The 56,452-nt window shown below is 64.4% G+C and carries 54 protein-coding genes and 2 pseudogenes (2 of these 56 running past the window's edge); 33 read left to right on the top strand and 23 right to left on the bottom strand.

Annotation, left to right across the window (positions count from 1 at the left end; genetic code table 11):
• The 5 genes from HAP48_RS07380 to HAP48_RS07360 all read left to right on the top strand — a co-directional run.
• Positions 1-473, top strand: partial view of an SMP-30/gluconolactonase/LRE family protein gene (locus tag HAP48_RS07380; protein ID WP_166216779.1) — the 3' portion only. The gene continues 406 nt to the left of window position 1, outside the view; 473 of the gene's 879 nt are visible here — the last part of the coding sequence; its start codon lies off the left edge, out of view; its stop codon occupies positions 471-473.
• Between the two features lie 59 nt (positions 474-532).
• Positions 533-1,279, top strand: coding sequence for a TetR/AcrR family transcriptional regulator (locus HAP48_RS07375; RefSeq protein ID WP_166214305.1), 747 nt, complete (start codon positions 533-535; stop codon positions 1,277-1,279).
• 19 nt (positions 1,280-1,298) lie between these two features.
• On the top strand, positions 1,299-2,168 hold the full coding sequence (locus tag HAP48_RS07370; protein WP_166214306.1) for an ABC transporter substrate-binding protein: 870 nt from the start codon (positions 1,299-1,301) through the stop codon (positions 2,166-2,168).
• A complete protein-coding gene (locus HAP48_RS07365) occupies positions 2,168-3,091 on the top strand; it encodes a DUF1932 domain-containing protein (RefSeq protein ID WP_210292804.1) in 924 nt (307 codons plus the stop codon). Before HAP48_RS07370 ends, HAP48_RS07365 begins: the two co-directional genes overlap by 1 nt.
• 86 nt (positions 3,092-3,177) lie before the next feature.
• On the top strand, positions 3,178-3,960 hold the full coding sequence (locus HAP48_RS07360; protein WP_166214307.1) for an SDR family NAD(P)-dependent oxidoreductase: 783 nt from the start codon (positions 3,178-3,180) through the stop codon (positions 3,958-3,960).
• Between the two features lie 325 nt (positions 3,961-4,285).
• Here HAP48_RS07360 and HAP48_RS07355 read toward each other — a convergent pair whose 3' ends face one another.
• Positions 4,286-5,089 (bottom strand): enoyl-CoA hydratase, encoded by an 804-nt coding sequence (locus HAP48_RS07355; RefSeq protein ID WP_166214308.1) that lies wholly within the window; start codon positions 5,087-5,089, stop codon positions 4,286-4,288.
• 397 nt (positions 5,090-5,486) lie between these two features.
• Here HAP48_RS07355 and HAP48_RS07350 point away from each other — a divergent pair.
• Positions 5,487-5,789, top strand: a pseudogene (locus HAP48_RS07350) (PilZ domain-containing protein); the annotation flags it as partial.
• A 239-nt stretch (positions 5,790-6,028) separates the two neighbouring features.
• Entirely contained in the window at positions 6,029-7,825 is a 1,797-nt protein-coding gene (locus tag HAP48_RS07345) for a flavin-containing monooxygenase (RefSeq protein WP_166214309.1), read from the top strand.
• A gap of 238 nt (positions 7,826-8,063) precedes the next feature.
• On the opposite strand, the gene HAP48_RS07340 is transcribed toward HAP48_RS07345, so the two are convergent.
• The 3 genes from HAP48_RS07340 to HAP48_RS07330 all read right to left on the bottom strand — a co-directional run bounded on the left by HAP48_RS07340 (position 8,064) and on the right by HAP48_RS07330 (position 11,784).
• Complete coding sequence (locus tag HAP48_RS07340; RefSeq protein ID WP_166214310.1) at positions 8,064-8,813, bottom strand: bestrophin-like domain; 750 nt, start codon at positions 8,811-8,813, stop codon at positions 8,064-8,066.
• A gap of 151 nt (positions 8,814-8,964) precedes the next feature.
• The gene (locus tag HAP48_RS07335; RefSeq protein WP_166214311.1) at positions 8,965-10,287 is read right to left on the bottom strand and encodes a TAXI family TRAP transporter solute-binding subunit; all 1,323 of its coding nucleotides are present in this window, start codon (positions 10,285-10,287) and stop codon (positions 8,965-8,967) included.
• 792 nt (positions 10,288-11,079) lie between these two features.
• Positions 11,080-11,784, bottom strand: coding sequence for a hypothetical protein (locus HAP48_RS07330; RefSeq protein ID WP_166214312.1), 705 nt, complete (start codon positions 11,782-11,784; stop codon positions 11,080-11,082).
• A gap of 180 nt (positions 11,785-11,964) precedes the next feature.
• Between HAP48_RS07330 and HAP48_RS07325 the strand changes: the two genes are divergently transcribed.
• The 4 genes and pseudogenes from HAP48_RS07325 (at position 11,965) to HAP48_RS07305 (ending at position 15,069) form a co-directional block, all read left to right on the top strand.
• The gene (locus HAP48_RS07325; protein ID WP_166214313.1) at positions 11,965-12,585 is read left to right on the top strand and encodes a class I SAM-dependent methyltransferase; all 621 of its coding nucleotides are present in this window, start codon (positions 11,965-11,967) and stop codon (positions 12,583-12,585) included.
• A gap of 98 nt (positions 12,586-12,683) precedes the next feature.
• Entirely contained in the window at positions 12,684-13,094 is a 411-nt protein-coding gene (locus HAP48_RS07320) for a DOPA 4,5-dioxygenase family protein (RefSeq protein ID WP_166214314.1), read from the top strand.
• Positions 13,095-13,175: 81 nt separating this feature from the next.
• Positions 13,176-13,824: pseudogene (locus HAP48_RS07310) on the top strand (EAL domain-containing protein).
• Between the two features lie 270 nt (positions 13,825-14,094).
• Positions 14,095-15,069, top strand: a complete 975-nt coding sequence (locus HAP48_RS07305) for a DUF2778 domain-containing protein (protein ID WP_224496948.1) — start codon at positions 14,095-14,097, stop codon at positions 15,067-15,069.
• A gap of 69 nt (positions 15,070-15,138) precedes the next feature.
• Here HAP48_RS07305 and HAP48_RS07300 read toward each other — a convergent pair whose 3' ends face one another.
• Genes HAP48_RS07300 through HAP48_RS07265 form a run of 8 tightly spaced genes read right to left on the bottom strand, consistent with a single transcriptional unit; the run spans position 15,139 to position 21,890 of the window.
• Positions 15,139-16,182 (bottom strand): uroporphyrinogen decarboxylase family protein, encoded by a 1,044-nt coding sequence (locus HAP48_RS07300; RefSeq protein ID WP_175612353.1) that lies wholly within the window; start codon positions 16,180-16,182, stop codon positions 15,139-15,141.
• Between the two features lie 32 nt (positions 16,183-16,214).
• The gene (locus HAP48_RS07295) at positions 16,215-17,078 is read right to left on the bottom strand and encodes a fumarylacetoacetate hydrolase family protein (protein WP_166214315.1); all 864 of its coding nucleotides are present in this window, start codon (positions 17,076-17,078) and stop codon (positions 16,215-16,217) included.
• Positions 17,075-17,740 carry a polysaccharide deacetylase family protein gene (locus HAP48_RS07290; RefSeq protein ID WP_166214316.1) on the bottom strand — a complete coding sequence of 222 codons (666 nt, stop codon included), beginning with the start codon at positions 17,738-17,740 and terminating at the stop codon, positions 17,075-17,077. The genes HAP48_RS07295 and HAP48_RS07290 overlap by 4 nt, the downstream gene beginning before the upstream one ends.
• A 12-nt stretch (positions 17,741-17,752) precedes the next feature.
• Complete coding sequence (locus HAP48_RS07285; protein ID WP_166214317.1) at positions 17,753-18,553, bottom strand: ABC transporter permease; 801 nt, start codon at positions 18,551-18,553, stop codon at positions 17,753-17,755.
• A gap of 7 nt (positions 18,554-18,560) precedes the next feature.
• Positions 18,561-19,367: an ABC transporter ATP-binding protein gene (locus HAP48_RS07280; protein ID WP_224496947.1), complete on the bottom strand. Its 807-nt coding sequence runs from the start codon at positions 19,365-19,367 to the stop codon at positions 18,561-18,563.
• Positions 19,346-20,101 carry an ABC transporter permease gene (locus HAP48_RS07275; protein ID WP_166214319.1) on the bottom strand — a complete coding sequence of 252 codons (756 nt, stop codon included), beginning with the start codon at positions 20,099-20,101 and terminating at the stop codon, positions 19,346-19,348. The genes HAP48_RS07280 and HAP48_RS07275 overlap by 22 nt, the downstream gene beginning before the upstream one ends.
• Before the next feature lies 1 nt (position 20,102).
• Complete coding sequence (locus HAP48_RS07270) at positions 20,103-21,068, bottom strand: ABC transporter substrate-binding protein (RefSeq protein ID WP_166214320.1); 966 nt, start codon at positions 21,066-21,068, stop codon at positions 20,103-20,105.
• 60 nt (positions 21,069-21,128) lie between these two features.
• Entirely contained in the window at positions 21,129-21,890 is a 762-nt protein-coding gene (locus tag HAP48_RS07265; RefSeq protein WP_225024695.1) for a GntR family transcriptional regulator, read from the bottom strand.
• A 146-nt stretch (positions 21,891-22,036) separates the two neighbouring features.
• Between HAP48_RS07265 and HAP48_RS07260 the strand changes: the two genes are divergently transcribed.
• Genes HAP48_RS07260 through HAP48_RS07250 form a run of 3 tightly spaced genes read left to right on the top strand, consistent with a single transcriptional unit; the run spans position 22,037 to position 24,840 of the window.
• Entirely contained in the window at positions 22,037-23,086 is a 1,050-nt protein-coding gene (locus HAP48_RS07260) for an aromatic ring-hydroxylating dioxygenase subunit alpha (RefSeq protein ID WP_166214322.1), read from the top strand.
• A gap of 8 nt (positions 23,087-23,094) precedes the next feature.
• Complete coding sequence (locus tag HAP48_RS07255) at positions 23,095-23,847, top strand: GntR family transcriptional regulator (RefSeq protein ID WP_166214323.1); 753 nt, start codon at positions 23,095-23,097, stop codon at positions 23,845-23,847.
• A 12-nt stretch (positions 23,848-23,859) separates the two neighbouring features.
• Positions 23,860-24,840, top strand: coding sequence for a PDR/VanB family oxidoreductase (locus HAP48_RS07250; RefSeq protein ID WP_166214324.1), 981 nt, complete (start codon positions 23,860-23,862; stop codon positions 24,838-24,840).
• Between the two features lie 32 nt (positions 24,841-24,872).
• On the opposite strand, the gene HAP48_RS07245 is transcribed toward HAP48_RS07250, so the two are convergent.
• Positions 24,873-26,834, bottom strand: coding sequence for a putative bifunctional diguanylate cyclase/phosphodiesterase (locus HAP48_RS07245; RefSeq protein WP_166214325.1), 1,962 nt, complete (start codon positions 26,832-26,834; stop codon positions 24,873-24,875).
• A gap of 263 nt (positions 26,835-27,097) precedes the next feature.
• On the opposite strand from HAP48_RS07245, the gene HAP48_RS07240 reads away from it, so the two are divergent.
• From HAP48_RS07240 to HAP48_RS07230, 3 genes are all read left to right on the top strand, one after another.
• Positions 27,098-28,093 (top strand): VOC family protein, encoded by a 996-nt coding sequence (locus HAP48_RS07240; protein ID WP_224496945.1) that lies wholly within the window; start codon positions 27,098-27,100, stop codon positions 28,091-28,093.
• Position 28,094: 1 nt separating this feature from the next.
• Positions 28,095-29,681 (top strand): bifunctional 3-(3-hydroxy-phenyl)propionate/3-hydroxycinnamic acid hydroxylase MhpA, encoded by a 1,587-nt coding sequence (gene mhpA, locus HAP48_RS07235; RefSeq protein WP_166214327.1) that lies wholly within the window; start codon positions 28,095-28,097, stop codon positions 29,679-29,681.
• 77 nt (positions 29,682-29,758) lie between these two features.
• Positions 29,759-31,372, top strand: a complete 1,614-nt coding sequence (locus HAP48_RS07230) for a GMC family oxidoreductase (RefSeq protein WP_166214328.1) — start codon at positions 29,759-29,761, stop codon at positions 31,370-31,372.
• Positions 31,373-31,558: 186 nt separating this feature from the next.
• Here HAP48_RS07230 and hemE read toward each other — a convergent pair whose 3' ends face one another.
• Positions 31,559-32,605 carry a uroporphyrinogen decarboxylase gene (hemE, locus tag HAP48_RS07225; RefSeq protein ID WP_166214329.1) on the bottom strand — a complete coding sequence of 349 codons (1,047 nt, stop codon included), beginning with the start codon at positions 32,603-32,605 and terminating at the stop codon, positions 31,559-31,561.
• Positions 32,606-32,726: 121 nt separating this feature from the next.
• Here hemE and HAP48_RS07220 point away from each other — a divergent pair, with 121 nt between their 5' ends.
• On the top strand, positions 32,727-32,912 hold the full coding sequence (locus HAP48_RS07220) for a hypothetical protein (RefSeq protein ID WP_166214330.1): 186 nt from the start codon (positions 32,727-32,729) through the stop codon (positions 32,910-32,912).
• A gap of 86 nt (positions 32,913-32,998) precedes the next feature.
• On the opposite strand, the gene HAP48_RS07215 is transcribed toward HAP48_RS07220, so the two are convergent.
• The 3 genes from HAP48_RS07215 to HAP48_RS07205 all read right to left on the bottom strand — a co-directional run bounded on the left by HAP48_RS07215 (position 32,999) and on the right by HAP48_RS07205 (position 35,560).
• Positions 32,999-33,289, bottom strand: a complete 291-nt coding sequence (locus tag HAP48_RS07215; RefSeq protein ID WP_338028982.1) for a PilZ domain-containing protein — start codon at positions 33,287-33,289, stop codon at positions 32,999-33,001.
• Between the two features lie 179 nt (positions 33,290-33,468).
• A complete protein-coding gene (locus tag HAP48_RS07210) occupies positions 33,469-35,145 on the bottom strand; it encodes a pilus assembly protein TadG-related protein (protein ID WP_224496944.1) in 1,677 nt (558 codons plus the stop codon).
• A 1-nt stretch (position 35,146) separates the two neighbouring features.
• The gene (locus HAP48_RS07205; RefSeq protein WP_166214332.1) at positions 35,147-35,560 is read right to left on the bottom strand and encodes a TadE/TadG family type IV pilus assembly protein; all 414 of its coding nucleotides are present in this window, start codon (positions 35,558-35,560) and stop codon (positions 35,147-35,149) included.
• A 398-nt stretch (positions 35,561-35,958) separates the two neighbouring features.
• Here HAP48_RS07205 and HAP48_RS07200 point away from each other — a divergent pair, with 398 nt between their 5' ends.
• Positions 35,959-36,846 (top strand): LysR family transcriptional regulator, encoded by an 888-nt coding sequence (locus HAP48_RS07200; protein ID WP_224496943.1) that lies wholly within the window; start codon positions 35,959-35,961, stop codon positions 36,844-36,846.
• A 31-nt stretch (positions 36,847-36,877) separates the two neighbouring features.
• Here HAP48_RS07200 and HAP48_RS07195 read toward each other — a convergent pair whose 3' ends face one another.
• Together HAP48_RS07195 and trhO are read right to left on the bottom strand one after the other, a co-directional pair.
• The gene (locus HAP48_RS07195) at positions 36,878-37,093 is read right to left on the bottom strand and encodes a SlyX family protein (protein ID WP_166214333.1); all 216 of its coding nucleotides are present in this window, start codon (positions 37,091-37,093) and stop codon (positions 36,878-36,880) included.
• The gene (gene trhO, locus HAP48_RS07190; RefSeq protein ID WP_166214334.1) at positions 37,086-37,838 is read right to left on the bottom strand and encodes an oxygen-dependent tRNA uridine(34) hydroxylase TrhO; all 753 of its coding nucleotides are present in this window, start codon (positions 37,836-37,838) and stop codon (positions 37,086-37,088) included. The genes HAP48_RS07195 and trhO overlap by 8 nt, the downstream gene beginning before the upstream one ends.
• A gap of 183 nt (positions 37,839-38,021) precedes the next feature.
• Between trhO and ggt the strand changes: the two genes are divergently transcribed.
• From ggt to HAP48_RS07160, 6 genes are all read left to right on the top strand, one after another.
• Positions 38,022-39,608, top strand: a complete 1,587-nt coding sequence (gene ggt / locus HAP48_RS07185; RefSeq protein ID WP_166214335.1) for a gamma-glutamyltransferase — start codon at positions 38,022-38,024, stop codon at positions 39,606-39,608.
• Positions 39,609-39,732: 124 nt separating this feature from the next.
• On the top strand, positions 39,733-40,953 hold the full coding sequence (locus HAP48_RS07180) for an NAD(P)/FAD-dependent oxidoreductase (RefSeq protein WP_210292802.1): 1,221 nt from the start codon (positions 39,733-39,735) through the stop codon (positions 40,951-40,953).
• Positions 40,954-41,005: 52 nt separating this feature from the next.
• On the top strand, positions 41,006-41,464 hold the full coding sequence (locus HAP48_RS07175) for an FKBP-type peptidyl-prolyl cis-trans isomerase (RefSeq protein ID WP_224496942.1): 459 nt from the start codon (positions 41,006-41,008) through the stop codon (positions 41,462-41,464).
• Positions 41,465-41,507: 43 nt separating this feature from the next.
• Positions 41,508-42,515: a D-2-hydroxyacid dehydrogenase family protein gene (locus tag HAP48_RS07170; protein ID WP_166214336.1), complete on the top strand. Its 1,008-nt coding sequence runs from the start codon at positions 41,508-41,510 to the stop codon at positions 42,513-42,515.
• Positions 42,516-42,629: 114 nt separating this feature from the next.
• Entirely contained in the window at positions 42,630-43,166 is a 537-nt protein-coding gene (locus tag HAP48_RS07165) for a cupin domain-containing protein (RefSeq protein ID WP_166214337.1), read from the top strand.
• Positions 43,167-43,220: 54 nt separating this feature from the next.
• Complete coding sequence (locus HAP48_RS07160; protein WP_166214338.1) at positions 43,221-43,958, top strand: enoyl-CoA hydratase/isomerase family protein; 738 nt, start codon at positions 43,221-43,223, stop codon at positions 43,956-43,958.
• Positions 43,959-44,074: 116 nt separating this feature from the next.
• Here HAP48_RS07160 and HAP48_RS07155 read toward each other — a convergent pair whose 3' ends face one another.
• Positions 44,075-45,601 carry an amidohydrolase family protein gene (locus tag HAP48_RS07155; protein ID WP_166214339.1) on the bottom strand — a complete coding sequence of 509 codons (1,527 nt, stop codon included), beginning with the start codon at positions 45,599-45,601 and terminating at the stop codon, positions 44,075-44,077.
• A gap of 217 nt (positions 45,602-45,818) precedes the next feature.
• On the opposite strand from HAP48_RS07155, the gene HAP48_RS07150 reads away from it, so the two are divergent.
• From HAP48_RS07150 to HAP48_RS07140, 3 genes are all read left to right on the top strand, one after another.
• The gene (locus tag HAP48_RS07150; protein ID WP_166214340.1) at positions 45,819-46,835 is read left to right on the top strand and encodes an alpha/beta hydrolase; all 1,017 of its coding nucleotides are present in this window, start codon (positions 45,819-45,821) and stop codon (positions 46,833-46,835) included.
• A 104-nt stretch (positions 46,836-46,939) separates the two neighbouring features.
• On the top strand, positions 46,940-47,377 hold the full coding sequence (locus tag HAP48_RS07145) for a VOC family protein (protein ID WP_166214341.1): 438 nt from the start codon (positions 46,940-46,942) through the stop codon (positions 47,375-47,377).
• Positions 47,378-47,402: 25 nt separating this feature from the next.
• Positions 47,403-47,891, top strand: coding sequence for a VOC family protein (locus HAP48_RS07140; protein WP_166214342.1), 489 nt, complete (start codon positions 47,403-47,405; stop codon positions 47,889-47,891).
• Between the two features lie 248 nt (positions 47,892-48,139).
• Here HAP48_RS07140 and HAP48_RS07135 read toward each other — a convergent pair whose 3' ends face one another.
• The gene (locus HAP48_RS07135; RefSeq protein WP_224496941.1) at positions 48,140-49,318 is read right to left on the bottom strand and encodes a hypothetical protein; all 1,179 of its coding nucleotides are present in this window, start codon (positions 49,316-49,318) and stop codon (positions 48,140-48,142) included.
• 14 nt (positions 49,319-49,332) lie between these two features.
• Positions 49,333-50,043, bottom strand: a complete 711-nt coding sequence (locus tag HAP48_RS07130) for a FecR family protein (protein ID WP_166214344.1) — start codon at positions 50,041-50,043, stop codon at positions 49,333-49,335.
• Between the two features lie 224 nt (positions 50,044-50,267).
• Here HAP48_RS07130 and HAP48_RS07125 point away from each other — a divergent pair, with 224 nt between their 5' ends.
• Positions 50,268-51,572 (top strand): phospholipid carrier-dependent glycosyltransferase, encoded by a 1,305-nt coding sequence (locus HAP48_RS07125; RefSeq protein ID WP_166214345.1) that lies wholly within the window; start codon positions 50,268-50,270, stop codon positions 51,570-51,572.
• Between the two features lie 162 nt (positions 51,573-51,734).
• Here HAP48_RS07125 and HAP48_RS07120 read toward each other — a convergent pair whose 3' ends face one another.
• Positions 51,735-52,361: an OmpA family protein gene (locus tag HAP48_RS07120; protein ID WP_166214346.1), complete on the bottom strand. Its 627-nt coding sequence runs from the start codon at positions 52,359-52,361 to the stop codon at positions 51,735-51,737.
• 156 nt (positions 52,362-52,517) lie between these two features.
• Here HAP48_RS07120 and HAP48_RS07115 point away from each other — a divergent pair, with 156 nt between their 5' ends.
• The 4 genes from HAP48_RS07115 to HAP48_RS07100 form a co-directional block, all read left to right on the top strand.
• On the top strand, positions 52,518-52,760 hold the full coding sequence (locus tag HAP48_RS07115; protein WP_166214347.1) for a hypothetical protein: 243 nt from the start codon (positions 52,518-52,520) through the stop codon (positions 52,758-52,760).
• Between the two features lie 105 nt (positions 52,761-52,865).
• A complete protein-coding gene (locus HAP48_RS07110) occupies positions 52,866-54,029 on the top strand; it encodes a winged helix-turn-helix domain-containing protein (protein ID WP_166214348.1) in 1,164 nt (387 codons plus the stop codon).
• Between the two features lie 273 nt (positions 54,030-54,302).
• Positions 54,303-55,628 (top strand): MFS transporter, encoded by a 1,326-nt coding sequence (locus tag HAP48_RS07105; RefSeq protein WP_166214349.1) that lies wholly within the window; start codon positions 54,303-54,305, stop codon positions 55,626-55,628.
• Positions 55,629-55,967: 339 nt separating this feature from the next.
• Positions 55,968-56,452 carry the 5' portion of an efflux RND transporter periplasmic adaptor subunit gene (locus HAP48_RS07100; protein WP_166214350.1) on the top strand. 622 nt of this gene lie beyond the right edge of the window, so only the first 485 of its 1,107 coding nucleotides appear in the window; the start codon lies at positions 55,968-55,970; its stop codon lies off the right edge, out of view.

The following is a 56,452-nucleotide window of genomic DNA, read 5'->3' as shown; positions in this document are numbered from 1 at the left end:
GCATCACGCAGCTTTATCCTGACATCACGATCCCGAACGCGATCTGCTTTTCGCCGGGCGGCGACATCGGCTACTTCGCCGATACCGCGCGCAATGTGCTGTACCGGGTGCCGCTCGATGCCGCGACCGGATTGCCCGTGGGCCAGCCCGCGGTCCTGATCCAGCATCACGGCACGGGCGGGCTCGACGGCGCGGTCGTCGATGCCGACGGGCGGATCTGGAACGCGCGCTGGGGCGGCGGCTGCGTCGATGTCTATGATCCCCGGGGCAAGCGTCTGCGCTCGCTGCGCGTGCCGGCAAGCCAATCGAGTTGCCCGGCCTTTGTCGGCCGCGACTTCTCACGCGTGCTGGTGACCTCGGCCTGGCAGGATATGGATGATGCGCAGCGTGCCGCCGATCCCGGGCATGGCAGGACCTTCCTGCTCGACGCCGCCGCGCGCGGCCGGGCCGAGCCCGACGTCAAACTGTCCTGACCGCGCGCTCGCCGGCCGCCTTGTTGACGCGACCTGATTATTTGGACGATAGTACAAGTATGGTCCGCAAACCTGCTAGGCCTGGCGTTAAGGCCGACGTGAAGGCCGCCAGCACCCGCAAGCCCAATATGCGCGAGGCGATCCTCGCCGCGGCGGAGGAGTTGTTCTCGACCTACGGCTTCAACGCCGTCTCGGTGCGCGACATCGCGCAGGCGGCCGGCGCCAATCCCGGCAGCGTGACCTATCATTTCAAGACCAAGGACGGCCTGCTGCTGGAAATCTACCGGCGGCATTGCGGCCCGATGAACCGGCGGCGCTCGGAGCTTTTGGCGGCGGCGCGGCGGGTGCGCGACCTGCAGGATCGGCTGGAGGCGATCGTGCGCGCCTATGTGCTGCCGGCTTTCACCTCGGGCAGCGATCTCGCCGGCGGCGGGACGCGGTTCACGCGACTGCGCGCGATCATGTCGGCCGAAGGCAACGAGGTCGTGCGCAAGATCATCGCGCAGACCTTTGACGACACCAGCCACGCCTTCATCGATGCGATCCATGAAAGCCTGCCGCATATTCCGCGCACCGATCTGGTCTGGCGCGGCCACTTCCTGCTCGGCGCGCTCTACTACACGCTGGTGACGCCGGAACGCGTCTCGCGCCTGTCGCGCGGCAGCGCCGACGGCTCCGATGCCGGCCACGCCATCGAGGAACTGGTGCGCGCGACGGTGGCCGCGCTGCAGGCTCCTCCACTCGATCCTGCGACGCCTGCCGCGCGCAAGGCACCGGGCGCAATTCCCGGACGAGCGCTGACCTGATCCCGCGGAGTCGATCGCCATGGAGAAACTTCGGCTGCGGACCGTGCTCGGCAATCACCCGCACATCAAGGCGGTGAAGAACGGTGAGCTGCGCTCGGAGCTGTTCGACCTCGACTTCACCGAATTCACGCCGACCAACGCCGCGTTCAAGCCGATGGTGCGCGAGCAGGCGTTCGACGTCTGCGAGATGGCCATCGTGACCTATCTGATGGCGAGAGCGCACGGCAAGCCGCTAGTGCTGTTGCCGGCAGCGATGGTCGGCCGCTTCCAGCATGGCCACGCGCTCTATCGTGCCGATCGCGGCACGCTCACGCCTGCCGATCTCGATGGCAAGCGGGTCGGCATTCGCTCGTTCACGACCACGACGGGCGCATGGATGCGCGGCATCCTTGCCAACGACTACGGCGTCGACCTCGACAGGATCGACTGGGTCACCTTCGAGGACCCGCATGTCGCCGAATATGTCGACCGCACCGAACGCGCGCCAAAGGGCAGCACCATCATCCAGATGCTGAAGGACGGTGAGCTCGACGCCGTGCTTGGCGAGACCTCGAGCGATCCGGCGCTCAAGCCATTGTTTGCCGATCCGGCCGGCGAGGCTACGCGGTGGTATGCGCGGCATCGTGTCGTGCCGGTCAATCATCTGGTGGTGGTGACGAAGCAGCTCGCGACATCGCGGCCGGATGTGGTGCGCAGCCTCTACGAGCTCCTCAAGCGCAGCAAGGCCAGGGCTGGTCCGCCCGCCGTGCCGGACCTCGTGCCGTTCGGCGTCGAGGCGAACCGCAGGCCGCTCGAACTGATGATCGGCTATTGCGCGCAGCAGGCGTTGATCCCCCGGCGCGTCGCGGTTGACGAACTGTTTGACGACACAACACGGGACTTGAACTGATGACAATCTCCAGCGATCCGCGGCAATGGCAGATCGGCATGCTCGGCTATGGCGAGGTCGGCCGCATCCTCGCTGAAGATCTCCGCAACCAGGGCGTCAAGGTCACGGCCTACGACATCAAGCTCGACCGCGAGCAAGGTGCGCCGCTGCGCGCGCACGCGGCGGAGATCGGCGTCGCGCTCGCGCAATCCCACGCCGATCTCGCGGCGCGGGCCGATTTCATCATCTCGGCGGTGACGGCGGGCCAGGCGGTGGCGGTGGCCGAGGCCTGCGCGCCGGCGATCGGGAAGGGCGCCTGGTTTCTCGATTTCAACTCGGCCTCGCCCGGCGCCAAGCAGCGCGCCGCCGCCCACATCGATGGCGCCGGCGGCCGCTATGTCGAGGGCGCGGTGATGACCTCGCTGCCGCCGTACCGGATCAAGGTCCCGCTGCTGCTCGGCGGCCCGGGCGCGCGGGAGCTGACGCCGCTTTTGGTCGCGCTCGGCTTCGCGGCGAAGGTCGCGAGTGACGAACTGGGCGTGTCCTCGGCGGTCAAGATGTGCCGTAGCATCATGATCAAGGGCCTGGAGGCGATGGTGATCGAGAGCTTTACCACCGCACGAGCCTATGGCGTCGAGGATGCGGTGCTGGCCTCGCTCAAGGAGACCTTCCCTGCCATCGATTGGGAGAAGCAGGGCGCCTATTTCTTCCAACGGGTGATCGAGCATGGCCGACGCCACGCCGAGGAGGTGCGCGAGGTGGCGGAGACCGTGCGCGAGGCCGGGCTTGCGCCATGGTCCGCGTCTGCTACCGCCGAGCGGCAGGGCTGGGTCGCCGATCTTGCCGATGAAGGCGTGTTCGGGCGTAAGGGAACGTCGGACTTCGCCCGCAGCGCCGACTGGCGCATCGAAGCCGATCGAATTCTGGCGCGCATCAAGTCCTGAACCCTCCTGCGGAGAATCCGTCGCGTTCCCTGCGGACGCGCGATGCGCTATTGCTCCTTCAACAGTTTTGGTCTGGAGACACTCCCATGAAGAATTCCGGCAAGGTCGTCGCCATCACGGGCGCGGCGCGCGGCATCGGCAAGGCCTGCGCGGCGCGCTTCCTGTCCGATGGCGCCAGGGTCGTCATCTCGGATGTCGACGCTGCTGGGCTCGTCCACACCGCCAACGAACTCGGACATGAGGATCGGTTGCGGGCCGTCGAAGCCGACGTCAGCAAGCGCGCCGATGTCGATCGCATCGTCGCTACGGCGGTGAAGGAGTTCGGCCGGATCGACGTCATGGTCAACAATGCGGGCGTGGCGCGCAACCGCGACTTCCTCGAGATCAGCGAAGCCGAATTCGACGACGTGATGGGGATCAACCTCAAGGGCGCGTTCTTCGGCGTCCAGGCCGCGGCGCGGCAGATGATCGCGCAGGGCGGTGGCGGCGTCGTGGTCAACATGTCCTCGGTCAATGCGCTGCTCGCGATCCCCTCGCTTGCGACCTATGCGATGTCCAAGGGCGCCATGAAGCAGCTCACCTCGGTGGCGGCCGTGGCACTGGCGCCGCACGGCATTCGCGTCGTGGCGGTCGGACCCGGCACGATCCTGACCGAGATGGTGGCGACCGCAATCTTCTCGTCGGAGGATGCGCGGCGCAGCGTGCTGTCACGCACCCCGGCCGGCCGTTGCGGCGAGCCGAGCGAGGTCGCCTCCGTCGTGGCATTCCTCGCCAGCGACGATGCCTCCTACATCACCGGCCAGACCATCTATCCCGATGGCGGGCGGTTGATCCTCAACTACACGGTGCCGGTCCACGAGAAGAAGTAGGGGGCAGGTTCAATTGCGAGCACAGCGAAACGCCGCGGCCTGCCGTTGCAAGGGCGCACTGCCAAAATATCGAAAACAACCCCATGCAAAGTAGCCCGCGGCTGCCGGCGTTCGACACGGCAACTTGACATGTCGGGCAAATCGGCGGTATTATTCTATTATTCAGAAATCACGCAGTAGCCATTCGGTGTCATCACCCGCGCATGCGGGTGATCCAGTATTCCAGAGGCTGTCGTGCTTGAGCCGATGGGCCGCGGCGTACTGGATTGCCCGGTCCATGTGCGCAATTGCGCACAGGCCGGGCGATGACAGGATGAGGACGCCGCTACCGGCCCTTGAACTTGGGCTTGCGCTTTTCCATGAAGGCGCTGCGGCCCTCGCGGAAGTCCGCGCTGTCCATGCAGTCGATGCCGATCTGCTTGATCGCGGCGATGTCGCGATCGGCGGGGTCCTTCAGCACCTGCGCGATGGTGATCTTGGCGGCCTTGATCGCCAGCGGCGCGTTGCCCGAGATGGTGCGCGCGATCTCCATGGTCGCGTCCCAGAGCTCGGCGTCCGGCAGCACGCGATCGACGAGGCCGATCCGCAGCGCTTCCGTGGAGTCAATCCGCATGCCGGTATACATGATCAGCCGCGCCCAGGACGGGCCGACCAGCGACACCAGATGGCGTAAGCCCTCATAGCCATAGGCGATGCCGAGCTTGGCGGCGGGAATGCCGAACTGGCCGCTGGCGCCGGAGATGCGGATGTCGGTCAGCATCGCGACCTGCATGCCGCCGCCGAGGCAGAAGCCGCGGATGCAGGCGATGGTCGGCTTCGGATAGTCGGCGAGCAAAGCGCGCTGGGCCGCGCTGCGCCGTGAATATTCCTCGGAAGCCTCGGCGTTGTGCCTGGTCTTCTCGAACTGGCTGATATCGGCGCCCGACACGAAGGCCTTGTCGCCGGCGCCGACCAGGATCACGACGCGGACATCAGGATCGTCGCGCAAGGCGATCAGCGCCTCGCCGAGCCCTTCCCACATCTCCAGCGACATCGCATTGCGCTTGTCGGGGTTGTTGAAGGTGATGACGCCGACGCCATCGACCACGCTTTGCAGGATCTTGCCGTCGGCGAGCGATTTATCTGACATGTTTGGTTTCCGAGCGTCCGGTCTGATTTCGGCCAAGCCTAGCACCCGGGCGGAAGCCGGAGCAGGCGCTTTAGGGCACGGCGCGATTGCATCGGCGTGCGACAACTCTCCCGGTAGTTGTGCGGCCCGCAAAATAAACCGTCGTGAAACGGTTACGCCATAGAGTGCGCCGCCCGTGCTCCGTGCCGGTTTAACTTTTTCCTAGTTTTCGACGGTACGACTGTACGCACCTGCGCGCCAAGGCTGCTTGCGTCCCAGCCCGCGGCGCGCTGGGACGCATGCCGCAGCCTTCCCGCTGCCATCGCGTCGGTAGCGGACGTCCCCACCACCGGACCGGCAGAGAAGCCGGTCAATCCCGACCTCCGTGCACTCGCATCGCCTCGGGCGAGGTCCAGTCGTGTCCGTCGAAAAGTTTCTCAAGCAACGTGCGATCAGGATCACGGTCAACGGCAGCTACACGCTGCCGAACTGGTACGATGCGCAGGGCAAATTGCGCTCCTTCGCCTGCCGCACCACGCGGATGTCGCCGTTCCGCATGATCGTGGACGTGCCCGTGGTCGGCAAGGTCGGCGACCGGCTGACCTCGTATTTCGAGGAGTTCGGCAAGTTCGAAGACTGCATCACCGACACGATGAACGGCAGCTTCCTGCTCGAGCTCGAGATGACCCACGCCATGCGGGAGAAATTTGCCGACAAGCTGAGAAGAAGCAGAAGAATCCGATGTCCGCAAAGGGCCACCTCCAGACTCATGCACCGCAGTAAATAGAACTCTAAACCTACTAACTCGTCGATGGGCAAAGCGGCGTTGTTGCAGGCGGGCGCCGAGAGGTGCTGAAGCCGACCGGGAACCTGCCGTGCGAGTCTGGATTCCCGCGACGGTTGGGGTAAGGTTACGTTGCCTGCGCAGAAAAATTGGAAAACGACGTTTGGGAGGAAGTGATGCTCGACACCACCCTTATCGCGCGCGTCCAGGTTATCCTCGACAAGTTTGATGCCGCGCTTGCGGCGGGCGATCTCGACGCCGCCGTAGGAATGTTCGCTCCGGATTGCTACTGGCGCGACCTCGTTGCCTTCACCTGGAACATCAAGACCATGGAAGGCCGCGATCAGGTCCGCGACATGCTCGCGCATTGCCTAGTGCACGTGAAGCCGCACAACTGGAAAATCGCCGAAGGTGAAACGCCAACCGAGGCTGGCGGCGTGGCCGAGTCTTGGATCTCATTCGAGACCGAGGTCGCGCGCGGATATGGACTCATCCGACTGCAGAACGACCAGATCTGGACGCTCTTGACGACGATGGCCGAACTCAAGGGCCATGAGGAAAAGGCCGGCTTCAGCCGACCGCTCGGCGCCAGGCATGGCGTCAATCCCGGCTCCAAGACTTGGAAGGAACTGCGCGACGAGGAAGTCGAAGAACTCGGGTTCAAGACCCAGCCCTACGCGCCTGTCATCGGCGGCGGACAGGGCGGCATTGCGCTCGGTGCGCGGCTGCGCCAGCTCGGTGTACCGACGATCATCGTCGAAAAGAACGCACGCGCCGGCGATTCCTGGCGCAACCGCTACAAGTCGCTCTGCCTGCACGACCCCGTCTGGTACGATCACTTGCCCTACATCGATTTCCCCAAGAACTGGCCTGTGTTCTCACCCAAGGACAAGATCGGCGATTGGCTGGAAATGTACACCAAGGTCATGGAGCTGAACTACTGGACGAACACTATGGCCAAACGCGCCAGTTGGGACGACGCAAGGAAGGAATGGACCATCGTCGTCGAACGCGATGGCAAGGAGATCACTCTGCGGCCCAAGCAGCTTGTTTTCGCGACCGGCATGTCGGCCAAGCCGAACATGCCGAAAATCAAAGGCATGGAAACGTTCAAGGGCGAGCAACACCATTCCTCTCGCCATCCCGGCTCCGGCGGCTACAAAGGCAAGAAGGTGGTGGTGATCGGCTCGAACAATTCGGCCCACGACATCTGCGCTGCGCTGTACGAGGCCGGCATCGACGTAACGATGGTGCAGCGCTCAACGACGCACATCGTGCGCTCGGATTCGCTGATGGCGACCCTCGGTGATCTTTATTCCGAACGTGCCGTCCGCAGCGGAATGACCACGGCCAAGGCCGATCTGATCTTCGCTTCGCTGCCCTACCGGATATTGAATCAGTTTCAGAAGCCGGTCTATGACAAGATCCGCCAGGATGACGCCGCTTTCTACGCCGGGCTGGAAAAGGCCGGCTTCAGGCTCGACTTCGGTGACGACGATTCCGGGCTATTCATGAAGTATCTGCGCCGCGGCTCGGGCTATTACATCGACGTCGGCGCCTCACAGCTTATCATTGACGGCAAAATCAAACTGTTCACTGGACAAGTCGAGGAAATCACGCCCAACGGCGTCAAGCTCGACAACGGCAAGGAATTGCCAGCGGACGTGATCGTGTATGCCACCGGCTACAGCTCGATGAACGGCTTTGTGGCCGATCTCGTGAGTCCGGAGATGGCCGACAAAGTCGGTAAGGTCTGGGGCCTCGGCTCGAATACGACGAAGGACCCCGGCCCGTGGGAAGGCGAGCAGCGTAACATGTGGAAGCCGACGCAGCAGGAAGGCCTATGGTTCCACGGCGGCAATCTGCATCAGTCGCGACATTACTCGCAATTCCTTTCCCTGCAGCTGAAGGCGCGCCACGAGAGCATCCCGACGCAGGTCTACGGCCTGCAGACTGTCCATCACAAGGCCTGAAATTGCCGAGTGCAGGAATTGCGAGCCCTATGTTGTTTGCACCTCGCCAACGCAATGTCCGTGTTGTCTCGCTGAGCCGACATCGCTGACTTGATCCGTCATGTCGGAAAGGGGCCAGATTCGGACATCTCAGCACAATGCGCATCTTGATCAATTCGAAAAGCCATGCAGCAGATCGCGACGACCGCGATAGCAGTCGGGGCTTGCTCTGGCCGGCGACCCCGATCATGCGAATGGCTTAGGGACTGAGCGGGGTGAGGACGTTGCGCAGTGGCGCGCTGGAAATTTGCATCAAACCCGCGAATGGCTGACCCAGCTCCAGGACTAGGTAGATCGCCCCGGCGGCCGACAGTGCAAAAACGAAGAGCGAGCCGAAAACGGTTGCGCTGGGTTTGGCAAACAGGCCGAAGCTTCCAAAGATGATGGTGAGCCAGAAAATGAGCACCACCAGGAACGGCATAGGGATTGAGTTGTTCGTCTGTGCGAACAGCAGCAGGCGGGTTTGTGCAATTTCCGTGGCGATCTGTATGGCCCTAACTTGCAGGGAGCGCTGGGAATCGTTCTGCGGCGAAAGCTGCTGAAGCTTCGCAAAGAATGCATCGCCTGCGGCGCTCGCCTCGAAGGGGTTCGCCTTGGCAACCTCGGAACTTTTCTCGCGCCACATTCGATCGGCTAAAACGACGATACCGCGCCGCAACAGATTGCGTAGGTCGTTCGTCTCCGGTCCGTATTGCGCCAGCAGATTGTCGAGCAGGACAACATTACTCGTCATCTGCGTGACTTGAGTGCTCTGCGTGTCGTAGGAGCCCTTCGCCGAGGCGATCAGCAGGCCGAGGACGAGCGCGGCTATCGTCCCGATGAGGCCCGTGCCCAGCCTGACCACATCCTTGTCATCTGTGCTCAGGTGATGCCCAGGAAGGAACATACCGAGCAGGGCGCCGCCTGAGATGCATACAAACGTGATGCACGATAGCGCGATTGCATTCATGATTCACCAGTGTCTCGCGAGGCAGCGGCCTTCTCTCTATTAGTCATCCAGTTCTAGGCCGTAGCTTCAAGCTCGTTCGCCTGAGCGCAGCTTCGGTCTCTGCCGCGTATCGTTGACGCGGCATCCTGATGCGTCGACCGCGGTGTGTCGCCTACGCCGCGGAGGCAACTGCGGGTCCCTTAGCGATCAATATGCGTCGGTCGTGAATCAAGCTCTCCAGCCGGAGGGCTGCAACGGACAATGTGGCATCATCCACCGCGCTCTCGTCTCCAGCAGCGGATTTGGCGCGCTCCGCCTTTAGAATGCCGTCGATCTCTTCTTCGATATCCGAAAGTTCAGCCTCTGTATCGACTTTCCGAATCCGGCGCGCCAAGGCATAGAGAGAATCGAGTGGGCCTTCGGTTGCGCGGTTGCCGACGCCCAGGAATTTCCACGCCGCCGCAAGCAAGGTGGCGGCGCCACCCAGTACCATCGGCGTCAAATAGATCCAATTGCCGTATTCATCCATGAAGCTCTGCGTGGTGCTGTTGTAGACGGCTGCCGCGCCAGGGTGCAGCGGAAGGTAGGCATCCTGGTCGGTGCTGGGCGCGGTGATCTGCGCGAAAATAGGCTGCTCGCGCAGAAGATTCCTGCGCGCGCTCATGATCGCCTCCGTGAGGCTGGTTACCAGATCAGTGCCGAGCTTCTTTTGCGCAACCAAGTATAGCGAGGTCCTCAGGGTCGTCAGGTCATCTTCCGGGACCGGCGGCGATCCCCGCAGCGTGCCCTTCGGGACGTCGAAGCTTTCAAAGGCGCGTTCATTCTCTGCAATTGCCCCCGCGGACTCGATTGGGATCAGTACCGGGACCTTTTTATGGCCGAGCTGAAAAAATCCGCGAACAAGCGAGAGGTATTTTTCGGCGAGCGGGATCACGACAAGCAGGGCACTGACCTGTTTTGACTGAATGGCTTGCCGGACATCCGTCAAAGCAAGGTTCTTGAATACAACTTTTGCGCCCGCCAGATCGTATTCCTTGGTCAACACATCGACAATTTTGGTGTTCGCTACTCCGCCGACCACGCCGACCGTGCGTCCCTTCAGGTTGTCCATGCTCTCGATGGATGATCCCGGCGGCGCGATGATCAGTACGACCATATGGCTGACGACGACAACGGCTTGCGCCTGCGACAAGTCACCGACATCGCCGCGAACCACGGCGAGATCGACCTTACCCGCGGAGAAGGCGTTAGCGGCCTCAAGCGCAGTGCCGCTGTCGAGAACCTTGAGCCGCACCGGCGCGTTCGTCGAAACGAGCTCGCCTGCTATCGCTGACATTGCCTTGGCAGCCTCGCCGTCGATTGAGCCGACCGCCACGGTCAGCGTTACCGGGCGAGTGTAGTACCGATAGCCAAGGAGACATGCGCCTGCCGCAAAGACGACGACGCCGATAACCAGGAAAAAGCGAAGCCACAGCGGCAATTTTATCGACATCATGCTCGTCGCTCCAGACGCGTCGGCCGATGGACATCGCTGCATGCCTTAATTGCCGCGCGTACAGCCGCAAAGACTAAGGCCCCGTACTTCCAACTATGTGAAAACGGACAGGCGCCCGTGCGAGTTCGCCATGTCCTTGCCGCTGTATTTCTGCGGACCTCCGACGCCCGCGAACGACCGCGGCCAGCGTAGCTGCCAGCGGCCGCTCTACGTGCTCGCTTCTCAAGACGCCCCCCCAAGCTCGGGGAAATTGAATGGTATGTATCAGAATTGTGGGCCGATGTCCCTCTATTCCCTAGTCAGAAACGGGTCGTGTGTCACGAGCAGATAGATCGTGGTGGCCTGCTTTGATCTGAATCAACGCCCAACCGCTGGATGCGATCTTATGTGACGTCTCTTGCAGAACAACGACCTTGCGGAGAAGAATACACGCTGTTGGTCATTGGGTTCATAGCCGCAAGCGCAGAAAAGGCCAGTGCTGCCGTAGTGTACTGCCAATACGTTGACTATCCCGCCGGGTGCGTCGTAAGGCCCTCCTGAGCACAATAAGGGAGCAACGTACCGAGATGAGAACGGATCGTAGGGCCTGTAAGCGCGCGACGATTGGTCCCGATTTCGACACGCAGCCTTTGATCTAGATCAATGATCGCCCTGCTGACGCCCAGGTCCGAGTTGGGTCAAAAGGCGACATCCCTGTGGTCGGGGCCGCGAGTCCGCTTTACCTCTCGAAAGCGGACATCCCGAATTTATAAGTACGCACCCTAGCCTGCGGCCGCGCGTCCGATTCGCGCATTACGTCAGCTCTTCCGGATCCTCGGCTGCGCGCAGGCGTGCGATGCTGTCTTCGGTCGCATTCGCACCGGCCGCCGCGATCGCAATCTCCCGCCCCAGGTTGGTGGATTCGGCCCACAGCAGGAAGAACACCAGCGGCGGCCGTTCGCGCGCCTCCAGCATCTGCCGGCAGCGCTCCGCGGCGCCGTCGAGCGCCCACCACTGCCGGGCCACGACCATCACCTTGCGGAAGCTTCGCAGCGTGCCGGAAAATTTCTGCGGATCGGCACCCACGATGGCGCCGCAATGGTTCAACCAGTTCAGCCCGGCGTAGATCGCAATCCCGTAATCCTCGATCGCGGTGCCCGTGAAGTCGACGACCGTGTTGTCGTGCGCGCGCTGGCGCAGGAAGGCGTCGATCATCTCCGCCTGGCGGGACGGATCGGCCAGCAGCGAGGTGTCCTGCCGCGGCACCATCGGAACATAGCGCATCGCTTCCAGCCTTGTGTGCTCCCAGATCGCTCTGGTATCGCCGAGCAGGTCGCCGGACTTGCGCTTGCAGGCCGGATAGACCAGCACGCCGTTGTCGGCGAGATCGAGATAGCGCGGCACGACCTTGTCGAGTGCGGCGAGAAACGCCAATGGATCGGTGAGGCCGCGCAAGTCGCCGGCGGCGTCCTCCGCTTGTGCAGGCTTGTTGACGCGTGTCCAGCCGAAATTGGCCATCCCCGGGCGCCCCGATCTCAACCTGTCGGTCAGGTTAAATGGAAAATGCGCCAAATCAACTGCGGCATTTGCCGCAACGCGCCCGCTGCTGCCGGTTGACGCGGGAAACCGCCGCGCCTAGCTCATGGTTAATCGGTGCGCAACGCGGGTTGCCGCCGCCGCTTTCGGAACGTACCGCCCATGACTGCATCCGACCGCCAATCGCATTGGCAGACCGTCTATCTGACCAAGGGCGAGCAGCAGGTGAGCTGGTCGCAGGCCGATCCGCAGCCGTCGCTGCGGCTGATCGAATCCGTCGCGCCCGGCTGCGACGCGTCGATCATCGATGTCGGCGGCGGGGCCTCGCGGCTTGTCGATGCGCTGCTGACGGGCGGCTTTCACGATGTCACCGTGCTCGATCTCTCTGAAGCTGCGCTGGCGAGCGCGCGGCAGCGGCTCGGCACGGCGGGCGAAGCGGTACGTTGGGTCGCCGATGATGCGACGGTCTGGCAGCCCCAGCGGGCCTTCGACATCTGGCACGATCGTGCGGCGTTTCATTTCCTGGTCGAGGAAGACGATCGCGCGGCCTATCTCGACCGGCTGCATCGCGGCGTCCGGGCAGGCGGCCACGCCGTGATCGGCACCTTCGCGCCTGATGGTCCGGAGAAGTGCAGCGGCCTGCCGGTGCAGCGCTATGATCCTGCAACGCTCAGCCGGACCATCGGTTCGGCCTTCGAGCTGATCGCCGAGGAGCGGCATCGGCATGTCACGCCCTGGGGAGCGGCGCAGTCGTTCCAGTTCAGTGTGCTGCGGCGGAAGTGACCGGCCGAAGAGGCGCGACCCGCCAAATCTGTGCAATATGTCGGTGAAGGTAGAGGCAGTTGCATTCGATGGCGCTGCCGGCCAGAAGGAGAGCTGAGATGACGGATGCGCCGCGCCCGATCGGCGAGATCGCGAGCTATCACGCCCATGTCTATTACGACCCCGCGACCAGCCGGGGTGAGGCGGAACGGCTGCGCAACTGGATCGGTGAGCGCTTCCTGGTCACGCTCGGGCGCTGGCACGACGTCAAGGTCGGTCCGCACGATCAGGCGATGTATCAGGTGGCGTTTGCGGCCGAGCTGTTTCCGACCCTGGTGCCGTGGCTGATGTTGAACCATGGCGGCCTGAGCATCCTGGTCCATCCCAACACGACCAATCCGCGCCGAGATCATCGCGACGATCCGCTCTGGATCGGCACGCCGCTCGCCGTCCATGCCGACAGACTGCCCGAAGAGTCCGAAATGGAGCAGGCGCCGGCGCCGAACACGTCGCCGACATTGCGGCCCTGAGCACCTGGTTGCCGGAATGCGTAAAGTTTGACGCAATTGCATTACAACCAAGTCGTTTCAAACTCATCGCGTTCTTGCAACGTGAGGTTAAGTCACCTGCGCGACGAGAGCGGCGCCCTGGTGCCGCCCGGCAGCTTCCTGCCCGCCGCCGAACGTTACGGACTGATGCCGCTGATCGACCGCTGGGTGGTTCGCCGTGCCTTCGAGATCATCGCCGAGCGCAAGCACCACCCGCGCAGGGTCGCGAGCTACGCCATCAACCTCTCCGATCGGCGACAGCGCTTTCGTCGACTTCGTCGCCGAGCTGTTCGCGCAGCATGAGGTTTCGCCGGCACTGGTGTGCTTCGAGATCACCGAGACCAGCGCGATCTCCAATCTCGACGAGGCGCAGAAATTCATCGCACGGCTGCGCGAGATCGGCTGCAGCTTCTCGCTCGACGTTTTCGGCACCGGCATGTCCTCGATCGCCTATCTGAAGCACCTGCCGGTCGACGTCATCAAGATCGACGGCTCGTTCGTGAAGGAGATCCTGAACAGCAAGGTCGACCGCGCGATGGTCGAGATGATCACCAGGACCGCGAAGATCATGCAGAAGCAGGTGGTCGCGGAATTCGTCGAGAGCCTCGCGATCCTGGACGAATTGCGGCAGATCGGGGTCGACTACGCCCAGGGTTACGCTATCGGGAAGCCGGTCCCGGTCTTCACCCTCTGGGAAGAAAAGATCGCCTGAGTCGCCGAAATTGTCCCGAATCGGGACTTTTTGGGCCATTTCGGCCGGCCCAGCGCTGATTCTCCGGCACTTTCCATCCGAAAAACGTTTAAAAAACCTGTCGTTGCCCGCTCCGTCTCGATTATGCCTTACTCTAATTCCCTGATATGATGAGTGATCGGTGAATACCGCGTGGGCCGGGCAACAGGCCCCAGAGCACCGTACTTGGGGATGATGGGTCAACGTACGACGAAAGCTGCCGGGCGTAGGTCGAGCCGCGGCATATCCCTGATGGGCAGCACGGCGTTTGCCGTGAGCGCGCTTGCGCTGTCGGCTGGCCTTGCCGCCTGGGCGGTCGGCATCGATCCCACCGCGTGGCTGCACGGACCGGCGCTCGCCAACACCAGCGCCGCGCTGAGCTTCGAAGACCGGTTCGGCTCGCGCTCCACGCTCAATTCGGCTTCGCTCTATTATCCACTGCGTCGCGGGTTCCGTTCGAGCCGCGGCGATTTCAATACCGAGTTCGATCAGATCGAGGATGCGCTGGCCGGGCAGCTGCGCGACAGCCAGACCGAACAGGTGAGCCTGCCGGCGACGGCCTCCGTCGCCGCCACGACGCCTGCGACATCCACGGTGCCGATGCCACGGTCACGGCCGGCCGAGGCCAATCTGCTGGCGCGGAACGATCAGCCGCTGCCGCCACAGGCGCCGGTGCCGCAGGGCGACAACCGCACGTTCCTGCAGAAGATCGCCGACATGATGCCGGGCAAGCTGCAGCTGGCCTCGCTCGATCCGAATGACGGATTGTTGTCCGGTCCGAGCCCCGATCTCGGCGCGCTCGGCTACGACAGCACCACGGCGGTCTACGACATCACCGGCCGCATCGTGTACATGCCCGACGGCACCAAATTCGAGGCGCATTCAGGCCTCGGCAATCTGCTCGACGATCCGGCCCACGTGAACGCCCGCAATGCAGGCGCGACGCCGCCCGGCATCTACGAGATGAAGCCGCGCGAGAAGCTGTTCCACGGTGTGCCTGCGCTGCGCATGACCCCGGTCGATGGCAGCGACCCGTTCGGACGCGTCGGCCTGCTGGTCCACAGCTACATGCTCGGGCCGAACGGCGATTCCAACGGCTGCATCTCCGTGAAGCACTACGACAAGTTCCTGCAGGCCTACCGCAACGGTACGGTCAAGCGCATCGCCGTCATCGTCAGCATCAAGGACGTTAAGTCGGCATCGACGCGCGCGCCGTCGAACTCGTAAGCCGGGTGTGGCGTCGCCAGTATCGCTGGCGACCGATTTTGCCTCTTCATGCTTGGTCGGCGAGGGCGGTTAGCCGATCTCCTTCCGGACCGTCGCGGCGGCGTCGCACATCGCCTTCAGTTTTCCGAACGCGACGTGGCGCGGCATGTATTTCATGCCGCAGTCGGGCGCGACCACCAGCCGCTCCGCCGGCACATGCTTCAGGCCGTTGCGAATGCGATCGGCGACGACGGCGGCGGATTCGATCTCGGGATTGCCGAGGTCGAGCACGCCGAGCATGATCTTCTTCGATGAGAGATCCCTGAGCACGCCGAGATCGAGCTTCGGCTGGGCCGCCTCGATCGAGATCTGATCGGCGATGGTGTCGTCGAGCTCGGCAAGGAAGGAATAACCGGCCGGCTTGGTCGAGCCCGGCACCACCGCGGCATAGCCGAAGCAGAGATGAATCACGGTCGGGATGCTGATGCCCTCGAGCGCTCGATTGATCGCCTTCACTGCATAGCGCCTGGCGAGCTCCGGGTTGTTGCGCACCCAGGGCTCGTCGAGCTGGATGACGTCGGCGCCGGCCTTTTCGAGGTCGCGCGCCTCGGCATTGACGGCTGCGGCGAAGGCCATCGCGAGCTCCTCGTCGTCCTTGTAGAACTCGTTCCTGGCCTGCTGGCTCATCGTGAACGGGCCGGGCAGGGTGATCTTTGCCGCACGGTCGGTGTTGTTGCGCAGGAACTGCATGTCGTGCAGTTCGACCGGTCCCCTGCGCTTCACCGGGCCGACCACGCGCGGCACCGGCGTCTGCGTGTTGCCGGTGCGCGCCGTGATCATCGCGGGGTTGTCGGCATCAATGCCCTCGAGGGCGGTGGCGAACCGGTTGGAGTAGCTCTCGCGGCGGATCTCGCCATCGGTCACGATGTCGATGCCGGCACGCTCCATGTCCCTGATCGCGACGATGGTCGCGTCGTCCTGTGCTTCCTCCAGATGCTCGGCCGGCAGGCGCCACATTGCGTGCATGCGGGTGCGCGGCACCGACTTCGACAACATGGCGCGGTCGACCAGCCATTCCGGCTGCGGGTAGCTGCCGACGACGGTGGTGGGCAGCAGATGCCTGGGCAGGTTCATGATGTCCTCCTTCTTCTTGTTGCGCGGCCGGCTCAAGCCGCGCGTGTTGCCGCGGTTTCGTTCTTCACCGGGTTGCGCAGCACGCCGATGCCGGAGACCTCGACCTCGACGACGTCGCCCTCCTTCATCCATAGCGGTGGCGTGCGATAGGCGCCGACGCCGCCGGTGGTGCCGGTGACGATGACGTCGCCGGGCACGAGCTCGGTGAAGGTCGAGCAATAGGCGATCAGCGTCGCGACGTCGAACACCAGGTCCGAGATCGGCGCGGCCTGCACCTCGACGCCGTTGAGACGGGTCGCGATGTGCTGCTTGCTAATGTCGGAGAGCTCGTCGGTCGTCACCATCCACGGTCCGAAGCCGCCGGTGCCGACGAAATTCTTTCCCGGTGCGAATTGCGAGGTGTGGCGCTGCCAGTCGCGGATGCTGCCGTCATTGTAGCAGGCATAGCCGGCGACATGGCCGAGCGCGGTCTCGCGCGGGATGCGACGGCCGGCCTTGCCGATGATGACAGCCATTTCGCCCTCATAGTCGAAGCGCTCCGACTCCAGCGGCCGGATCATCGGCTGTCCGGCGCCGACCTGGCTGTTGGCGAAGCGGGTGAAGATCATCGGATGCGGCGGCGTCGGGTGGCCGCTCTCGGCGAGATGCGTCGCATAGTTGACGCCGATGCAGAAGATCTTGTCGGGATCGGGTACGGTCGGCAGCAGCTCGATGTCCTTCAGCGCGTGATCGGTGCGCTCGCTTTGCAGCTTCTTCAGCTCATCCAGCGAGCCCGTCGTCAGCAACGCCTTCAGCGTCGGGTACGCCGTCAGCCGCTTGCCGGCGTCGATCACCCCAGCATCGGTCACGATGCCGTAGCTTGCGGTACCCGCCGCCTTGAAACTTGCGATCTTCATGGTCTCTCACTCTCTTCGATGGAGGAAACATAGTCCTGGATGGGAAGTACGATCGCGCCGTTGCGGACAGGGACGCATTGCGGCGGAAAGTCCTGACGGAAGCGGGCGCCGCTGGTCTCGGCGCGATCGAGGAAGCGGTCGAGATGCGCCATCGCGCCGGTCGGCAAATCGTGCAGCACCAGCAGCGTCCATGGCTGCGCACGGCATTGCTCGAGCGCGCGGTCGGCCCAGCCGTCGGGATCGTCCCAGTCGCGCGGGATCCCGTTCCAGAGCACGCAGCTGTGCTTGTTGCGCACGAGATAATCGACCACGGAGGGCTTCAGCAGCCGGTCGTCGAGATTGCCGCCGCCGCCAAACGGCCGGAACCAGCGGTTCGGGTGAGAGAGCTCGCCGATCGCGGCCTGGGTCCGGCCGATCTCGCGCTGGGCCGTGTCCGCGCCGGGCTGCTGGCCGAGCGGAACGCTGTGCGTATAGGTGTGATTGCCGATCCAGTGGCCTTCGTCGCGCGCGCGGACGGCGAGGCGGCGGCGCGCGGGGTCGCCGAGCTTCTCGCCGATCACGAAGAACGTGGTCTTGATGCCGCGTTCGCCCAGGATATCGAGCACACGCGGGGTGACGTCCGGCTCGGGTCCATTGTCGAACGTCAGGGTGAGGTCAAACACGTCGCGATCCCCTTACGTCGCCGGCTGCATCGCGCCGGAGCCGACTTCGTCGGCGGCGCTCTGGCCGGCGCGCGTGCCGGTCTGCCAGATCGCGGCCTTGCGCTCGACCCAGCGGATCACGGTGTTGAAGGCGATCGCCATGAACAGCACCAGCAGCACCCCGGCGAAGACGTGCGGACTGTCGAGAATGGTGCGGTAGCGCGAGATCAGATAGCCGATGCCGGCCGAGGAAATCAGCATCTCCGAGACCACCACGCCGACGATGACGAGCGCGCCGCCGACGCGCAGGCCCGACAGCACGGTCGGTATCGCCGCGGGGATGATGACGCGGACCAGGCGCTGGCCCAGCGTCGCGCCCATGCTGCGGGCGGCGAGCAGCAGTTGCGGGTCGATGGTCTGAATCCCGGCGGCGGTCGCCAGCATGGTCGGCAGGAAGCCGTAGATCGAGGCAAAGGCGATCTTGGACTCCGAGCCGATGCCGAGCCACACGGTGAAGACGGGATAGAGGATCACGAGCGGTACGGCATAGAGGCTCGAGACCATCGGCATGATCAGAAGCCGCGGCCGCGGCAGGCTGCCGACGATGGCGCCGAGCAGGATGCCGCCGCCGCAGGCGAACGCCATCGAGACCGCGACCTCGTAGAGCGTCACCGCGAGCGCGTGGCCATATTCGGCGGCGTCGTTCCAGCCGGCGAGCAGGGTGGAGGACAGCGACGGCAGGAACAGTTCGGGGATCAGCCCGGTGCGCGGCAGCAGCTCCCACAGCGCAATCAGCGCTAAGACGATCAGATGGCGAAGTGTTTTCGCGCTCATCATCGCCTCACGCCGATTTTCGGATGTGGCGCCAGATGCGGTCGCGCAGCGCACCGAAGGCGTCGCCGCTCAGCATCTCGTAGGTCCGCGGCCGCGGCAAATTGACCTGCAGCTGATCGACGATGCGGCCGGGCCGCGGTGACATCACGATCACCTCGTCGGCAAGATAGACCGCCTCGGTCAGGCTGTGGGTCACGAACACGACGGTCTTGCCGGTCGCGGCCCAGATCCGCAGCAGCTCGTCGCCCATCGTCATGCGGGTCTGCTCGTCGAGCGCGGCGAACGGCTCGTCCATCAGCAGCACCGGCGGATCCTGCACCAGGCCGCGCGCGATCGAGACGCGCTGCTTCATGCCGCCCGAAAGCTCGTGCGGGTGACGCTTGCCGAAGCCTTCGAGGCCGACCAAGTTGAGCGCATCCTGCGCCTTGGCCCGGCGCTCCGCCTTGGCGACGCCGCGCAGCGCCAGCGGAAACTCGACATTGTCTTCGGCGCTCAGCCACGGAAACAGGCTCGCTTCCTGGAACACGACACCGACGCGGTTCGGGTCCGGCTGCGGGATCGGCGCGCCGTTGATGGTGATGCTGCCCGACGTCTGCGCGCGCAGCCCGGCCATCATCATCAAGAGCGTGGACTTGCCGCAGCCGCTCGGGCCGACCAGCACGACGAAGCGCCCCGGCTTGATGTCAAGCGAGACGTCCTCCAGCGCGACGACGTCCTGCGACCTGGTCCGGAACACCTGACCGACATTCCTGACCTCGATCGCGCCGGCGCGCGGCGGCGGCTTCAACGGTGTCACGTTCGCCAATGGCTGCATCGTGTTTCCACCCATCTGATGAGTTCATTGAAGGTCATGGCGATCGCGGCGACCATCACGACGCCGGCGAGCAGCTGCTTCATCTGGAAATTCTCGCCCCAGGTCGCGATCTGGTGGCCGATGCCGTCGCGCGAGGCGTACATCTCGGCGAGGATCACACCGGTGAGGTTGAAGATCATCGAAATCCGCAGCGCTTCCAGCAGCACCGGCAGCATGCTCGGCAGATAGACGCGGAACGCGGTCTGGATGCGCGTCGCACCATAGGAGCGGGCGACCGTGAGGTGCTCGACCTTGACCGATTCCACCGCCGTCGTGGTCGACATGATCACGATGAAGATCGTCGAGAAGAATCCGAACCCGACCTTCTGCGCAAAGCCGACGCCGAACACCAGGATGAACATCGGCAGGAAGATCGATTTCGGGATGCTGAAGGCGAAGAACAGCAAAGGCTTCGCCACGTCGGCAAAATAGCGGTTCTCCGCGATCAGGAAACCGATCAGCGCACCCATCGGCACCGCGAGCGCAAAGGCGGTCAACACCTCGGTCGCGGTCACCAGTAGGTCGGTCCGGACGCTGGAGCGTTGCAGGAGGTCGCCGAGCGTCACCAGCGTGTCCGATGCCGACGGCAGCAGGCGCGGATTGACGAGGCCGGTCCGCGACAGGATCTCCCACAGCGCGAAGATCGCGATCACGATCGCGGCCCGCGCGAGCCTGATGGTGAGGGTGGCCTGCATGTTACGGCTTGGTCGGCACCGGCTTGAACTTGGTCGAGATCACATCCTCGACCGGAACGATGTCCTTCAGTCCGCCGAGCTTGGCGAGATCGAGCGAGAGCTGCACCGCCGCCGGCACGTTGGCCGCGCCCATGTTGCCGTCGGTCTCGAGCTTCATGATGGTGTTGTCGTATTCCATCGCGGCGATCTCGGCCGGCATCTCATAGAGGTCGGCGATCAGCTTGACGGTGACGTCGCGGTTGGCGCGCATGAACTGCACGGCGCCATAGAGCGCATTGACGGCTTTCTGGACCACCTCCGGCTTGGCCTCGGCAAACTTGTCGAGCACGATCCAGCCCGCGGTGAGGTTCGGTGGTGCCGCGGTCGCATAGTCGAGGATGGTCTTGGCCTCGCCGGACCTGGCGACCTGGAAGCTCAGCGGGGAGTAGACCACGGCGGCATCGACATTGCCGGCGAGCAGGTTCGGCACCAGGCCGCCGCCGCCGACCGGCACGCGGGTGAAATCGATCTTCCGGTCCTGGATGGTCCAGAGCGCGAGCAGATCGGAGCCGGAGCCGGCTGCGGTGATCCCGACCTTCTTGCCGTTGAGATCCTTGACCTCAAGCGTCGACTTGGCCGGCACCATCAATTGCCAGCCGAAATTGCCCATCGCGGCATTGGCGACGATCCGCGACATCACTCCCTTCTTGCGGCCGGCCGACACCAGCGATGGCGGATCGAGGATGATGTCGGCAGCACCGGCGGCCATGCCCTCGAAGGTCTCGGCGCCGCTGCGGTAGACGGTCAGCTCGGCCTTGATGCCTTCCTTCTCGAATAGTTTTTGCCGCACCGCGGTCTCGGCGATGGTCGTCGGCCAATAGGTCTTGGTGGGCAGGCCGACGCGGATCGTTTCGGCAGCATAGGCGGGACCGGCCAGCAGAGTAGTGGCGATCAGGGTTGCCAGCGCGCGGCGGCGCGTGATGCTCATGGTTCTGTTTCTCCCGGATTATCGATTGTTGTTATGTTCGTCGCGTCGCGCGCCGTAGGTTCAGGTGCTGGCGTTGACCTCCGCAATGCGCGGAGCGGCGAGCTCGACGAATTCCCTGGTGATGCCAAAATGCTTTGACAGTGCGCCAACGGCCGCATCCGCATCGCGTGCCAGGACGGCCTCCACGATCGCGGCGTGCTCGGCTTCGACGTCGCGCGTCCTGCCGACCTCGCGGCGGATCGAAAGCCGCCGATAGCGCTCGCTCTGCTCATGCAGCACATCGCGGAAGCCGAGCAGCCATTGCGACCCGCAGGCATTGACCAGCGCGCGATGGAAAATGCGGTGGCGGACCACCCATTCCTCATAGTGCACGGTGGGATCGTCGGGGTAGCGATGGGGAACGGCCTTCAGCGCCTCCCAGGCGGCCGAGACCGAGGACAGCCAGGCCTGGTCGCCGCGCTCGATCGAGCGCCGCAACGCCAGTCCCTCGATGTCGATCCGGGTCTGCGTGACGTCGGCGAGATCGGCGAGCGAGACCGGGCAGACGCGAAAGCCGCGCTGGTCGGAGGCCTGCACCAGCCCGTCGGCCACCAATCGTGACAGCGCCTCGCGAACAGCGGCGAGGCTGACCGAAAACTGCTTGGCGAGGCCGGCGATGTGCAGCTTCTGGCCGGGAAGCAGCCGGGTCGACAGGATGTCGGCCCGCAGCCGCTCCTGAACCGCCGATGTCAGGCTTCGCGGCCCGTCGCCGGCCAAGCCCTCGCGAAAGCTCAACCCGATGTTCATGCCCGGCAGACTGGCTGACGGCCATATTGCCGTCAATCGAAAATCGATTTTCTGTATTGGATTGGTATAATTCCGAGCATTCTGTATACTGAACTAATGGATTTCTGCGGGGAAATTGTCAGAACTTTGCCGGACGGTCGGCATGAATGTATACAATCAGAATTCAGACTAAGGAGGATCCCGTGCAAAAGCCCTTTCCAATGAACGCGTGGTACGCGGCCGGCTGGGATGCCGAGATCAAGCACGCGCTGTTGCCGCGGACGATCTGCGGCAAGCATGTCGTGATGTACCGGAAGGGCGACGGCGAGGTCGTGGCGCTGGAGGATGCCTGCTGGCATCGCCTCGTACCGCTCTCCAAGGGCCGACTCGACGGCGACGCCGTGGTCTGCGGCTATCACGGCCTGAAATACAACGCTCAAGGCCGCTGCACCTTCATGCCCTCGCAGGAGACCATCAATCCGTCGGCCTGCGTGCGCGCCTATCCCGTCGTCGAGCGCCACCGCTTCATCTGGCTCTGGATGGGCGATCCCGCGCTCGCCGATCCCGCGCTGGTGCCCGACATGCACTGGAACCACGATCCGGCCTGGGCCGGCGACGGCAAGACCATTCACGTCAAATGCGACTATCGCCTTGTCGTCGACAATCTCATGGACCTGACGCACGAGACCTTCGTGCACGGCTCGAGCATCGGCAATGAGGCAGTCGCCGAAGCGCCGTTCGACGTCACCCATGGCGACAAGACCGTCACCGTCACGCGCTGGATGAAGGGCATCGAGCCGCCGCCGTTCTGGGCCAAGCAGCTCGAGAGGCCGGGCCCGGTCGATCGCTGGCAGATCATCCGCTTCGAGGCGCCGTGCACCGTCAATATCGACGTTGGCGTCGCGCCGGCCGGATCGGGCGCGCCGGAAGGCGATCGCTCGCAGGGCGTCAACGGCTATGTGCTCAACACCATCACGCCGGAGACCGAGAAGACCTGCCATTATTTCTGGGCCTTCGTCCGCAATCACCGCATCACCGAGCAGCGCCTGACCTCGGAAATCCGCGACGGCGTCGCCGGCATCTTCCACGAGGACGAGATCATCCTCGAAGCGCAGCAGCGCGCGATGGACGAGAATCCGGACCGCGTGTTCTACAATCTCAACATCGATGCCGGCGCAATGTGGGCGCGGCGCGTCATCGACCGCATGGTGGCGAAGGAACTTCCGCCGCAGCAGTTGCAGGCGGCGGAGTAGGCCAGGCCATGGCGGAACGCGAAGCCGATCGTTCAGTGTCGCAGACCGTGCGGGCGCAGCTTGCGCTGCGCGACCTGGTTCTCTCGGGCCGCCTGCGGCCGGGCGAGCGCATCTCGGAACTGCAGGCGGTCGAGATCACCGGGGTGTCGCGTACGCCGGTGCGGATGGCGCTGGTCCGGCTGGAAGAGGAAGGCCTGCTGGAAGCGATCCCGTCCGGCGGCTTCATGGTCAAGGCATTTTCCGAGCGCGACATTCTCGATTCGATCGAGCTGCGCGGCACGCTGGAAGGGCTGGCTGCGCGCTTCGCCGCCGAGCGCGGCGTCTCGTCGCGCGATCTCGAGCCGTTAAAAGAATGCCTCAACGAGATCGACGGCCTGGTGCGGCAGGAGCCGATCTCGGTCGAAGCCTTTTCGTCCTATGTCGCGCTCAATGCGCGCTTTCACGCCCTGCTCACCGAGCTGTCGCGCAGTCCGCCGCTGATCCGGCAGATCGACCGCGCCTCGGCGCTGCCGTTCGCCTCGCCGAGCGGCTTCGTGATGGCGCAATCGGCGTTGCCCGAGGCGCGCCAGATCCTGCTGATCGCGCAGGACCATCATCGCGTGGTGGTCGACGCCATCGAGAACCGCGAGGGCGCGCGCGCCGAGGCGATCATGCGCGAGCATGCCCGGCTTGCGGCACGCAATCTGCGGCTGGCGCTGCGCAACCGCACCCATCTCGATCTGCTGCCGGCGCTGGCGCTGATCAATTCGGCGGCCGGCTGAGCGGAGCGTACCATGCGATTCATCGAAACCTGGACATCCGCCACGCTGCTCGCGACACGCGACCTCACGCCCGGTATCCGCGAATTCCTGCTGCGGCCGGACGGTTTCGCTGGCGCGCCTTACCCAGTGGGCAGCCATATCGATGTCGGCGTCACCATCGCGGGCCAGCCGGAAAGGCGGTCCTATTCGCTGGTCGGCGAAGTCGATCCGCAGGGCTATCGGATCGCGGTGCGGCGCGCGCCGGATTCCCGCGGCGGCTCGCATTATATGTGGTCGCTCGCGCCGGCGGCGCGGCTCAGCATCACGCTGCCGGCCTCGCTGGTTCAACTCGACTGGACGCGGCGGCAGTTCTGCCTGATCGCGGGTGGCATCGGCATCACGCCGATCGTCGGCGCGGCACAGGCGCTGGCCCGCCGCGACGCCGGCGTGACGCTGCATTATGCCGTCCGTGCGCGCAGCGATGCAGCGTATCTCGACGTGCTCGAAGATCTGCTCGGCGACCGCCTCATCGTCCACGCCGGCGACGAGGGCAGCCGGCTCGACCTCGACAGTGTGTTCGCGGCCTTGCCACCGGAGACGATGACGTTGTTTTGCGGCCCGATGCGGATGCTGGATGCGGCACGGCGCGCCTGGGAAGCATCCGGCCGCCCGATGCCCGATTTGCGCTACGAGACCTTCGGATCGAGCGGGCTGCTGCCGACCGAGGCGTTCCGCGTCCGGCTCAAAGGCGAGGGGATCGAGTTCGTGGTCCCGCGCGACCGCTCGCTGCTGGACGTGCTCAACGAGGCCGGCCATGAGGTGATGAGCGACTGCCGGCGCGGCGAATGCGGCGTCTGCGCGCTCGACGTGGTCGGTGTCGACGGCGAAATCGACCATCGCGACGTCTTCTTCAGCGATCACCAGAAGCAGGAGAGCCGCAAGATCTGCGCGTGCGTCTCGCGTGCCCGCGGCACCATCACGGTCGACACCCTGCATCGGGCCGACGCGCTCTAACAGGCGCGACCGGTCACGGCATTCGATCAGGGCTACGCCGCGTGCACCGAGTGCTGCGGATCGTGATCGAGCAGGGCGGTGATCTCGCTGGCCAACATCGGCCGGCCGATCAAATAGCCCTGGACCTCGTCGCAACTGGTCTGGCGCAGATATTCGAGCTGATCCGCGGTCTCGACGCCTTCGGCCACGACGCCGATCTGCAGCTCCTGCGCGAGACCGATCACCGATTTGACGATCGCGGCGCAATCCGGCTGGGTCAGCATGTCCCGGATGAAGGATTGATCGATCTTGATGCGGCTGAACGGCAGCTTGCGCAAATAGGTCAGTGATGAGAAGCCGGTGCCGAAATCGTCGAGCGCGACCGTTAGCCCGAGCTCGAGCAGCCCGTTGAGGATCGCGGGCGCCGATCCGTATTTCGAGATCAGCATCGACTCGGTGATTTCGATCTCGAGCCGGTTTGGCGCGACCTTCGCCTCGGCAAGCGCGTCGACGATGGTCTGCAGGATGCCGACGTTCTGGAACTGGACCGCGGAGAAATTGACCGCGATCCTGATGTCGTCAGGCCAGCGCGCTAGCATCGCGCAGGCATGGCGGATCACCCATTCGCCGAGCTGATGGATCAGCCCGCTCTCCTCGGCGATCGGAATGAAGACGCTCGGCGGGATCAGGCCACGCACTGGATGCTGCCAGCGCAACAGCGCCTCGAAGCCGGTGACGCGGCCTTTGCGGATGTCGAGGAAGGGCTGGTAGACGAGGAACAGCTGGTCGGCCTCGATGGCCTGTTCCAGATCCCGCTGCAGGGCGCGTCGGTCGCGCGCGGACTGGTCGTCGCTGGCCTCGAAGAAGCAGATGGTGCCGGGGCCGGATTTCTTCCCCCGGTAGAGCGCGATGTCGACGTGCTTGAGCAGATCGTGCGACGTGCTGCCGTCCCGCGGCGCGAGCACGATGCCGATGCTGAGCATCCCGTTGATCTCGAACCCGTCGATCGTAAACGGATCGGCAAAGGCCGCGACGAACCGCTCGGCGATCGCGAGCGCATCCTCGGGCCTGGTCAGGTTGGACATGATCAGCGCGAATTCATCGCCGCCGATCCGCGCGACATGCTCGGCAGCGCGCGTGCAGCGCTGCAACCGGGCCGCAACCTGCACTAGGAATTCGTCGCCCGCGGGATGGCCGAACCTGTCGTTGACCTCCTTGAAGCGATCGAGATCGAGCAGCAGCACTGCGAATTCTTCGCCTGAGCGCGCCAGCCGGTTCAGCGCGCCGTTGAGCGCCTCATTGAAGGCGACGCGGTTTGGCAGATGCGTCAGCGGATCCTGCCGTACGGTCCGTTCGGCCTCGTGCTGGGCGATGATCCGCCGCCTGAACTCGAACGCATTGACGAACACGCCGCGCAGCAGCACGGAGCCGTAGACCAGAACGAGGACGGCCAGCAGGAGATAGACGAAGTCGCCGTCCCTGCCGAGGCACATCGCGGTACCGACGAAGATTGGCGCGGTGAATGCAATCGCGGCGATCGGGATGGTGGAGAAGGCGAAGGCGCCGCCGGCCAGCATTCCGGCGCACAGGCAGGTGATCACCAGTTGCGCGCCGCTCGATGCGTTGGCGAAGAAGGCGACCGGAACGATGCCCCAGGCTGCCCCGAGCGCCAGCGCATTGCGCACCAGTCGGTACATGGTTCGGCGCGACACGAATTGCGGCTTGGCGACGCGTCGCGCTGCGCGCGCTTGCAGCCCGAAGAACAGCGCTGCGCTGCTCACGGCGGCGGCCCAGATCAGCGCGAAGGCCCAATCCGGCGATTGCCACAATGCAACGGCGAGCACCAGCGCGTTGCAGGCGTTGGCCAGCATGATGCCGAAGGAATAGCCGAGGACGAGCGAAATCTGCTCGGCGCGGATGTGACCGGCAAGCGCTTCATCCGTCGGTGGTGCACCGAAGGCCGCGAGGTCGCCTGCGAACAAGTTGGCGATGTATGATCTGAGATAGGTACGCATCTCGCTACATTGGCTGCGCGGTCTGGCCATGGCGCAGTGGTGAAGAATTCTCTGCAAACCTTTGACAAACTATGAACTATTGGAACGGACCGAGCCACCGCGGGCTCACGTTTTGGTTCCACCCGCGCGCATTGCTAACAAATCGATACAAATGCGTGACGCGACCTCACGGACCGGCAAGCTGCCGGGCGCCACGCTGCTTGATCCCCCGCCGGTTTTTCGCAATGACTTTGGTTCCCGCGACGGCAAACCAGAAGGTGCGCATGAGCCTCCCGACCACGAACCACGATCCCGGGTTCCGTATCACGCGAGCCAGCCATGTCGTCCTGACCGTCCGTGACCTCACAGCGAGCCGGCAGTTCTACGAAAAGGTGATCGGGCTGATCCTGACTGTGGAGGAGGCCGACGCGCTCTATTTTCGCGGGGTCGAGGAGGCCTGTCATCACAGCCTTGTCTTGCGCAGGGGCGAAGGCGCCGCCTGTGCGCGGCTCGGCCTGCGGGTCTTCCAGGAGGATGACCTCGACCGGCTCAAGGCGTTCTTCGAAGCCCATGGCTGCCGGACCGCCTGGGTCGATGTGCCGCATCAGGGCCGCACCCTGCAAGCGAACGATCCGGCCGGCACGCCGCTGGAGTTCTGCGCGACCATGCCGGTGCTGCCGCGCATGATCACCAGATTCACCCGCCATGCCGGCGGCTCGGCGCTGCGGCTCGACCATTACCAGGTGCTGGCGCCCGAGGTGCGGAAGGCGTGCGAGTTCTACACCGCGGCAGGCTTTCGGCTCAGCGAATATATCGCGCCGGCGGGGACGTTCGATCCGCGCGGCGTGTTCCTGCAGCGCAAGGGCAATCCGCACGACATCGTGTTCTTCAACGGGGCGGGACCGCGGCTGCACCATTTCGCGTATCTCGCGCCCGAGGTTCATCATTTGCTCAACGCCTGCGATATCGCCGGCGAGCTCGGCTATGGAGCTGCGGTCGAACGCGGCCCGGGGCGGCACGGACCGGGACATGCGATGTATGTCTACATGCGCGATCCCGACGGGCACCGCGTCGAGCTGTTCAATACGCACTACCAGATCATGGACATCGAGAACGAGCCGATCGGCTGGGATCCGTCCGACCATACGCTCTCGTTCCCCTGGGGCCTGCCGGCGCGGCGGGCCTGGTTCGAGGAGGCGACGCCGTTCGCCGATGTCGCGATCCGCGAGCCAGAGGTGAAACCGAATCCGCTGACGCTCGAGAGTTACCTCGCGAAGTAGCATGGCATCATCGATCGCTACTCCCATCTATGACGTCGCCATCGTCGGGCTCGGGCCGGTCGGTGCGATCTTCGCCAATCTGCTCGCCAAAGCCGGCTTGAGGATCGCCGTCGTCGAGCGCGTCGCCGACATCTACGACAAGCCGCGCGCGATCACGCTCGATCATGAGGCACTGCGCGTGCTGCAGGCGATCGGGCTTGGCGATTTCATGGAGCAGGCGATCGCCCCGCACAACGGCTCGCACTATCTCGGCGTCGACGGCGAGATCATCAAGATCTTCGACCCGATGCCGCCGCCGTTTCCGCTCGGCTGGATTCCGAACGTCACCTTCGTGCAGCCCGACGTCGAGCAGGCGCTGCGCGACAAGCTCGCCGGCTATCCGCAAGCCGACGTTCACCTTGCTGCCGCCGGCGTGGCGCTGCAGCAGGACGACAGTGCGGTGACGCTGACCGCGCGGCGCGAGGCCGGTGAGGAGTTCTTGATCCGCGCGCGCTATCTGGTCGGCTGTGACGGCGCCAACAGCTTTGTGCGCAAGCGGCTCGGCATCGGCCTGGAAGACCTCGCCTTCGATGAATGGTGGATGGTGGTGGACACGCTGACCAGCGAGCCCGCCAAGCGGCCGCCCCGGAGTTTTCAGTATTGCTGGCCGTCGCGTCCCGGCACCTTCGTGCCGGGGCCGCGCAATCTGCGGCGCTGGGAGATCAAGTTGTTGCCGGGCGAGGATCCCGAAGCTGCCGGCGCGCCCGACAACGTCGTGAAGCTGCTGAAAGGCTTCACCGACATTTCCGACCTCACGATCTGGCGCTCGGCCGTCTATCGTTTCCACGCGCTGCTCGGCGAACGCTGGCGCGACCGCCGCGTGCTGCTGATGGGGGACGCCGTGCACCAGACGCCGCCGTTCCTCGGGCAGGGGCTGTGCGCAGGCATCCGCGATGCCGTGAACCTTGCCTGGAAGCTGAGGCTGGTGCTGCGTGGCGATGCCGACGAGGCGCTGCTCGATGCTTACGAGATCGAGCGCAAGCCGCATGTCCGCGCCGTCGTCGCCAGCGCCAAGGAGTTCGGCAAGATCATCGGCGAACTCGATCCCGCGGCTGCCGCCGAGCGCGACGTGCGGCTGCGCGCGGACCTGAAGGCCGGCAAGGCCGAAACCATCAGGCAGAAATTCATCCCCGATCTCGTCTCCGGTCTGATCGCGCGCAATGCTGATCTTGCCGGGCGGCTGTTCGTGCAGCCGCATGTGCGTGCGCCGGACGGGCGGACCTGCCGGCTCGACGATCTGCTCAAGCCGGAATTTGCGATCGTGACGGCGGCGGCAGAGCCGATGGCGTGGCTGTCGGACGCGTCCTGTGCCGGGTGGCAGCGTCTCTCAGCTGAGCGCGTCGTCATCACATCGGGTGACAGCAGCGATGCCAACGGTATTTTGACTGTGGTCGAGCGCGACGGGCTGTTCGCCGACTGGATGCGGCAACATGGCACCGCGGCGGTGATCGTGCGGCCCGACCGCTATGTCTTCGGTGCCGCCGGCGGTGCCGGCGAGCTCAATATGCTTGTCGAGCAACTGCTCCAGAACCTCAGCGCAGGGCGCTAGGCTTTTCAAGGCGGCGCTTTCTCTGTACCACCGGAAGAAAGAGATTCCGGGGAAAAAAGACTTGCCGGGGGAAACCAGTGAACAACAAGAATGATGCGGCCGAATTCGACTACGTCATCGTCGGCGCCGGCTCGGCCGGTTGTGTGCTTGCCAGCCGTCTGAGCGCCGACGGCAGGCACTCGGTGCTGCTGCTCGAGGCCGGGCCGAAGGACACCAACATCTGGATCCATGTCCCGCTCGGCTACGGCAAGCTGTTCAAGGAAAAATCCGTCAACTGGATGTACCAGACCGAGCCCGAGCCGGGTCTCAACGGGCGGCAGGTCTTTCAGCCGCGCGGAAAAGTGCTCGGCGGCTCCAGCTCGATCAACGGCCTGCTCTATGTCCGCGGCCAGCACGAGGACTACGACCGCTGGCGCCAGCGCGGCAACGCCGGCTGGGGCTATGACGATGTCCTGCCCTATTTCCGGAAGGCGGAAGATCAGCAGCGCGGCGGCGACAAGTACCACGGTGCGGGCGGCCCGCTGCCGGTATCGGACTGGCGGCATCACGATCCGCTGTCGGAAGCCTTCGTTCACGCCGCGGCCGAGGTCGGCATTCCGACCAATCCGGATTTCAACGGCGCGACCCAGGAAGGCGCGGGCTTCTTCCAGACCACGACGCGGCGCGGCCGGCGCGCCAGCACGGCGCGGTCCTATCTGCGGCCGGCGCTGACGCGCGGAAATCTGCATGTCGAGACCTCGGCGCTGGCGCAGCGCATCCTGTTCGACGGCAAGCGCGCGAGCGCTATCGAGTACAAGCAGGATGGTCGCTTGCGAAGAGCCAAGGCGCGCAAGGAGATCCTGGTGTCAAGCGGCGCGTACAACTCGCCGCAATTGCTGCAGCTCTCCGGCGTCGGCCCCGCCGATCTGTTGAAGCAGCACGGCATCGAGATCGTGCTCGATGCGCCCGGTGTCGGCAACGACTTGCAGGACCACATGCAGGTGCGCATCGTCACACGCTGCGCGCAGACCGTGACGCTGAACGACGTCGTCAACAATCCGGTGCGGCGCGTCATGGCCGGGCTGCGCTACGCGGCGTTGCGCAAGGGACCGCTGACGATCGCGGCCGGCACGTCGGGCGCGTTCTTCAAGACCAGCCCGCGGCTGGCGTCGCCCGACATCCAGATCCACTTCCTGCCGTTCTCGACCGACAAGATGGGAGAGAAGCTGCATCCGTTCCCGGGCTTCACGGCCTCGGTCTGCCAGCTGCGCCCGGAAAGCCGCGGCTCGCTGAAGATCAGGAGCGCGGACCCGAGCGTGCCGCCGGAAATCCGCATCAACTATCTGGCGACCGAGACCGATCGCAGCGCCTTCATCGACGGCATCCGCATCCTGCGCAAGGTTTTGGCCGCGCCGGCGCTGAAGTCGTATTCGGTCGGGGAGGTCGATCCCGGCGCCAAGGTGGTGAGCGACGACGACCTGCTCGATTTCTGCCGCCGCACCGGCAGCACGGTCTATCACCCGACCTCGACCTGCCGGATGGGCAACGATCCGCTCGCGGTCGTCGACCAGCGGCTCAAGGTGCGCGGCGTCGATGGCCTGCGCGTGGTCGATGCCTCGGTTATGCCGGACCTGATGTCGGGCAATACCAATGCGCCGACGATCATGATCGCGGAAAAGGCGTCGGATATGATTTTGGAGGATGCGAGGTAGGAGTCCTCAGTTCCGTCATCCTGAGGAGCGCGCTCTTGCGCGCGTCTCGAAGGATGCACGGCCCCGATGTTTCGAGGCGCGGTACTCTTCACTCGTGGCCAGACTCGGGCCGTCGACCCTTCGAGACGACCGCTGCGCGGTCTCCTCAGGGTGACGGTGACAAAGTGGGCTACGAAGCTGGGACGCTCAGCCCCGATACGCCCGTACCCGCGCGACCATCTGTTCGACATGGGCGATCGGCGTCTCCGGCAGGATGCCGTGGCCGAGATTGAAGATCAGCCGCCCCTTGCCGAAATTCTCCAGCACATCGTCCACCGCGCGGTCGAGCGTGGCGCCGCCGGTAATCAGCGCCAGCGGATCGAGATTGCCCTGCACGGCGACGCGGCTCTGCACGCGTTCGCGGATCATCGACGGCTCGGTTGCCCAATCGATCGAGACGGCATCGACTCCGGTTTGCTCGATATAGGCCGGCAGCATGCCGCCGGCGCCGCGCGGAAAGCCGATGATCCTGGCGCCAGGGACCTGCTTGCGCACCCCGGCAACGATGCGCCGGGTCGGCTCGATCGACCAGCGGGCGAACTCGCGTGGCGGCAGCACGCCGGCCCAGGTGTCGAAGATCTGCAGGCAATCGGCGCCGGCCTTCAGCTGGCCGACGAGATAGCGGATCGAGTTCTCGACCAGGACGTCGATGATTTGAGCGAATGCCTCCGGATGGCGGTAGGCGAGCATCCGCGCGGTCGCCTGGTCCGGCGTGCTCTGTCCGGCCACCATGTAGGTCGCGACCGTCCATGGCGCGCCGCAGAAGCCGATCAGCGCGATGTCAGGCGCAAGCTCGCGGCGGACGCGGCGCAGCGCTTCAAAGACCGGCTCGAGCTTGTCGAAATCGGCCTGGGTTGCCAGCGCCGCGATCTCGCCGGGGGTTGCCAGCGGATCGAGCCGCGGCCCTTCGCCGGCCTCGAAGCGCACTGAACGCCCGAGCGCATAGGGGATCACCAGGATGTCGGAGAAGATGATCGCGGCGTCGAAATTGAACCTGCGGATCGGCTGCAGGGTGATCTCGGCCGCGAACTCGGGCGTAAAGCACATATCCAGGAAGCGGCCGGCCTTGGCGCGCAACTCGCGGTATTCCGGCAGATAGCGGCCGGCCTGCCGCATCATCCAGAGCGGCGGCACGGGCTGCCGGTGGCCCGACAGGACGTCGATGAGCGGCTTCTTTGCGGGATCCTGGGGCACGCGGAAAGTTCCTGATCAGATCAAATTTGCGCTCCTGATACACGCTGCGGCGCAATGGGCCAAGGCTGTTCTGGAACCCCGGTTTGCTTGGGCGCGTTGTTCCGGAGAATGGAGGGACGACATGGCTGAGAAATTCGATCCTGCCGCACATGACAAGCATGCCGAGAAGCCGCACGAGGCGCAGGCTGCCGACCGCAAGGCCCGCAGCCGGCTCAAGGAGGGATTGGAGGATACCTTCCCGGCCTCCGATCCGGTCAGCGCCACGCAGCCGGCGCCGTCTAAGCACGACGGCGATCGGGACAATTAGCTGGTATATCCCAGCGGTTGCTAACCACGATGTGAAACGATGCATGCGGGCTGCCTCGAGGCAGCCCGCATGTTGGGCGGGGCAAGTTAGATCGGTCCGCGCTCGGGGCGCTGCATCCGGTCATATTCGAAGGTCACGCCGAGCCGGCGCTCCAGACGCCAGACCAGAATGCAGTGTCGCCGGATCGGCTCGCTCTCGATCTCGAGATCGAACGCAAACGGGAGTGCATCGTCGCTTTCCACCGCGAGCCCCGCGCCACCGGTCGAGAGATTGAGCACAACGCATCCAACGCTGGTGTTGCGGAAGAAGATGGTTCCGCGCTTCATCAGGACTGTCCGCTGGCTGTCCGTCTTGTATCTTCTTATTGTTGTACTCACGGCAGTCTACTACCCCCGATGATGCAGTCGCGACCGTTCCCCTAAAGCGCGATGAGATTTGGTTGAATCGTCACCGCGCTTTCGTCCCTTGCTTGAGCGTGATCTCCGCGCAAACGCTTTGCGTTTGTCGCGAGGGAAAACCGCCCGGTATTTTTCTTGGCACTTTTCCGGATCATGCTTTAGTTCACCAGCACCGCGCCGTCGCAGCGGACGCCCAGCACCCAGACGTCGACCTGGCCGAGCCCGATGCCGAGCGTCGCGAGGACGGATGCCAGCACCTGATCGATTGGACTTGTCACGCCATTCAGGATGCTCATGACCAGCGCGCCCAATCCCGGGATCGGAAGCCCGAGCGGGCCGACAGTGATCGTGAGCGAGAGGTTGCCCAGCAGCGTGCTCGTCAGCGATGTAAGGAAGTTGGTCGTCGTCACCGTCTTCTTGGTTCCCGACTGGATGTCGCTGTAGCTGAAATTGACGTTGGTCGGCGTGGTGTTGCCCATGCCGGCATGGGCGAGGCCGGTGACGGTGACGAGACCGAGATTGACCAGCGTCACCGGTGGTGGGTTTGGCTTGGTCGTGAAGTTGGTCATATCGGCCATCGTGACATTGCCGATCCATGCATCCACGATTCCCGGTGTCACGCCGACCGTCACCTGCGACGTGTTGATGTTCGGATGGCCGCAGGACACCGCGTTGAGCGTTGCGGTGCCCGAGGCGACCTCGACATAGACCGGGAGGTTGATCGCGGAAACGGCGCCGGAGCCGAGAACATTGACCGTCGCCAGGATCCTGGTCTGCGCGGTGTGCACGCTCACGCCCTGGGTGCCCATCGCGATCCAACTCGAGCCGACCGGGCGCTCGCCGATCGTTGCGATCACGGAAACGTTGGCGATGCCGGGCAGGCCGAGATTGACCGAGGTGGCGATCTGATGGTTCCCGTTGGCGATCTGCGCCACGGTGCTAACGAGGTCGAACACCGAAATGCTGGCGCCAACCTTGGGTTTCTGCCCGACCGCCAGGTTGGCAAAGGGGCCGAGGTCGACCAGTGTTCCGGGCGTAATCTTGGTTGAGGAGCCGGTGACGGCCTGGGAGATCGTCGACAGCGCGGTCGTCGCGGCGCCTGCGCCGTTGGTGATCTGCTGCGTGGTCAGCGCGGCCGCCATGATGTCGCCGACCTTGATGTTGCTGCTCAGCAGGTCGCTATAGGTGACGCCGGTCAGGTTGACCCGCGTCGCCAGCGCCGACAGGAAATCCAGCGCATCGATCTTCGCGCTGATCAGCGAATTGTAATCCATCACCGAGAGCGACAGCGTGGTGCCGAGCATCGAGCCGAGCATCGCATTGAGCACGCCGCCGTTGACCGAGAGCAGCCGCGAGCCGATCGCGAACGACGCCATTTCGGTCGACGTCGCGGTGGCGGTGGTCCTGATCGTGAAGCTGCTCGCGCCGGTGATGTAGCGTGCGAAATAGAGCGGGGTCTGGGTATTCAGCGTGACGCGCGCGGCGTTGGGAATGCCGACCGCCGGGGTCACGAAACGGGCCTGTGGCGCGACGGCGCTGTTTGCGGTGTAGGTCCCCGTCTCAACCTTGACCACCGCGCTGGCCGGATAGTTGTTCTGTGTCACCGTCGCGGTGGCGGCGTTGACCGGGTTGTTCAGGTTGGCGGCGGCGACGATCGCGGCGAGATCGGCGGTGCTCTGGGTCTTGCGGCGATCGGCGAAGATCGTGCCGAGATCGATTGCGAGCCCGGCGCACCCGATCACGAGCGTCATCAGGCCGGCGCTGATCATCGCGAAGTTTCCGCGTTCGTCGGCGCCGAAGCGCCGCATCAGCATCAGCATCAGCATGGCCGTCATCCTAGAATCCTCCGTACTGAATCGCCGCGGAGCGGACGATGGTGCTCGCGGGCTTGGGTACGAAAGGCAGGCTGTAGATGAAGTTGCCGGCCGCGTTGTAGTTGACCGTCACGACGTAGACGTTCGCGTTCGCCGGCGACGGTGCGGCATTGACCGTGAGATTTGCGGGAACGAGCAACGGATAGGTGGATACGTTGGCGGTGACGTAGCTCGTCGCGAGGCTGTTGCGCTCGGTGTCGGTCATTCCTGCAATGGACGACCGCGCCGCTTCGGCGGCGAGTTGCTGCACGCCATGCACCATCGCGAGATACGAGCCGAAAACGATGATGCCAAAAATGAAGGCGAGAAAAAGCGGCAGCATGAGCGCGAATTCGACCGCAGACGCGCCGCTTCGACAGCGAAAAAACCTGGGCATGACACACCTCGAGACGCAAACTACGGGGTCACGTTGCGAGGCTTTGATTAAGGAAAACTATGAGAACGCTTCCGCGAATCAGTGGCGTCAATTCGGATGAATGACCGCACCAGAATTGATCGGGAGCGCGGTGACTTATGGGGTGATCACAATATTTGATGCTGTCTCCGCAGAAGTCCGGGGTTCGATGCTGCTGCGATGCTGCGTGCGTGTGCAGATGCAGTTGTCTGATACCGTAGCACTACGTGGCAATGCACGTAACAATACATATGGCGCGCAATAGAAGCGTCGTCGCGGCAAATTGTAGCTAAACGAAAGTGCAACCAAATGTTAGTATAGCTGAATCACATACTATGGAGATTGGAATTGCGTCCCGTGCTGAGATTGGAGCGCTCGCGATGCACAGACCACGCCAGCATTTGAATATTCCTACTGAGATCGTCCGCACCGTCGTTGCGATCGCTGAGACGGGAAGCCTGTCGAAGGCCGGGGAACGTCTCGGCCTCAGCCAGCCGGCGATCAGTTCGCAGGTCAAGCGACTGCAAAGCCTGATCGGCGGCGCACTCTTCGTCAGAACGGCAAACGGCACTACAACAACCGAGCTCGGCAAGGTCGCCGTGCAGCAGGCGAGGCGTATCCTCGAAGCGAACGATCAATTGCTTCGGTTGGGCGGCAGTCATGAGGGACCGCAGCCGCTGCGGCTCGGAATCAGCACGATGCTCGCCGAGGAATTCCTCAAGCTTCATCCGGCCGAGGCGCTCGCCGACGTCCTGCTTCACGCGGACATGTCGCCGGCCGTGATCAGAGGATTGATCGACGGCTACATCGATATCGCCTTCGTCTACAGCAATCCTTCGCTCGAGAACGAGGACGAGGTGACGATCGCCGCCGAGGCCGACGAACGGTCGGTTTGGGTGCGATCGCGCGATTTTGTGCTCAGGCCGGGCGCGCCGATCCCGATCCTGGCGTGGCCGGGTGACGACTGGATGATCCGGACGCTCACCAAGCACAACATCTCCTACAAGATCGTGTTCAGGAGCCCGAACCACCAGCTGCGACTGGAAGCCGCACGGGCCGGATATGGCCTGACCGCGTGCCCCGAGCGGATGATCCCGCCCTCCCTGGTTTCGGCGAAGGACTATTATCTGCCGGAGCTTCCGGTGCAGAAGCGCCTGCTGTGTGTCCGCCCGGGCCTCGAAGGAAGTCGCGCGACGGCGATGGTGCAGCGGTTGTCGAGCCTGTTCTTCGCCGGCGCGAAGCCGGTCCGGCAGGTGAGCAGCATGTAATCCGCCCGCCGCCGCATTGCGGCGGCATCGGTCAATAGTGCGGTGGGCGCTCGTTGGCGGGGCCTGGCGCCTGGCGTTCGGCCTCCTGAAGCCGGTCGCGCAACTCGGCGACCTGGCGCGTCAGCGCGTCGATCTGCTTCCACTGCGCCGTGATGGTCTGGTTCAGCGTCTCGATGGCTTCGTCCTGGTAGGTCAGGCGGACCTCCAGCGCATCGACCCGTTCGCTCAGCCGTGCAGCATCATTCATCGACGGCACCCGCGTGTTCGCGCTCGCGCAGGCCGTGGCCGAGCGCGACGCGCTCGTCGAACACAAAACAGTCGCCGCGCCAGCGGCTGTCCTGCTGCGGAGTTTCCTCGAGATACTTCAGGATGCCGCCCTTGAGGTGATAGACCTCGGCAAACCCTTGCGCGAGCAGATAGGCGCTGGCCTTCTCGCAGCGGATGCCGCCGGTGCAGAACATCGCAATCCTGCGGTGCTTCGCGGGATCGAGATGACGGGCGGCAAATTCCTTGAACTGACCGAAGCTCGCGATCCTGGGATCCACCGCGCCTTCGAAGCTGCCCATCGCGACCTCGAACGCGTTGCGGGTGTCGAGCACCAGCATGTCAGGCGAGGCGATCAGCGCATTCCAGTCGGCGGCGTCGACATAGGTGCCGACCTGGCGCGTCGGATCGACCGTGGTGTCGCCGAGCGTCACGATCTCCTTCTTCAGCCGGACCTTGAGCCGCTGGAACGGCATCTGCGCGGCTTCGGAGTATTTCAGCTCGAGATTGACGAGGCGGCCGCCGAACAGCGGCCCGTGCCCGAGCTCCGCGACGAAGGCATCGATGCCGTCGCCGGTGCCGGCAATGGTGCCGTTGATGCCCTCATGGGCGAGCAGCACGCTGCCCTTGAGGTCGAGCCCCGCGCAGAGCGCGCGCAACGGCTCGCGCAGTGCGCGGAAATCGGGCAGCGCGGCGAACTGGTAGAAGGCGGCGACCTTGAACGGCATGGCCGGGGTTTATCAGGCCGGCCAGGTCCGCGAAACCCCGCAAAGCCATGCGTTATCGGGATAATTCCTCTGGCATGCCAGGCATTGCCCTGCCGGGGATGAATGTGCCATGTACTTGGCATCCCCTTGGCATCCATCTGCCGCAGCAGCACCAGAACATCACGATCAAGCGAGCTCCCCCTCATGAGGAATTTCCATTTCGCCGGCCGTTCCACGGTCCACGCCCAGAACGCGATGGTCGCGACCTCGCATCCGGAGGCGGCGCTCGTGGCGATCGAGGTGATGCGCGAGGGCGGTACGGCTGCCGATGCGGCGGTCGCGGCCTGCGCGCTGCTCGGCGTCATCGAGCCGCAATCGACCGGCATCGGCGGCGACTGCTTTGCGCTGATCCAGCCGAAGGGCGAGGGCAAGATCACGGCCTATAATGGCAGCGGCCGGGCGCCGATGGCGGCCACCGCCGACTGGTACCTCGAACGCAACATCCATTCGGTGCCGCTGACCTCGGCGCATGCCGTCAGCATTCCCGGCGCAATCGACGCCTGGGACGTCATCCTCAGGGATCACGGCAAGTTCGGCTTCGACCGGCTGCTGCAGCCCGCGATCAAGGCCGCCGAAGAGGGCTATGTGGTCGCGCCGCGCATCGCCTTCGACTGGAAGAACGGTTTTGAGAAGCTGAAGAACGGCACCAATACCGAGCGCTATCTGCTGCCGCACGGCAGGCCTGCGGTCGCCGGCGACGTGATCCGCCAGCCCGAGCTCGGCAAGACGCTGCGCGCGATCGCGCAAAAGGGCCGCGACGCCTTCTATAGCGGCGAGATCGCCGCCGACATGGTCGACACGCTGCGCGGCATCGGCGGCCTGCATACGCTCGAGGACTTTGCCGCGCATTCGACCGAGGCGACCTCGCCGATCGGCACGATGTACAAGGGCCACGACGTCTGGCAGTGCCCGCCGAACGGACCGGGCATCACCATGCTGGTCATGCTCAACATCCTGTCGCGCTTCGACCTGACCAGGTTCAAGCCGCTCAGCATCGAGCGCTTCCACCTCGAGGCCGAAGCCGCCCGCATCGCCTACATGATGCGCGAGCAGTATATCGGCGATCCCCAGCACGCGCATGTCGACGTCGCCGGCATCCTCTCCAGGGAGTTCGCCGACGAGCACATCAGGAACATCCGGATGGATGGCTTGCTCGATCTGCCCAACGTTGCGCCGCCGATGAATCCGTCGACCGTCTACATCACGGTGGTCGACAAGGACCGCAACGTCTGCTCGTTCATCAACTCGATCGCGCATTCGTTCGGCTCGGCGATCGTCTCCAACAAGACCGGCGTCCTGCTGCAGAACCGCGCCGGCGGCTTCCGCATCCAGCCCGGCCATCCGAATTGCATCGCGCCGGGCAAGCGTCCGCTGCACACCATCATCCCGGCGCTGGCAACCAAGAACGGCCGTGCCGTGATGCCGTTCGGCGTGATGGGCGGCCAGTATCAGCCGGTCGGCCAGACCCATGTGCTGACCAACATGCTCGACTATGGCTGTGACGTGCAGGAGGCGATCGACATGCCGCGCGGCCTGCATTACGAGGGCGTCTACCAGCTCGAGGATAGCGTACCGGCGGAGATCGTCGAAGGCCTGAAGAAGATCGGCCACAAGACCACCAGCGTGGTCGCGCCGCTCGGCGGTGGCCAGGGGATCTGGATCGATTGGGACAAGGGCACGCTGACCGGCGGCTCCGATCCGCGCAAGGACGGCTGCGCGCTCGGCTACTGATTGTCGCGGCCGGCGAGGCCGGACCGGTGGAACAAGGTATTGTCGCGGGGGTTGGTGCTGGAAGCCCTTCCCCGCGAGGCCCGTCATCCGTTCCCTCGATTCAGATGATACCGACCAGGCCGATTTGCGCGGTGGCGTCTCGCCGTGGTTTGTCGCCGCAACGCCACCGCCGCGTCCCGCGCTATCGGAGAATCTCGCTTGCGATGCGCTTGTCGTCGGCGGCGGCATCACCGGCTCGCTGGTCGCCGAGCGCCTGACCCGTCAGGGGCTCGACGTCGTCATTGTCGACCGTGAGCACCCCGGCCGCGGCAGCACTGCAGCCAGCACCTCGATGCTGTTGTGGGAGATCGACCGTCCGCTTGTCGAGCTGACGGCGATGTACGGCTTCGATCGGGCTGCGCGCGCCTATCGGGCAAGTCTCGATGCCGTGACCGGCTTGATCTCGCTGGTTCGTGACCACAAGCTGCCGGGAGAGATCAGAAAGAAGCGCTCGCTCTATCTGGCCGCCGGCAGCTCTGTAGCCGAACTGCTCCATGAGCATCGGCTCCGCCGCCGCGCTGGCCTGCCCGGCGACTTCCTCGATCATGGACAACTGCTCGAGAACTACGGAATGGCGCGCGCCGGCGCGATCGTCTCGCCTGGCGCGGCGGATGCCGATCCGCTCCAGCTGGCCCGCGGTCTGCTCCACCTCGCGGTCACGCGCGGTGCGCGGCAGTTCGATGCCGAGGCCGTGGTATTCGATCCGGCAGGTGCCGCAGTCACGGTGGGATTCGAGGATGGCCACGAAATTGCAGCGAGGGCCGTCGTGCTGGCGACTGGCTACGCGATGCCGGATATCGTTCGGTCGAAGGTCCAGGCCGTGTCCTCGAGCTGGGCGATTGCAACGACGCCGCAACCGCAGAACATCTGGAAGGACGGCGCGCTGATCTGGGAGAACGCCAGGGATTACCTCTACGCACGCACGACGCCGGCGGGGCGCATCATCATCGGTGGCGAGGACAGTGAGGACATCATCGCGCCCGATGCGCGCGACCGCCTGATCCCGGAGAAGTCGCGGCGGCTCGCGCAACGTCTCGCCGCGCTCTGGCCGTTCGCGGCAACGGAGATCGAATATCGCTGGGCCGGGACGTTCGACACCACCAGCGACGGCCTGCCGCTGATCGGTCCGGTGCCCGGCGCGAAGGGCGTCTATGCCGCGTATGGCTATGGCGGCAACGGCATCACCTTCAGTTATCTGGCCGCGCAATTGATCGGCGATCTCGTCGCGGGCGGCACCTCGCCATTGCTTGACGATTTCGCGCTGGACCGCGATGGCGGCATAGCCGGTTCACTGAAAAATGGCTAGGGAATTGCCCTGCGCTGGGCTAGAGACGGCCGTTCTTCACGAGAGGTGCAAGATGCGATCTTCCCGACGCACGATCATCAAGACTGCGTTCGCCGGACTTGCGGCGGCAGTCTCCACGTCCGTTGTCAGCGGGACGGCAACGGCTCAAACCGCAGGAAAGCCCATGACCACAGCCTCAGGCCTCCAGATCATCGACAGCAAGGTCGGCACCGGCGCCTCGCCGAAGCCCGGCCAGACCTGCGTCATGCACTATACCGGCTGGCTCTACGAGAACGGCCAGAAGGGCAAGAAATTCGACTCCTCGGTCGACCGCAACGAGCCGTTCGAGTTTCCGATCGGCCAGGGTCATGTGATCAAGGGCTGGGACGAGGGCGTCGCCACCATGAAGGTCGGCGGCAAGCGCACGCTGATCATCCCGCCTGATCTCGGCTATGGCGCGCGCGGCGCCGGCGGCGTGATCCCGCCGAATGCGACGCTGATGTTCGACGTCGAGCTGCTTGGCGTGAAATAATTGGGCGTGACGTAACCAGCCCACAACAACAGAGGGCGCAGCGATGAAGATTTCGATCCTCGACGATTATTTCGACACGCTGCGCACCCTCGATTGCTTCCGCAAGCTCGACGGCTACGACGTCACGATCTGGAACGATCACGTCCAGGACGTCGATGCGCTCGCCGAACGGCTGCGCGACACCGACGTGCTGGTCCTGATCCGCGAACGCACCCAGATCCGCACGCCGCTGCTCGAGCGGCTGCCGAAGCTGAAGCTGATCAGCCAGCGCAGCGTCTATCCGCATATCGATATCGACACCTGCACGCGGCTCGGCATCATCGTGTCGTCGGGCCAGCATGCCGACACGCCGTCCTACGCCACCGCCGAGTTCACCTGGGGCCTGATCCTCGCCGCGATGCGTGCGATCCCGCAGCAGATGGCGGCGCTGAAGGCGGGCAAATGGCAGATCGGCGTCGGCCATACGCTGCGCGGCAAGACGCTCGGCATCTACGGCTACGGCCGCATCGGTGCCGTGGTCGCGGGCTATGGCAGGGCGTTCGGCATGAACGTGCTGGTCTGGGCGCGCGAGCCGGCGATGGCCATGGCGCGCGCCGACGGTTACGACACCGCAGCCAGCAAGGCGGATTTCTTTGCCCGCTGCGACGTGCTGTCGCTGCATATGCGGCTGGTCGACGCGACGCGCGGCATCGTCAAGGCGGAAGACCTCGCGCGGATGAAGGAGACCGCTCTGATCGTCAACACCAGCCGCGCGCCGCTGATCGCGCCCGGCGCGCTGGTCGATGCGCTGCGCGCCGGCCGGCCCGGCATGGCCGCGATCGATGTTTACGAAAAGGAGCCGCTGCGTGACACCGCCGACCCGCTGCTCAACATGGACAACGTGGTCTGCACGCCGCATCTCGGCTACGTCTCGCGCGACGAATACCAGATCCAGTTCACCGATATCTTCGATCAGATATTGGCCTATGCCGCCGGTACGCCGACCGATGTGGTCAATCCGGATGTGCTCGCACATCCGGACGTGCTGGCACATCCGCGCCCGCGCGGCTGAAGCTTCGCAAGGGCCACGCCCGGCCGCGCCGGAACGTTCCGATTTTCCGCTCGCCTGCGCCAGCGCTTTTCGGTAGCGTTCCCTGCACGAACTTGACCAACGAAAGCAAGAACGATGAGCGGTTCCCACGATCACACCCATTCCCAAGATCACACCCATGATCACGATCATCACCATCACGACGACGAGCGCTGGAAGCACGACGGCGTCCGCGTCATTCCCGGCAATCAGCTCGATCCGAATGTGCCGTCGACCGCCGGCATGGACCGCAAGGCCGCGATCAATTTCGCCCGCGTCGGCGCCCAGAAACTGTGGGCAGGCACCGTCAGCATCAAGCCGGACGCCAAGACCGGCGCGCATCATCACGGCCATCTCGAAAGCATCATCTATGTCGTGAAGGGCAAGGCGCGGATGCGCTGGGGCGAGAAGCTGCAGTTCACCGCCGAAGCCGGTCCCGGCGATTTCATCTTCGTGCCGCCCTACGTGCCGCATCAGGAGATCAACGCCAGCCGCGACGAGGTGCTGGAATGCGTGTTGGTGCGCTCCGACGGCGAGGCGGTCGCGATCAATCTCGACATCGAGCCGATCGAGAAGCCGGAGACGGTGCTGTGGGTCGATCCGGTGCACCGGCATCCCGACGAGAAGAAATAACGGCGCGGCACGGCCGCGGCGCAAGACAATAAAAACAACATCCGGGAGGCCAGCATGACGCTCGTTCGCTACGAGAGCGCGGACCATGTCGCGACCATCACGATGGCGCGCAGCGATAAGCACAACGCGCTCAACGACGCGTTGTGTACGGAGTTGCGCGATGCGTGGCTGCGCTTTCGCGACAGCGGCGATCGTGTCGCGGTGCTGGCTTCGTCCGAGGAGAGGTATTTCTCTGTCGGCGCCGATGTCGGTGATCTCCCCGCCAACATGTGGCACGCCGTGCCTGGCCTTGGTGTCGAACTGGACAAGCCCGTGATCGCGGCGACGTCGGGCTGGGTCGTGGGTGGCGCCTTCGTGCTGGTCCAGATGGCCGACCTGTGCGTGGCGTCGGAGACGACACGTTTCATCTATCCCGAGGGAAAGATCGGCACCACCGCGGGTGGCGTGTCGTCGGTGATGGCACGGATGCCGCATAAGATCGCGATGGAATTTCTGCTGGTCGGCGAGGAAATGTCGGCGGAGCGCGCCTTCCAGATCGGCTTCGTCAACAAGGTCGCGCCGAAAGGTCAGCACGTCGTGATGGCGCAGGAGATGGCCGCAAAAATTGCCGGCAACGCACCGCTGGTGGTCCGCGCGCTGAAGAAGCTGGCGCGCGAGGCCATGCCGAAGGGCCCCCTCGAAACCGTTGCCGACGCGCGGCGGCTGCTCGATGAAGTCAGAGACAGCGAAGATCTCAAGGAAGGCGTCAAGGCCTTCGCAGAGAAGCGCAAGCCGAGGTTTACGGGGAAGTGACGCAGTCATTCCGGGGTTCGCGAAGCGAGAGCCCGGAATCCATCCCACCACGGGATATGCGGCCAAATGGATTCCGGGCTCGACGCTACGCGTCGCCCCGGAATGACGATCCGGAGTTATGCAAACACCCGGTGATCGATCACCCCGTTCGGCACCACGTAGCCGTAGCGCGTGTTCGACGGCTCGGCGCCTGCCTTCTCATACTGCGCCTTCATCATCGCGAAGCGATCGCCTTTCAGCTCGAGCATCGCGCGCTTCGGCTGGACGTTGTAGAGCCGCGCATTGTTGTCGCCGAAGATCGCGGTCTTCACCGGTCCGTCGGCGGGCCCGAGCGGCGCGTAGCCGAACTTCTTCTGCATCACTTCGGGGATTTCCAGCCGCCGCAGGCCCTCGATCTGCCATTGCGGCGCGCCGGTCCACAGCGCATCGGTGCCCCAGCAGATATGATCGACGCCGAGGCCCTTGATCAGCGTGCCCATCAGCGCGGCGCAGACATTGGGCTCGGCGACCAGGGTGGTCGCGAACAATTGCCCGACATCGCCATAGACATTGCTGACGCCATACTGCGCCGGGATGTCGGCGAGATCGCTGGTCCAGGCGATCCGGCCGGTGCGCTCGAATTCGGCGAGCGCGACCCTCGGATCGCCGCCGACATGGCGATAGGCCGAGTGATAGATCACGAAGTTGAGCTGCGGCCAGTCCTTGGCGGCCTGGCCGACATCGGCGACGTCGGCAAAGCCGCGCAGGTTCGGATATTGCTTCTCGATCCCGGGCGGGAACAGGCCCTTGTGGACGCAGACATTCTTGATGCCTGCCTTCACCATCTTCTCATAGCCCTTGTAGGCGACCTTCTCGTCGTCCAGCCGCCAGGGATAGCGGCTGATCTCCTTGTGGGTGTTGTCGCCGATCGTGTAGCCCTTGCAGGATTCAGGCTTCAGCGCCAATGCGGCATCGAGCTTGTCGAGCCAGCCGGGCTGGCCGGGTGTGAAGATGGCGTGGCAGAACACGCGCCGCGAGCCGGCCTCGTCGTTGATCTTCTTGCGCGCGTCGGCCATCTGCTCATTGGTCAGGAACCAGTCCTGCTCGATATCCGACGGCGCCGAGGAGATCAGTGAGATCTTGGTGTCGGAATCGAGAAACATCTCCTTCTTGTAGTTGTTGAACTTGAGATCCTCGATGGTCTGCTCGTGATCGCTGAGCTCTTTGTTCAAGCCGGCCTTGCCGACGGCCTTGCGCATTTCCACAAAGCCCATGATGCGGGTGTCGTCGCGCAGGAAATGCGTGTGCATATCCATGATGAACTGGTCCTTCAGGGCGTTGGCGCGCTCCTGCGCCATCGCCGGCGTCGCGGCCTCGGCCGGGGTCACGTCGAACAGCCCCCCGTAGACCTGGTTCATCGCGACAAAGGAGGCGGCCATGCCGGCCGCGGTCTGGAAGAATCTGCGGCGGTCGAGGCCTTGCTTGCCGCCGAGATCGTCGGCCATCGCGAGCAGCCGCGCCTCGACCTCACGCTGCCGTTCGTTCTGCGGGTCGGGATAGAACTCGTCGCTGGAAACGATCTGGGTCGGGATCGGCGTTGGGTACTGGCACAGTTCGGAGGGCATCAAGGCGGCAAGTTCTTCGTCGGTCAGATTGCTGCTCATTCTTCGCTCCCACTTCCCGCCGGATTTTTCCGGTCGGACCGCGGCGGAGACTAGGACCAAGTCCGCGCCTCGTCCGCGCCGATTGCCGGAAACAGCGTTCACAAAATCGTGCATCGCATCTACAGGCTGCGAGATGCCGGCGTCGCGCAGTCTGACATGCGCGCTGCTATGCTCGAGCGCAGCGGATCAGGTGAAGAAATCCGGAAGGGAGCGAGCCATGATGTCATCGGACCATTCGCGGCGCACCATCATCAAGGGCATCGGCGTGGCAGCCGCTGCCGGCGCACTCGGCGAGACGCCGGCGCGGGCCGCAAGCGCAGTTCCGGCCGAAGGCGAAATCTGGAGCAGCGAATACTGGGCGAAGAAGGGCGACATTCCGCTCTGGATGTTCCGCAAGCGGATCGGCGCGCCGAAGCCGGGCGAACCGCCGCGGCCCGTGGCGTTCTTCGTCCACGGCTCGTCGGTGACATCAAGGGTGTTCGACCTCACGGTGCCGGGCAAAGGCGAGTATTCGCTGCTCAATACTTTCGCGCGCTACGGCTTCGATTGCTGGACCATGGACCATGAGAATTACGGCAAGTCGGGCCGCACCTCGGGCAATGCGGATATCGCAAGCGGCGTCGAGGATCTGAGAGCCGCGGTCGAGGTGATCGCCCGCGAGACCGGCGAGAGGCGATATCACTTCGTCGGCGAATCCTCCGGTGCGCTGCGGGCCGGCGCCTTCGCGATGGCGGCGCCCGAGCGGATCGATCGCCTGGTGTTCGCCGCCTTCACCTACAAGGGCGAGGGCTCGCCGACGCTGGCAAAGCGCGCCGAGCAGCTCGCCTATTACCGCAGCCACAACATGCGCAAGCGCGATCGCGACATGATCCGCTCGATCGCGACCCGCGACAAGCCGGGCACGTCGGACCCCGCGGTGATGGAGGTGCTAGCCGATGTCGAAATGCAGTTCGGCGACCAGATCCCGACCGGCACCTATCTCGACATGACCGCCAATCTGCCGGTGGTGCATCCGGAGAAGGTGCTGGCGCCGGTGCTGCTGGTCCGCGGCGAATATGACGGCATCGCGGCGGTGCCCGATCTCGAGGAGTTCTTCAACAGATTGCCGAACGGCGACCGGCAGTTCATCATCCTGCCCGGCACGGCACATTCGGTGGCGCTGGCCACCAATCGCGAGCTGTTCTGGCATGTGACACGGGCATTTCTGACCATGCCGACGCCGATCGTGACCTGACGTCGGCCTGCGTCAGGACGCCGCAACAAGAAACGACGCGGCGATGTCGGGAGGTGGCCATACGGTTCGTCCTCCGGGCACAACCCCGAGAAAAGGAGCCGTTCATGGCCAAGCCGACAATGATCTTCGTCAACCTGCCGGTCAGCAACCTCGCCCGCGCAACCGCCTTCTATGAGGCGATCGGCGCGACGAAAAATCCGCAATTCTCCGACGAGACCGCCTCCGGCATGGTGATCTCCGACACCATCCACGTCATGTTGCTGACCCACGACAAGTTCCGGCAGTTCACGCCGAAGACAATCGCCGACGCCAGGACCACGAGCGAAGTGCTGATCTGCCTGTCCGCCGAGAGCCGCGACGCAGTCGACGGCTATGTCACCAAGGCGAAGGGCGCGGGCGGCAGCGCCGATCCGTCGCCGCAGCAGGATTACGGCTTCATGTATGGCCGCAGCTTCGAGGATCCCGACGGTCACATCTGGGAAGTGATGTGGATGGACGTCGAGGCCGCGATGAAGGCGCAGTCCGCCGCGGCCACCGCCTGAACGCGCGCCGATAGGGAGCTCATCGATGTCAAAAGTGTCACCCTGCCTGTGGTTCGACGGCGAGGCCGAGGAGGCCGCGAAGTTCTACGTCTCGCTGTTGCCGGACTCCCGCATCGACAAGGTCCAGAACAACATCATCGACGGTCCGGCCGGAAAGGCCGGCACCGTGCTGGTGGTCGAGTTCACGCTGGCCGGTCAGCGCTTCATGGCGCTCAACGGCGGGATGAAGATGGAATACACCCATGCGATCTCGTTCTCGATCGACTGTGTCGATCAGGCCGAGGTCGATCGGCTCTGGGCCGCGTTGCTCGCTGGTGGCGGCAAGGAGGACCAGTGCGGCTGGCTGCGCGACCGTTTTGGCGTGTCCTGGCAGATCGTGCCGCGCCAGCTTCACGATTACATCGGCGGCGCCGATGCGGCCGGCGCGGCGCGCGCGATGCAAGCGATGCTCGATATGATCAAGCTCGACGTCGAAGGCCTGCGCCGGGCCTATGAAGGCAAGGCGGCGGCGTGAGGTAGACGCCTCCACTGTCATCGCCCGGCTCGTCCGGGCGATCCAGTATTCCAGAGACCTCGGTGCTCGGCCGATGGGCCGCGGCGTACTGGATGCCCCGCATGAAGCGGGGCATGACAGTGTGCCTAGAGCTTCGGTGCTGATTGAATCAGAACCGAAGCTCTCGCTTCTTGTCTTGACGCGTTTTCTTCACGCGAACCGGTGTCCACCCCGCATCAAGTGCGTGGCAGGCTTCGCTCGAAAACGCTCTAATAATTGATCCGCAGCCCGACGCCGCCGTGAACCGTGTTGCCGACCGGCTGCGGCCCGGCGGTGCCGTTGACGAACAGGTCGGCGATCCAGCCCTTGGTGATGCGGAAGCCGACGCGGCCGCCATATTCGAACCAGCCCTGGTTGCCCATCGTCGGCACGATGGTGCCATCGCCGGTGACGGTGGCGACAATGCCCGAATGCGTGGCGAAGGATTGCACCCAGCCGCCATTGATGTTGGTTTCGATGTTCGATCCGAACAGATGCGTCCACTGGCCGCCGATCTTCACGAGGCTGGTGCGATCGGTGCCGTCGGCGATCGTCGCATCGAACGGATTGAAGGCCATCGCGGGATCGCTGTAGCCCTTGACCCGCTGCCACAGCTGCCAGACCTCGACCGAAGCCGCGAGCTCATCACGCGCCGACAGCCGGTTGATCCAGCCGGCGCGGCCGTAGACGCCGTAATTCTCGCTCGAGGTCTGGCTGGTGATGGACACCGGACCGAGGCTCGTCGCGTAGTTGCGGGTGTAGCGCACCTTCTCGGACGGCGAGAGGATGGTGCCGACGTCGAAGAACGGCCGTGACGAACCCCAGTCGACGAAATCGTAGCGCAGCGCGAAGGCCCCGATCGGCGCGCTGGTGACGTTGTAGCCGCCCTCGCCATATTGCGTGTAGGCGATGCCGGCGAGCAGCGACAGGTTCGGCGTGATGGTCTTGCGGCCATGGATGCCCGCCGAGAACGAGCCGGCCGAACCGAAGGCGCTGATGCAGTCGTTGCAATTGACCTGCTCGTTGACGCCGAGCAGCACCGTGCCGAGCACCCGGTTGGTGATCATCTGGTTGAAGCGCTGGTCGGCGAGGCCGTTGATCGAACCGCCGCTCGACGGCGCGCCGGTGATCGGCGTCGGGGTTGGTGTCGGCGTGGGGGTCGGCGTTGGGGACGGCGTCGGCGTTGGGGTAGGAGTTGGAGTGGGCGTAGGCGACGGCGTCGGCGTTGGTGTCGGAGTAGGCGTCGGTGTGGGGGTCGAATTGCAGTTCGGCGACGCCGACAGCGTGCTTTCGGGATCCGAAGTACAGTTCGGCGTTGGAGTCTGCGCCTGGGCCGGCGCAGCCAGCGCCTGCAGCATTGCAAGCGAGAGCGCCGTCGTCAGAGCGGCCGACAGAATCAACTGCTGCATGCGTCGTATCATGCTCAGCGTCCGCACAGCATGCCGGTGGGGTCGTCGTCGACCGGCGGCGTCACCGGCGTCGCATCCGCAAACTGGGTGACGGTGCAGAGCCCCGCCGCCTGGCTGCAGGTCGCGGCAAAGGTCCAGGGCGGATTGTTGGTCTTCTGGATCGTGGTATGGCCGCCGCTCGAGGTGATGATCGCGGTGTCGCCCGGCTGGGTCAGGTCGATGCACTGCCGGTTCGACGTGCACACCGTCGATGCGCCCTCCTGCAACACCACGGTGGTCTTGCCGCGCTGTGACAGGATATCGAGCACGGTGCCGCGAACGCCGATCGTCGCAAGCGGTGTGGTGATCCTGTAGGCGGCCTTGTCCGAGTGGCCGGTGACGAAGCGGAACGCGCCCGATGTCAGGCGGATCGCGACATCGCGGTAGTGATGCTCGTCGTCGAACACGGTGCGGTCGAGCTTGAGCGAGGCGTTGGGACCGAGCGAGAGGTTGGTGCTGTCAGCCATCACCAGCCGCGCGGCGCTCTCGAGACCGGTGCGCACCGTCTCATCGCGCAGCAACGCGTCGCCGACATTGATCGGCGTGGTCGCGGCCGCAACGCGGAGGACCTCGTTCTTCACCATGGCCGCTTCGCCGACGCGCGTCTGCGCCTGAGCGGGATGGGCCGTCAGTGCGACTGCAAGACCGAGCGCAAGAATGGAGAAAAAGCTGTGAGGTGAATTCATTGCAATACCGATCGACCAACCCGGTCATCGTATCGGATCGCCCATGCAGCTGATATTGTATAATTGTCACAAGCTCTGCTGAGTTGAAGCGGTGCTGATGAATTCGAGGACGTTCAAGGAGCGGGCATGAGAGTGAGTTCTGATCACATTCGTCACATGCGTCACACGCACCGGCGTAGCTCACACTTCGCTCACACTCGTTCCCCTCGCACCGTGCCCACGTTTTGAACATCGCATCCGAATCTTCTTCCGTTCTGCGGCGGCCCGCCGCGCGCACGGCGATCGTTGCGGCCATCATCTTCATCGTCGCCCATGTCGTGCTGCTGCTCGGGATCACGGCGCCGGACAAGCTCTATTTCGATGAGGTGCATTACGTGCCGGCGGCGCGGCAGATGCTATTGCCGGTAGTCGAGGGCCCGATGCTCAACCCGATGCATCCGCCGTTCGCCAAAGAGATCATCGCCCTCTCGATCAAGGCGTTCGGCGACGTGCCGCTCGGATGGCGCTATCCCGCGGCGCTGTTCGGCGCGCTAGCGCTGGTCGCCGTCTATCTCGGCGGGCTCGCGCTGTTCGCGTCGCAGGAGCGCGCCATCGCGGCGGTGCTGCTCGCCTTCTTCAACCAGATGCTGTTCGTGCAGTCGCGTATTGCGATGCTGGATATTTTTGCGCTCGCTTTCTGTCTGTTCGCGATCGCGGCTTTCGTCCACGGCTTCAGGCAGCAGCGGCCGCAACTCGCCTTCGCGCTGACGGGGTTAGCCGCGGGGCTTGCGTGCGCCTGCAAATGGAGCGGGCTGTTCGTGCTCGCGACCTGCATCGCGATCGTCGCGGTGATCCGCTTGATGCAGGGCTGGCGCGTGCGCTTTGCCGATGCCGATGCGGAAGATTGGTACCGGCCCGACTTGTGGCCGGATTTCCGTCTGCCTCACTTCATCGTCTGTTTCGTGCTGATTCCGTTGATCGTCTATCTCGTGACCTTCGTGCCGCTCTACGGCCTCTCGCCCTCCGGCATCATCGAGGCGCAGCGCCGCATCTTTGCCGACAACACCACGACGGCGATTGCAGGCCATACCTACATGAGCTCGTGGCCGTCCTGGCCGTTCCTGGTGCGCCCGGTCTGGTATCTGTTCGAGAAGGTCGGCGACGACGCCTTCGCGGCGATCGTGTTCCTCGGCAACCCGCTGGTGCTGTGGCCGGCCTTGATCGCGCTGATCGTCGCGCTGCGCGACTGGATCGTCAGGCGCAGCCGCGATGCGTTTCTGGTGCTTGCGTTCTACCTCGGCCCGTATCTCGCCTGGGCACTGCTGCCGCGCACCCTCGGCTTCATCTATTACTATCTGCCGGCAGCGTGCACCGCGAGCTTCGTGCTGGTCTACGCGTTGACCCGCAAGGGTGCGCCGCGCTGGCTATTGTGGGCCTTCGTGGCGGCCGGGTGCGCCGGCTTCATCGCGATGCTGCCGGTCACGGTTGCCGCGATCGGGACCTCGATGGCGACCTTCAATCGGCTGATGCTGTTCCAGAGCTGGATCTGAAACGCTCGGGGGCAAAATGATCCGCCTGCCGGGTGCGGAAGGCGGATCCATAGCGTTTTCGAGCGAAGTGGACGCCGGTTCGCGTGAAGAAAACGCGTCCAGATAAAAAGGTAGAGCTTCGGTTCTGATTCAATCAGAACCGAAGCTCGAGGCTGCGGGAGGTTATTTCGACGCGGTCTTGGTATCCATGTTGACGACCTGCACGCGGCGATTGGTCGGGTCCATCGGCGCGTTCGGATCCTTCGGCCGGGTCTTGCCGTAGCCGACGGTCACGAGGTCCGAGCCGTTGAGGCCGTAACGCGAGACCAGATACTTCTTGATGGTGTCGGCGCGGCGCTCCGACAGGTCCTGGTTGTAGGCTTCGCCGCCGATCGCGTCGGTGTGGCCGGCGATGACAAAGGTCGAGCCCTTCATGCTGGCATCCGACAGTGCCTTGCCGAGCTCCTGCACCGCCTGGGTCTTGGCGATCTCCGCCGAGTTATAGTCGAAGTGAATTTCCAGATCGATCTTCGGCTTGGTAGCGGCGATGTCGGCGATCTCCTGGCGTTCGCCGAGCGAAAGCGAACGGGTCTGCCGGTTGCGAACGGTGTTGAGGAAGCTCGCCTCCTTGGCCGAAGCGGCCGGGTCGACCTGCGTATCGGCGGAGAGGCCGCGGGTGGCCGACTTCGGCTTCAGCGCATTGAGGATCTGGGCGGCCGGAACGGTGTCGCTGCCGGCCAGTGCCACGCCCGCCGTCATCGACAGCGCAGCGCCGATCGTCAAAAGAGACAAGGAAAGAGAGCGGGTCATGGGTTTCGTCCTTAAATATGCGGCCAGCCAAATTTGGCTTGCTGTCGTTTGATGCCGAGAACCTAGGACCGGTTCAAAATCCGGTATGTGACATAAGTCACAGTTGGGTGCAGGACCTGGCTTGTGCCAGGCAGGGCAGTGGAGAGGGTGAGCATCATGGCCCAAATCAATCGCGTCCTCCGCTCGATCAACGACGAGGATGCCGCGCGCTGCGTCGATGTCTTCCTTCGCCCGGAAGGGACCATCGGCTTCGAGGAATACCGGCGGGACGTGGAGGATGGCCGCGGCTGGTTTCCGGTTGGCGGTCATGCGTCTCGGGTGTTTCAAGAGGAGAGCGCCGCACTCGAGGCAGCGCTGCAGGACGTTCCCTGGTTGCGGCGGGTCGTCGGATCGGCGTAGCCGGTCCTGCGTGCCCGCACGCCGAAGCGTGCATGATTGTGCGCGGCTGATTTCCCCTAGCCCGGCCCTCCACAGCGGCGCGAATCTCACTACATTGCTGGCGCAATGCCCCGCGCCGCAGAACCCCTTTCGCTGAACAATGCCGCCGCCCGCCATATCTGGCTGCGCGCGCAGCGGCTCGATACCCAGGTGCCGTTCGGGCAGGGCGCTTCAGCCGTGGCGGCTGCCGTCGACCATCTCGGCTATGTGCAGATCGACACCATCAACGTGATCGAGCGCTGCCATCATCACATCCTGTTCACCCGGATTCCGGACTACCGCCGCGACGACCTCAAGCAGGCGCAGAGCACCGACAAGAGCGTGTTCGAATACTGGACGCACGCGCTGTCCTACATTCCGTCCAAGGACATCGGCATCTTCCTGCCGGCGATGAAGGCGCACAAGCGCGAGGGCCACAAATGGTTCGCGTCGGTGACGGCGGCCGATACGCGCAAGGTGCTGCGGCTGTTGCGGGCCGGCCCGCTGACCATCCGCGACATCGAGGACGACGTGCTGACCGAGAAGGAGCATCTCTGGCAGAGCCGCAAGCCCTCCAAGCGTGCGCTGCAGCTCGCCTTCTATGGCGGCGTGGTCACGATCAGCGAGCGCGCCGGAATGCTGAAGACCTATGAGCTGATGAGCAGGCACTTCGGCTGGGACACGCCGCCGAAGCCCGCACCGGCCTCGGCCAGAACAGCCTATCTGCTCGACCGCGCGCTGCGCTCGCAGGGCATCGTCAGCCTGGATTCGATCTGCCATCTCGACGCGCCGAGCAAGAAGGCGGTGCGCAGCCTGATCGAGGCGCGCCTTCGCCGCAAGGAATTGGTCCGGATCGCGCTCGACGGCGCCGGCAAGCAGGAGCATTGGGCGCGCCCCGAGGTGCTGGAGCAGACCGGAGAGGGGGATCCCGCCCTGGTCCACATCCTGTCGCCGTTCGATCCGCTGATCATCCAGCGCAAGCGCACCGAGCTGTTCTTCGGCTATGGCCACCGCTTCGAGGCCTATGTGCCGAAGCAAAAGCGCCTGTTCGGCTATTTCGCGCTGCCCGTGCTGGTCGGCGACGACATCGTCGCCGCCCTCGACATCAAGACCGACCGCCAGAACAAGAAGCTCCTGATGCAGAAATGGAGCTGGGTCGGCAACGGCAAGAAACAGGCGTCGCGCAAGGAGCTCAAGCGCCGCATCGAGGAGGAGCTCGACCGCTTCGAGCGCTTTCAGCTGGCCGAATAGCTTTCAGCTCGATCAAGAGCTCCATGCCGTCATGGCCGGGCATAGCCGTCCGAAGGACGGCGTCGCTTCCGCTCGCCTATGTCCCGGCCATCCACGTCCTTCTTACGCGGATAACAAGACGTGGATGCCCGGCACAAGGCCGGGCTGACGAGTTGGGGCAGCGATCGACCACAGCCTTGGTTTCGCGTTCGGCCTGTGTGCTATGAGTTTTTGCCATTGCTCATTGCGGAGCGAGCCAATAATCCTCGGGGCAAGCACAGCCTGGGGAAACTGATGAGCCAAACCGCAACCATCGCGCCAAGCACCGGCGCCCGCAGCGAGATGGAGACGTCGACGATCCGCGCGATTTCCTGGCGGCTGATCCCGTTCCTGATCCTGGCCTACTTCTTCTCCTATCTCGACCGCGTCAATCTCGGCTTCGCTGCGCTCACCATGAACGCGGAGCTGAAGTTCTCGCCGCTGGTGTTCTCGTTCGGGGCCGGCATCTTCTTCATCGGCTATTTCATCTTCGAGGTGCCGAGCAACCTCGCGCTGGAGCGGTTCGGGGCCAGCAAATGGATCGCCCGCATCATGGTGAGCTGGGGCATCCTCTCGGCCCTGATGGCGGCGGTCTATGACGAGCACAGCTTCTACGCGCTGCGCTTCTTCCTCGGCGTCGCGGAAGCCGGCTTCTTCCCCGGCATCATCCTCTACCTGACCTATTGGTATCCGGCCCAGTATCGCGCGCGCTTCCTTGCCGCCTTCGCGCTCGCCGTTCCGATCTCGACGGTGATCGGCGCGCCGATCTCCGGCATGCTGCTCGGGCTGGACGGCGTCATGGGGATGCAGGGCTGGCAGTGGCTGTTCATCATCGAGGGCGTCCCCTCGGTGCTACTCGGCATCGTCACCTGGTTCTATCTCACCGACCGGCCGGAGAAGGCCGATTGGCTCTCGGCCGAGCAGAAGGCCTGGCTGAAGGCGAAGCTCGACGCCGAGGTCGCGGCCAAGCAGGCGGCGAAGCATTTCAGGCTCGGCGAGGCGCTGTCCTCGCCGAAGGTGCTGGCGCTCAGCGCGATCTATTTCGGCTTCGTCGCCTCGCTCTACGGCATGCAGTTCTGGCTGCCGCAGATCGTCAAGGCGTTCGGTCTGACCAATGCGCAGACCGGCTTCGTCACCGCGATCCCCTATGCATTCGGTGCCGCCGCGATGATCCTGTGGGCGCGCCGTTCAGATGCCACGCGCGAGCGTGTGTTCCATGTCGGCGCGCCGTTGTTGCTGACGGCGCTGGCGCTCGGCGTCTCCAGCTACATCACCGATCCGACCATGACCATGGTGGTGCTGACGGTTGCCGCGATCGGCGTGTTCTGCACCTTCGCGGTGTTCTGGACGCTGCCGACCGCCTGGCTCTCCGGCACCGCCGCCGCCGGCGCGATCGCGTTGATCAACTCGATCGGCAACCTCGCCGGCTTCGGCGGGCCCTATCTGATCGGCTGGGTCAAGGAGACAACCGGCAGCACGTCGACCGGCCTGTTGGTGCTGTCGCTGTTGCCGCTCGCGGCGGGCCTCCTGGTTTTCCTCGGCAGCCACGAGACCAAGACCGAGTTCGCCGACGCGAAGTAGCGACGACGCCAGCGTGGCCGAGCCTTCGCCGCAAACATAGCTGTCATCGCCCGGCTTGACCGGGCGATCCAGTACGCCGCGGCCTCTCTTTCCAATTACGACTGTCTCTGGAATACTGGATCGCCCGCTTTCGCGGGCGATGACAGTTTTGGGCGCAGCGATCGCCGTAGCCCGGGATTTCGCTGCGCTTCATCCGGTCTACGCATTTCCCGAATTTCAGCCGCCAATCCCGCACCAATCCCGGTCGACCTCACGAATTGGTTATCACTGATGAATATTGACATTTATCAGTGATAAATCGATACTCTTCATCAGTCGTCAGCCCGATGGAGATTCCCGATGTTCGCCCGTTCCATTTTCTCGAGCTATTACAGGCTCTTGACGGGAGCCACGTTGGCTTTTGCGGTGTTCGCGCTGACCGGCTGCAATGAAAGGGCGGCTGAAAAGGCCGATCCGGGACGCCCCGTTCTGGTGGCGACCGTCCATTACGAAGCCGAAACCCCTGAGCGCAGTTTTGTCGGCACGGTGAAGCCCCGTATCGAAGCCGATATGGGTTTTCGGGTTGCCGGCAAGGTGGCCAAGCGGCTGGTCGAGGTCGGACAGACAGTCGACGTCGATCAGCCCTTGGCCACCCTCGATGAGATCGACCTGAAGCTGCAGGCCGAGCAGGCCGAGGCCGAGTTCCGCGCCGCCACCGGCGTGCTGGCGCAGGCCGCGGCCGCCGAGCAGCGCGCCAAGGATCTGAAGGCCAAGGGCTGGACCACCGATGCGCAGCTCGATTCCGCCAAGGCCGCCGGCGACGAGGCGCGGGCGCGGCTGAATCG

Source organism: Bradyrhizobium septentrionale (assembly GCF_011516645.4).
Classification (GTDB): Bacteria; Pseudomonadota; Alphaproteobacteria; order Rhizobiales; family Xanthobacteraceae; genus Bradyrhizobium; species Bradyrhizobium septentrionale.
This window is presented reverse-complemented; position numbering and strand designations above follow the sequence as displayed.

Coding starts and splice junctions, on each gene's coding strand:
- HAP48_RS07170 (WP_166214336.1), top strand. CDS start 41,508: ATGAAGATTTCGATCCTCGACGATTATTTCGACACGCTGCGCACCCTC.
- HAP48_RS07195 (WP_166214333.1), bottom strand. CDS start 37,093: ATGAATGATGCTGCACGGCTGAGCGAACGGGTCGATGCGCTGGAGGTC.
- trhO (WP_166214334.1), bottom strand. CDS start 37,838: ATGCCGTTCAAGGTCGCCGCCTTCTACCAGTTCGCCGCGCTGCCCGAT.
- HAP48_RS07375 (WP_166214305.1), top strand. CDS start 533: ATGGTCCGCAAACCTGCTAGGCCTGGCGTTAAGGCCGACGTGAAGGCC.
- HAP48_RS07140 (WP_166214342.1), top strand. CDS start 47,403: ATGTCAAAAGTGTCACCCTGCCTGTGGTTCGACGGCGAGGCCGAGGAG.
- HAP48_RS07155 (WP_166214339.1), bottom strand. CDS start 45,601: ATGAGCAGCAATCTGACCGACGAAGAACTTGCCGCCTTGATGCCCTCC.
- HAP48_RS07205 (WP_166214332.1), bottom strand. CDS start 35,560: ATGCCCAGGTTTTTTCGCTGTCGAAGCGGCGCGTCTGCGGTCGAATTC.
- HAP48_RS07335 (WP_166214311.1), bottom strand. CDS start 10,287: ATGATGTCGATAAAATTGCCGCTGTGGCTTCGCTTTTTCCTGGTTATC.
- HAP48_RS07305 (WP_224496948.1), top strand. CDS start 14,095: ATGGGCAGCACGGCGTTTGCCGTGAGCGCGCTTGCGCTGTCGGCTGGC.
- HAP48_RS07165 (WP_166214337.1), top strand. CDS start 42,630: ATGAGCGGTTCCCACGATCACACCCATTCCCAAGATCACACCCATGAT.
- HAP48_RS07110 (WP_166214348.1), top strand. CDS start 52,866: ATGCCCCGCGCCGCAGAACCCCTTTCGCTGAACAATGCCGCCGCCCGC.
- HAP48_RS07175 (WP_224496942.1), top strand. CDS start 41,006: ATGCGATCTTCCCGACGCACGATCATCAAGACTGCGTTCGCCGGACTT.
- HAP48_RS07365 (WP_210292804.1), top strand. CDS start 2,168: ATGACAATCTCCAGCGATCCGCGGCAATGGCAGATCGGCATGCTCGGC.
- HAP48_RS07150 (WP_166214340.1), top strand. CDS start 45,819: ATGATGTCATCGGACCATTCGCGGCGCACCATCATCAAGGGCATCGGC.
- HAP48_RS07115 (WP_166214347.1), top strand. CDS start 52,518: ATGGCCCAAATCAATCGCGTCCTCCGCTCGATCAACGACGAGGATGCC.
- HAP48_RS07340 (WP_166214310.1), bottom strand. CDS start 8,813: ATGAATGCAATCGCGCTATCGTGCATCACGTTTGTATGCATCTCAGGC.
- HAP48_RS07345 (WP_166214309.1), top strand. CDS start 6,029: ATGCTCGACACCACCCTTATCGCGCGCGTCCAGGTTATCCTCGACAAG.
- HAP48_RS07220 (WP_166214330.1), top strand. CDS start 32,727: ATGGCTGAGAAATTCGATCCTGCCGCACATGACAAGCATGCCGAGAAG.
- HAP48_RS07275 (WP_166214319.1), bottom strand. CDS start 20,101: ATGCAGGCCACCCTCACCATCAGGCTCGCGCGGGCCGCGATCGTGATC.
- HAP48_RS07320 (WP_166214314.1), top strand. CDS start 12,684: ATGACGGATGCGCCGCGCCCGATCGGCGAGATCGCGAGCTATCACGCC.
- HAP48_RS07270 (WP_166214320.1), bottom strand. CDS start 21,068: ATGAGCATCACGCGCCGCCGCGCGCTGGCAACCCTGATCGCCACTACT.
- HAP48_RS07200 (WP_224496943.1), top strand. CDS start 35,959: ATGCACAGACCACGCCAGCATTTGAATATTCCTACTGAGATCGTCCGC.
- HAP48_RS07245 (WP_166214325.1), bottom strand. CDS start 26,834: ATGCGTACCTATCTCAGATCATACATCGCCAACTTGTTCGCAGGCGAC.
- HAP48_RS07355 (WP_166214308.1), bottom strand. CDS start 5,089: ATGTCAGATAAATCGCTCGCCGACGGCAAGATCCTGCAAAGCGTGGTC.
- HAP48_RS07330 (WP_166214312.1), bottom strand. CDS start 11,784: ATGGCCAATTTCGGCTGGACACGCGTCAACAAGCCTGCACAAGCGGAG.
- HAP48_RS07255 (WP_166214323.1), top strand. CDS start 23,095: ATGGCGGAACGCGAAGCCGATCGTTCAGTGTCGCAGACCGTGCGGGCG.
- HAP48_RS07145 (WP_166214341.1), top strand. CDS start 46,940: ATGGCCAAGCCGACAATGATCTTCGTCAACCTGCCGGTCAGCAACCTC.
- HAP48_RS07250 (WP_166214324.1), top strand. CDS start 23,860: ATGCGATTCATCGAAACCTGGACATCCGCCACGCTGCTCGCGACACGC.
- HAP48_RS07370 (WP_166214306.1), top strand. CDS start 1,299: ATGGAGAAACTTCGGCTGCGGACCGTGCTCGGCAATCACCCGCACATC.
- HAP48_RS07360 (WP_166214307.1), top strand. CDS start 3,178: ATGAAGAATTCCGGCAAGGTCGTCGCCATCACGGGCGCGGCGCGCGGC.
- ggt (WP_166214335.1), top strand. CDS start 38,022: ATGAGGAATTTCCATTTCGCCGGCCGTTCCACGGTCCACGCCCAGAAC.
- HAP48_RS07280 (WP_224496947.1), bottom strand. CDS start 19,367: ATGCAGCCATTGGCGAACGTGACACCGTTGAAGCCGCCGCCGCGCGCC.
- mhpA (WP_166214327.1), top strand. CDS start 28,095: ATGGCATCATCGATCGCTACTCCCATCTATGACGTCGCCATCGTCGGG.
- HAP48_RS07160 (WP_166214338.1), top strand. CDS start 43,221: ATGACGCTCGTTCGCTACGAGAGCGCGGACCATGTCGCGACCATCACG.
- HAP48_RS07130 (WP_166214344.1), bottom strand. CDS start 50,043: ATGAATTCACCTCACAGCTTTTTCTCCATTCTTGCGCTCGGTCTTGCA.
- HAP48_RS07285 (WP_166214317.1), bottom strand. CDS start 18,553: ATGAGCGCGAAAACACTTCGCCATCTGATCGTCTTAGCGCTGATTGCG.
- HAP48_RS07120 (WP_166214346.1), bottom strand. CDS start 52,361: ATGACCCGCTCTCTTTCCTTGTCTCTTTTGACGATCGGCGCTGCGCTG.
- HAP48_RS07295 (WP_166214315.1), bottom strand. CDS start 17,078: ATGAAGATCGCAAGTTTCAAGGCGGCGGGTACCGCAAGCTACGGCATC.
- HAP48_RS07105 (WP_166214349.1), top strand. CDS start 54,303: ATGAGCCAAACCGCAACCATCGCGCCAAGCACCGGCGCCCGCAGCGAG.
- HAP48_RS07325 (WP_166214313.1), top strand. CDS start 11,965: ATGACTGCATCCGACCGCCAATCGCATTGGCAGACCGTCTATCTGACC.
- HAP48_RS07300 (WP_175612353.1), bottom strand. CDS start 16,182: ATGAACCTGCCCAGGCATCTGCTGCCCACCACCGTCGTCGGCAGCTAC.
- HAP48_RS07210 (WP_224496944.1), bottom strand. CDS start 35,145: ATGACGGCCATGCTGATGCTGATGCTGATGCGGCGCTTCGGCGCCGAC.
- HAP48_RS07240 (WP_224496945.1), top strand. CDS start 27,098: ATGAGCCTCCCGACCACGAACCACGATCCCGGGTTCCGTATCACGCGA.
- HAP48_RS07135 (WP_224496941.1), bottom strand. CDS start 49,318: ATGCAGCAGTTGATTCTGTCGGCCGCTCTGACGACGGCGCTCTCGCTT.